The following is a 54,013-nucleotide window of genomic DNA, read 5'->3' as shown; positions in this document are numbered from 1 at the left end:
CGCCCGATCCAGCTGGCGAATGGTGTCGTTCAGCTGCGGCACGGTCTGCGTGCCGAAGTCGCCCAGCGGCCCTTCCAGTCCGGTCGCCGAACGGTTGATCGAGGCGATGGCGGCCTGCGCCTCGCGCGTCGCCTGGTTGATGTTGGCGATGGCCTGCTTGCCGTCGGTGTCGACCATCTGGCGCGCGCTGGCGCCCAGGGCCTGATATTCGCCGACAGCGGCGTTGGCCTTGGTGATGGTCTCTTCAAGCTGTTGGAACATGCCCTTGCGGGCCTCCAGTTCGGCGGTCAGGGCCTCGACGTTCTTCACGCTAGTCGAGAAGCTGCGGATGTTGTCGTCCGACATCACGCGGTTGATGCGGTTCAAGGCGTCCACCGTCTGGGCCAGCACCGTGCCCGATCCGCTCAGCAGTTCGGCGATGGGGCTGGGCTGGCTCTGGATCACCGGCACGACGTTGTCCGGATACTGGTCCTTCAGCAGCGGGCTGTCCGGGGCGCCGGCGGTGATCTGGATGTAGTTCAGGCCGGTGATGCCCTGCGGCTCCAACTGGGCGCGCGAGGTCACGCGCACCGGCGTCGTGCCGTTCAGCCGCACGCGGGCGATGACCTGATCGCCCTTCTTCGGATCCAGGTTCAGATTGGTCACTTCGCCGACGCGGATGCCGTTGAAGTGGACCTCTCCCCCCTCCGACAGGCCGCGCACCGGGCCGTAGAAGACGATGTCGTAGACGTCGAAATCCTTGTTGAACTGCAGCCGCGCCAACCAGATGGTGAACACCGCCAGCGCCAGCAGAAGGGCGACTGTGGCGATGCCGACGGCGGCGTAATGAGCGTCTCTTTCCATCGTTTCGCGTCCTCCTCAGGCCGCGCTCTTATGGGCGGCGCGTCCGCGCGGCCCCAGGAAGTATTCCTTGATCCAGGGGTGGTCCGAGCGTTCCAGCTCGGCGACCGGCGCCTTGGCCACCACATGCTTGTCCGCCAGCACGGCCACCTGGTCGCAGATGGCGTAAAGGCTGTCGAGATCGTGGGTGATCATGAAGACCGTCAGCCCCAGATCCTCCGACAACTGGCGGATCAGATCGTCGAACGCCGCCGCCCCGATCGGGTCCAGCCCGGCAGTCGGCTCGTCCAGAAAGACCAGTTCGGGGTCCAGCGCCAGGGCGCGGGCCAGGCCGACGCGCTTGCGCATCCCGCCCGACAGCTCGGCCGGCTTCAGATAGAGGGCCTCGGGCTTGAGGCCCACCATGGCCACCTTCATCTCGGCCAGCTCGCGGATGGTCGTCCTGGACAGATCGGTGTGCTCGACCAGGGGCGAGGCCACATTGTCCAGCACCGTCAGCGACGAGAACAGCGCGCCCTGCTGGAACAGCACGCCCGTGCGACGCTCGACGGCGGCCGCTTCCTGCTTGGTCATGGCGCTGCGGTCCTGCCCGAACAGGCTAACCTCGCCGCCTTCCGGCTCCTTCAGGCCGATGATGGAGTTCAGCAGCACGGTCTTGCCGGTGCCCGACCCGCCGACGACGCCCAGCACCTCGCCGCGCATCACGTCCAGATCCAGATCCTGATGGATCACCCGCTCGCCGAACTGGCTGAGCAGGCCCCGCACCTGGATGACGGCCTCGCGGTCGTCGGGTTTGCGCGTCTCGGCCGTCATATTTTCAGCTCGATGAAGATCAGGGCGAAGACGGCGTCCAGCAGGATGATGGCGAAGATGGCCTGCACCACCGCCGCCGTCACCCGGCGCCCCAGGCTCTCGACGTCGCCCGCCACCGACATGCCCTGGCGACAGCCGATGGCCGCGACCACCAGGGCGAAGACCGGCGCCTTGATCAGACCGACCATCATGTGGGTCGGCATATAGCCGTCCTCGACCAACCGCTGGAAGAAGAAGGCCGGTCCCAGGTTCAACTGGCTCCATGCCACCAGGACGCCGCCCAGCAGCCCCCCCACCATGGCCAGGAAGGTCAGCAGCGGCAGCATGACCAGCAGCGCCGCCAGACGCGGAATCACCAGGGCCTGAAAGGGGTCGACGCCCATCACCTTCATGGCGTCCACCTCCTGCGTCATGCGCATCGAGCCGATCTCGGCGGCGAAGGATGAGGCCGAACGGCCCGCCAGCAGCACGGCGGTGATGACCACGGCGAACTCACGGAAGACGGCGACGCCGATCAGCTGCACCGTGAAGACCCCCGCCCCGAACTGGGTCAGCAGGTCCACGCCGATGAAGGCCACCACGGCGCCGATGAAGAAGTTGGTCACCACCACGATCGGAATGGCGTCCAGGCCGGTGCGTTCCGCCTGGCTGAACCAGGCGGCCCAACGAATGCGGCCGGGGTGCTTCAGCGTGGTCAGCACCGCCGCCATCAAACGGCCCAGGAAGGCCAGGGACAGCATGGCCTCGGCGCCGAAATCATAGACCCCGCGGCCGACCTTGGCGAAGCTGCGCGTCATGGGGGCCGAGCGGCGCGGCGGCTCGGCCGTCATGCAGTCCAGCTTGGCCACCATGCGATACAGGCGCCCGGCTTCGGGGCGTACGGACCAGGCGGATTCAGGGATGGGCCGGCTCATGGCCTGGGCCACGGCCAGGGCGCCGGCGGTATCGAAACGGCCCAGGTCGTCCAGATCCAGCGCATTCACGGATCGACCGTCCAGCTCGGCCTTCAGCCGATCACCCATCCGACCGACGGCGACGGTCGACCAGTCGCCGGCCAACCGCAAGCGCGTCTGGCCGTCCTGGCTTTCATCAATCTGGAAGTCCGCCCGATTCATGAATCCGACACTGACACAGGCCCGCCCGTACGCATACGCCGCTTAAAGCTCTGCTTTTCGCGCTGTGTCAACGACTGATGACTCCCGATCTCTTCCGGCGTTGCTCGACACACGCCAAGGCCCGCGCGTCACGGCGCAGCTTTCAGAACGTCGACCAGCTATTTTCGTTCAGCGGGCCGCGCCGAACGCAATCTCGGAAACGACCTAGCGCAGATAGTCGAGCAGGGAGACCTGGCGAAGCTGGCTGACCACCTGGGCCGAGGCCTGCAGGGAGATCTGCGCCAGTTCCAGTTCGGTGACGGCTTCGGCCATGTTGGCGTCGGTCTTGCCGGACAGGATGGTGTCGATCGAAATCTTGCGCGCCTCCTGGGATTCCAGCAGGCGGTCGACGCGGTTCTGCATCCCGCCGTTGGCGGCCTGCAGCTCCACCATCCCCTTCGCCGCCGCCTCGAAGCGACCCATCTGAGTGGTCAGGAAGGCCTTCTGAGCGTCCGTCATCTTGCCGTCCAGCGGCGTCGTCTGATGCTCCAGCTGGATGTCGCGGAAGATGGCGAACAGCTCCGATCCCATGGCGTCGGCCAGGAAGCCCGTGTCCATCGAGACGTTCTCGTCCAGCCAGGACGACTGCTTCAGCTGGTCGTTGTGGAAGGCGGCGCTCTCATCGGGCAAGGCCGCCAGCTTGGCCATCATGCTGGCCCCAGGCTGACCGGGAATGTCGGGCAGATCCACCGGCGCGCGATCAGTGACCCCGCCGCCAAACAGATACTTGCCCTGATGCTTCATGTTCAGCCCGTCCTGAGCCTCCATGAACAGACTGTTCAGCGTCCCCATCAGGGTGTCCATCCGCCCGGCGGCGATGGCGTCGGCGATGGCCTGACGCGCCGCCGTCGAGGCGTCTGCGACCCGATCCATCGCCAGATCCTGGGTCTCCAGCCGAGCCGTGACGGTCTTGTTGGTGTCGATGAAGGTCTGGATGCGGGTCTGGCTGGTCATCAGCGCGCTGACCGTCTCGGAGCCTCGGCCGAAACCGACCAGGTCCGTGGCGTTCTTCTTGGTGTTCACCTTCTGCTGGGCGTCAGCCATGCGCGACTGGGCCGACATCAGGTCAAGCAGGGCCGACTGATAGTTTCCGTAGGTCGAAACGCGGGTCATCGCACCATTCCCAGCAGGATGTCGTACATGTCCTTGGCCGCCTGAACCATGCGGGCCGAGGCGTTAAAGGCTTGCTGATAGGTCGTCATCAGCACCAGTTCCTCGTCCAGGTTGACCCCTTCGACCGAGACGCGGCGCGCCGTCGCCTCCTTGGCCAGGGCCGTGGCGCTGACGGCGTTGTTCTTGGCCATGGCGGCCCGACTGCCGATCTCGCCCGACAGTTCGGATGCATAGCGCGCCAGCGACATGGAGCCGCCCGCCGCCCCGCCCGCCGCCGAGAAGGCAGCGGCGTTCTCGCCTGCGCTGGCCAGCAGGCGCGCGCCGCGCGCGTCGTTCTTGCTGACCACGGCCGCGCCGACCCCGCCCGTCGCGTCGGCCTTGGCGAAGGCCATCAGGGACGGGTCGCGGGCGACGTCGGCCCGGACCGAAAAGGCGTCGGCTCGCGAGGCGCGCGCGCCGCCCAGACCGAACAGCTCGCTCATCGACACGTTCGAGGGAACCTGGGTGGTGCGGTCCTGCAGCACCGACAGGTTCGCGCCCGAGCCGGGTCGCGGCGTGAACGTCATTTCGCCCGTCGAGCTGAGGCTGAACGTCCCCATCCGCCCGGCGCCCGTCATCGGATCGTTCAGCGCGGCCAGCAGGCTGGTCATGTCGCCGCCCGCAGGCACCGCCACCTCGATGTCGCGCAGTTTGGCGCCCGCCGCGTCGCTGAAGCGGAAGGTGATGGTCTCGCCGGGCGTGAAGCCGTGCTGCGACGCGCCCGTCATGCCCGTTTCATAGATCGCCGGCTGCGCGCTGGTGATCAGGTCGTTCAGGCCGAAGAAGTGCGAAAAGCCTCGCCCGCCCTTGTTCGAGGGCGCGGCCGGATCGTCGACCACCACCACCCCCGTGCCGGGCGCGCCTTCTATCTTCAGACGCCCGTCGACGAAGCTGGCGCTGCCGTTGGCCCCCAGCTGGGCGTTCAGGTCGGCCAGGAAGGTCGCCGGATTCAGCGTCGCCAGGTCCAGGTCGATCTTCTGCAGGGCTACGCCCTGGTCATTGGTGATGACGATGGAGGTGCGGCCGGTGAAGCCCTGCAGGGCGGTCTCCAGCGACTGCCCGATGTTGCGGCCGGTCAGGCTGTTGGGCAGCGGCGCGGCGGATGAGGCGTTGTGCGCCCGGTTCAGTTCGTCGGCCAGACGCGACATCAGTTCGGCCAGGCGCTCGGCCGTGGCCGGCGCCTCGCCGTCGCGCAGCTCCAGCAGCCCCTTGATCTCGCCCGAGCCCAAGCCTTCAGCCAGGGAGCGCGCCTTTCCGGCGGGGGGCTCGATGACCATGACCTCGTTGAACACCGTCTCGGCCGAGACGGCGCCGGCGCGCACATAGTCCAGCTTGGCCGCCCCCTGCCCCGCCAGCAGGATGCCGGCGCCGGTGCGGATCTCGACCCCGCCGACCGCACGGCCGGTGATGCGAACGTCCATCAGGCCCGACAACTGATCGATCAAGGCCGCCTGAGCCGTCTGCGCGCCCGAGGAGTCCGCATTGATCACCGTGGCCTTGGCGATCTCGACGTTCAGCTTCTCGATCTGCTCCAGCAGGCTGTTGGCCGTCTCGACCGCACTCTTGATGCGGGCGTCGGCGTCTTCGCGCACCGACTGAATCTGGCTGTTGATGCGGGCTGCTTCATCGAACAGGGCCTGCGTCTTCCAGATGGCGTCCTGGCGAGCGGGGCCGGAGGTGGCGTTCTCGGCCGAAGCGGCGAAGGCGGCGAAGACGCTGTCGATCTGCGAAAAGAAGCCGCTGTTTGAGCCCGGATCGCCGAACATCGACTGGATGCGGTCATACAACTCATAGCGCACCGTCTGACGGCCGGCGTCGGCGCTGGCGTTCAGGCTGGCGGCCTGCAGGAAGCGGTCGGTGGCCAGACGGATGCGGGCGATCTCCACCCCCGCGCCGACGCCCTGACTGGCCCAGGACTGCTGGTCGGCGATCTTGCGGACATAGCCGGGCGTGTTGACGTTGGAGACATTGTCCGAGACCACCCGCAGCTGCGTCTGGGCCGCATTCATGCCCGAGGTGGCGATGTTCATGATCGAGTTGAGGGACATCAGACGTCTCCCACGCCGGAGCGCACGGGACGGCCGCTCGGCAAGCCTTGCAGGCAAGCGAGCAAATCTTGCCCGGCGAATTGAGCAGGTCTTCTGACCATCTCTTTGAATTTCCTCGACATCGGCGTTCAGCCCCTGTGCATTCGTCAGCAAGAGAGGCAAGCGACGGGCCAAGTCGAACGGCGCCGCCCGCGCCCGGCAAAAAGCGACAAGCGCGGCAAGATGCGCCCGGCGTCACGTCGCTGCAACGGCGACCGAAAACTCAGCAATACCATTACATTTCAACGTATTAAGCTCGACACCTACACTTGGCCCAAGGCTTGCGAAGACCCTGCCGAATGACCCAGGCGCAGCAGGCGCCGCCCCTCACCGACCGAAAGCGCCTGCCGCCCGCATGTCCGCCGTCAGCCTCATGTCCGTCCTGACGCCCGCCGCCCCCGGCGGCGCCAGCGTCGACGCCTCCGTCGAGGCGGCGACGGACAGCGCCGTCTTCGCGGACCTGATGCTGAAGGAAGAGACGCAGGCCGCGCCGCCCGTCGTCTCGGTCGTCCCGGTCGCCCAAGCGTCCGAAACCACCGCCCTGATCGAGGCCGCTCCGGTCGAGCCCGCAAAGGACGACATCGCCGTCGCCCCGGCTCCGCCCGCCTGGTTCGCGCCGCCCCCGCCGGTGCAACAGACTGCGGCGCCGACAGCCCCTGCCGATCCGACGGCGCCGACGACCGAAGCGACTCCTGTTGTCGCCGCCGCGCCGTCTCCCGCTCCGTCGGCCGTTTCTGAGGCTGTAGAGGCGGCTCCCATCGCCCCGACCACCGAACCTGCGGTCGCCGCCACCGCCACCGCCGCCACGGCTGCGCCCGTCTCAGCCGCGACGCCCCCCCCTGCAACCATATCCGCCGCCCTCAAGGCGGCGCTCCCCGCTGTCTTTGCCCAGCCGGATGCGGCGCCGGAACCTCCGTCAACCGAGAGCGACGAGCCGTCGGACGCGCCGCCGCCGTCGCGCCCTGGAGCGGCCCTTCCTGCACAGGACGCCGCCCTACTAGGCGTGACCGGCTTCCGGTCGGGCGCGGGCGAACGGCTGGCCTCGGCGCGAGAAGCGATACAGGCGGCAGCCACATCGACAGGCAACGCCGAAGCGACCGCCAACCGACCCGCCCAGGCCGACGCTCCCATTGATGCTGCAGCGTCAGCGCCCGCCGCCCGCCCGGCCGTTGCGCCCGCCTTGGCCGAAACGCCGGCGGCGGCGGCCGTCGCCGCGCCCCCAATCGACGGCGAAGCCCCGGCCGCGCCGCAACAAGGCGCCGTCGAAGCCCCCTCTCAGGCGTCGGGCGCTCAACGCGATCTGGGTCTGTCCCAGCTGTCGCGCGCCACGGTCGAGACCACGGCCCAGATCGCCGCCCAGATCATCAAGAAGCTGGACGGCCGCTCGACCCGCTTCGACATGGCCCTGACGCCCGAAGGCCTGGGCCGCGTCGACGTCAGTCTCGAGATCGAGTCCGACGGCCAGGTCACGGCCCGGCTGGCCTTCGACAATCCGGCGGCGGCCGCCGACCTGCGCGCCCGCGCCGACGAACTGCGTCGTCAGCTTCTGGACGCGGGGCTGCAGCTGTCGCGTGACGACCTGGAGTTCGCCGAGCGCGATCCTTCGTCCGGCTTCGGCGGCGGCGCGTTCGAGCGCCAGCCTGACCGCCGCGCCTTCTCCGGCGCCGCCCGCCTGGCCGCCGAGGCCGATTCCGTCGTTTCGCCGCCCAGCGCCTGGACGTCCCTTTCCCTGACGCCTGACCGCGTCGATCTGAAGGTCTGATCGATGGTTGACGCCGTCTCTTCCAACAACGCCGCGGGCCGGGTGAACGCTGGGGGTCAGATGCTGGCCTCCAACTTCCAGACCTTCCTGTCGCTGTTGACCACGCAGTTAAAGAACCAGGATCCGCTGTCGCCGGTGGATTCCAACGAGTTCACCGCCCAGCTGACCCAGATGGCGGGCGTCGAGCAGCAGTTGCTGACCAACGACCTGCTGACCGGCCTGCTGAAGGCCCAGCAGGGCGACGGCCTGACCGGCGCGGCGCAGTATATCGGCAAGGACGCCACCGCCGTCTGGGCCGCGACCCGCTTCGAGGACGGCGAGGCCAACTGGAGCTATGAGCTGGCCGCCGACGCGACCGACGCCACGCTTCAGGTGCTGGACGCCTCGGGCAAGGTGGTCTGGAGCGGCCCGGCCCCCGAAAAGACCAACGGCATGCACGACTTCAAGTGGGACGGAAAGACCACCGGAGGCGGTCAGGTCGACGACGGCGGCGTCTATACGCTGAAGGTCGTCGCCAAGGACGGCGCGGGCAAGGCCGTCGACAGCCAGGTGCTGATCCGCGGCCGCGTCACCGGCGTCGAGATGTACGACAACACGCCCTTCGTCATCATCGGCAACTCGATCATGCCGGTGTCCAGCCTGATCGCGCTGGAAGAACAGAAGGCCGCCGCCAAACCCGAGGACGACGCCGGCGCGGCCAGCGCCCTCGCCTCGAAACTCAACCCCTTCAATCTTCTCTCGTAAGGAACCCCAGACATGAGCATCAACGGCGCCATGATGGCCGGCGTGTCCGGTCTGACCGCCAACGCCGCGGCCCTTTCGACGATCTCGCAGAACATCGCCAACGTGAACACGGTCGGCTACAAGCGCGCGTCGACCGAGTTCGCGACCGTGGTCAACGCCCAGACGGCGGGCGTGAACTATTCCGCCGGCGGCGTTCAGGCCGCCGCCCGCCACTTTATCAGCCAGGCGGGCCAGCTTCAGCGCACGACCTCCGGCACCGACCTGGCCATCGCCGGCCAGGGCTTCTTCGTCGTCACCGAAAAGTCCGAGAACCTGACCCTGTCGGACGCGCGCCTGTTCACGCGCGCCGGGGCGTTCAAGATCGACGACCTGGGCTATCTGCAGAACACCTCGGGCCTGTATCTGCAGGGCTGGCCGGTCGACGCAGACGGCGTGGTCAACAGCGATCCGTCCGACATGAGCCGCCTGCGCACCATCAACGTCGGCTCCGTCGGCGGCGCGGCCGAGCCGACTACCCGCGTCGGCCTGAACGCCAACCTGAAATCCAGCCAGCCGGTCAATGAGGCCGCCCAGACCCCGCCCCCGACCGGCGTCACGGCCTATGACCCGGCCACCCACTCCATGTCGATGTACGCCAACGACCCGGCGACGGGCGTGAAGCCCGACTTCGAGATCACCATTCCGGTGTCGGACTCCAAGGGCGGCCAACGCAACATCACCGTCTCCTTCCTGAAGAGCAGCGTCGCCAACGAATGGCACGCCGAAATCCGCGCCCCCGAAGGCACGGTGACCAACACCGACGGCTTGCTGAAGTCCGGCCGCATCGCCTTCACCCAGGACGGGCGTCTGGACGTGGCCAAGATGCAGGGCTGGACCGCGGGCACCGGCCTGTTCGACGACCCCACCAACGCCAGCCTGTCGCTGGGTTCGTCCGACGGGGCGACGCCGGGCGCCGACGGCGCCTGGGATCCGTCGCTGGGCATCGCGGCCCAGACCATCGCCTTCGACCTGAACGCCTCGGCGGGCGGCCTGACGCAGTACGACAGCACCTCCATCGTCCAGGCCACCTATACGAACGGCACGGCCTTCGGAAACCTGACCGAGGTGAAGATCGACGAGACCGGCTTCGTCACCGCCATCTTCGACAACGGCGTGATGCGCAAGATCGCCCAGGTCGCCCTGGCCACCTTCCCCAGCGCCGACAGCCTGACCGAAGTGTCGGGCAACGCCTTCCGCGTCAGCCAGAACTCCGGCACCTTCAACCTGAAGGCCCCCGGCACCGGCGGCGCGGGCCTGCTGGGCGCGCAGCAGCTGGAAGCCTCGACCGTCGACCTGTCGACCGAGTTCACCGGCCTGATCACCACCCAGCGCGCCTATTCGGCCTCGTCCAAGATCATCACCACCGCCGACGAGATGCTGGCGGAGCTGATCAACATCAAGCGCTGATCGGCCAACGGGAATCCATGAGCAAGGTCTCGTTAGACTCGATGAATCCTTCCTTTAGCCGGCGCAGAACGCGCCGGACCGGCCGGATGCGTCTTAGCCATTCCTTCACCACGACGCTTAAACGCCCCTTAGCGGGCGGGGGCCTAGCCTGCGCGTCTATGGTGGTGGTGAGAGAGGCTTAAGCCCATGCTGCAAGAGCGACGCCTTAACAGTAACGGCGAACAGTACGTGGTCGGCCCGACGGGCACGCCCCTGACCCTGCGCGACCTTCCGCCGTCGGATACGAACCGCTGGGTCATCCGCCGCAAGGCCGAGGTCGTGGCCGCCGTCCGCGGCGGGCTGATCAGCCTTGAAGACGCCCTGGCCAAGTACCGTCTGACGGCCGAGGAGTTCATGGCCTGGCAGAAGGCCATCGACAAATGGGGCATGCAGGGGCTGCGCACGACGCGCATCCAGAGCTACCGCGACTAGGCCTTCGCCTGGACGCATGATCATGGGCCGCTCCCTGATGGGGGGCGGTCTTTTTCATTGGCGCACGCCTTCGTTTCGGGCCAGGCCTCGAAATCGCGCGCCTTAAGGCCTAAATGGCGGCGATGACCATGGACGCCCTGACCGACGACATCCTCTGCCCCGTTCCCGACATCGCCCCCATGTCGCAAGCTGACATGGACGCTGCGATCGAGAGCGTGCGACAGGCCGTCGGCCTGCCGCAAGGCGCGCGCGTGGTCGCCGCCATGTCGGGCGGGGTGGATTCCACCGTCGTCGCCGCCCTGCTGCACAAGGCGGGCTATGATGTCGTGGGCGTGACCCTTCAGCTTTACGACCACGGCGAGGCGCTGAAGAAGAAGGGCGCCTGCTGCGCGGGTCAGGACATTCACGACGCCCGCCTGGCCGCCGACCTGATCGGCATTCCGCACTACGTCCTCGACTATGAGAACCGCTTCAAGGACGCGGTGATCGACCAGTTCGCGGATTCCTATCTGAAGGGCCAGACGCCGGTCCCCTGCATCCGTTGCAATCAGACGGTGAAGTTCCGCGACCTGCTGGACGTCGCCCGCGACCTCGGCGCCGAGGCGATGGCCACCGGCCACTACGTCCGCCGCGCGACGCACGGCAACCGCTCGCAGATGCGCAAGGCGGTCGACCACTCGCGCGACCAGTCCTACTTCCTGTTCGCCACGACGCAGGATCAGCTGGACTATCTGCGCTTCCCCCTGGCCGATCTGGAAAAGCCGCAGGTGCGCGGCGTCGCCGCGTCGCTGGGCCTGCGCATCGCCGCCAAGCCGGACAGCCAGGACATCTGCTTCGTGCCGACCGGCGACTATCGCACCCTGATCGACCGCCTGCGGCCGCAGGGGCGCGAGGCCGGCGACATCGTCCACATGGACGGCCGGGTGCTGGGCCGCCATTCGGGCATCACCGACTACACCATCGGCCAGCGCCGGGGCCTGAACGTCGCCGTGGGCGAGCCTCTGTTCGTGGTCAAGCTGGACCCTGACCATCGCCGCGTCATCGTCGGCCCGCGCGAAGCCCTGCTGACCGCGCGCCTGACGCTGGAGGAAACCAACTGGCTGGGCGATCAGGCCACGATCGAGGAAGCCGCCCGCGACGGCGCCCCCGTCTTGGCCCGCGTCCGCTCGACCCGCCAGCCCTCGCCCGCCCGCCTCGCTCTTGTGGACGGCGCCGTGCAGGTGGTCTTCGATCAGGGCGAGGAAGGCGTCGCCCCCGGCCAGGCCTGCGTCCTCTACGACCCGGCCGACGATGAGCGCGTGATGGGCGGCGGCTTCATCCGTTCGACCGAAGCCGTGGCGGTCTGAGACGACTCACGCCGCCGCATAGACCCGCAGACAGTTGCCGTCGGGATCACGCGCCACGAAGCCGTGGCCGCAGTCCATGTCGGTGGGCGGCAGGACGATGCGCGCGCCCCGGTCCCACCAGTCGATGTGCAGTTCGTCCACCACGGCGGGGGCGGCCATGCGGACGTCCACCTGCGCCCCGCCTCGCCCGCGCCACAGGCTGAGCGTCCGCCCCGGCGCCAGCAGGAAGACCGCATGGTCCGGCCCCGCCTCCAGCGGCCGTCGCCCCAGCAGCCCGGCGTAAAATCGCGTGCTGGCGCCCGGATCGGCCACGTTCAGCAGAATGTCGTCGCTCGTCATCGTGGCCCCTCCGCCTGTCTGAACAGAAGGAGAACCTAGCCGTAGCTGCCGCCAGTTTCTGTCAGCATCAACGCGGCGGCCCGTGCCGCTCGCACGCCTCATGCCATCGCTTCAGCAACACGGCCTTGCGCGTGGGATAGCGGGCTTCAAGCACCTCGACCTCGACGATGCGGTCGGTGCGGAAACTGCGGAAGTCGCCGCGCAGCTCGCACCAGACGATCAGCAGCCGCACCCGGTCGAAGAAGGCCAGGGCGAAGGGCCAGACCACCCGATCCGACGCCGCCCCCGCCTCGTCGCGATAGTTCAGCCTCAGCTTGCGCTCGATACGGATCGCCTTGCGCAACTGGGCCGGATCGACCGCATCGGCGGGGATCGGCGCGCCCGGCCCGATGAACAGGGCCGAGGCCTCCATCTCGTCGCGCAGGTCCGGCGGCAGCACCGCCGCGATCCGCGCCTGTGCGCTCAACGCCGCATCCCGCAATCGCGCATCCGCCCGCTCGGCCACCCAGCGCGAACCCAGGGCCAGGGCCTCGATCTCCTCCGGCGTGAACATCAGCGGCGGCAGCAGATAGCCGGGCTTCAACACATAGCCCACGCCCGGCTCGCCCTCGATCGTCGCGCCCTGCGCCTGCAGGCTGGCGATATCGCGATAAAGGGTGCGCAGGGAGACGCCGGTCTCCTCCGCCAGCGCGCGGCCGCTGACCGGCCGACGATGCCGCCGCAGGGTGTTCAGCAGATCGAGAAGGCGTTCGGACCGGGACACGTCGGGAGCGTAGCAGAATTGCTGCCAGAAAACGGCAGCATCGAAGACGCTTTTGCATTGGGGCCGCCGCGCACGACGTAACGACGCTCACTTAATTTTCGACAGACCGCATCCGTACGCGCATGGTGCAGCCTCTATCGACCATCACGCTCCTCATGAGGCTCCGAATGCGCTCCTTCGCCTGCATGGTTTCCGTCCTGGCGCTTGCCGCCGCCGTCCCTGCCCTCGCCGTCGCTGAACCGGCCGCGCCTGCGCCGACGGCGTCCGCCGCGGTCACGCCCTACACCGCCGCGCAATTCTTCGAGACGACCAGCTTCTCCATGGCCAACCCTGACGGCCTGGCTTTCTCAGAGGGACGCACCCACGTCCTGATCTCGTCGGACAAGACGGGGGTGTTCAACGCCTACGCCCTGCCGGTCGCGGGCGGCGATCCCGTGCCGCTGACGGCTTCGACGACCAACGCCACCTTCGCGCAGAGCTATTTTCCCGACGGCCGTCGGGTTCTGGTGGCGGCGGACCAGGGCGGCAACGAACTGACCCACATCTATGTGCGCGAAATCGACGGGACGCTGCGCGACCTGACGCCGGGCGACAAGCTGAAGGCCGGCTTCGTCGGCTTCAGCGACGACGGCCAGACCTTCTGGCTGACCAGCAACGAACGCGACGCCCAGGTCTTCGACCTCTACGCCTATGACGCCGCCACCTACGAGCGCAAGCTGATGTTCCAGAACCCCGGGGGCATGGATGTGGCCGCCGTCTCTGGCGACGGACGGCTGGTCGCCCTGACCAAATCCCATACCAGCGCCAATTCAGATATCTACCTGGCCGACCTGCAGGCAGGGGGCGAGCCTTTTCTGATCACCCCGCATACCGGCGACGTCGCCTATGACGTCAGCGGCTTCGGTCCCTTCAACGCCACCCTGATCTACACCAGCAATGAGGACGGCGAGTTCGCTCAGGCCTACGCCTATGACATCGCCGACAAGGCCCACAACCGCACGACCCAGGCCGACTGGGACGTCATGTATGTCTCCTATTCGCCCAACGGCCGCTATCGGGTGACGGCGGTCAACGCCGACGCTTCGACCGAGCTGACCATCGAGGATGCGCAAAACCGCGCGCCCGTGCGCCTGACCGGCCTGCCACAGGGCGACATCACCGGCGTCCGCTTCGACCCCGGCGCAGGCCTGGCCGCCTTCACCGTGGTGTCCGACACCTCGCCCGCCGACGTCTTCGTCGCCGACCTGTCGACGGGCCAGGCCCGCCGCCTGACCCACGCGCTGAACCCGGCCATCCAGGAGAGCGACCTGGTCGAGGCGACGATCGTCCGTTATCCGGGCGAAGGCGGGGTGATGGTCCCAGCGGTCCTCTATCGACCCAAGGGCGCCTCGGCGGCCAATCCGGCCCCGGCGGTCGTCCTCGTCCACGGCGGACCGGGCGGTCAGACCCGGCGAGGCTATTCGGCCATGGTCCAGCACCTGGTCAACCACGGCTATGCCGTTCTGGGGGCCAACAACCGGGGCTCGTCCGGCTACGGCAAGACCTTCTTCCACATGGACGACAAGAAGCACGGCGAAGCCGACCTGCGCGACATCGTCGCCGGCGGCGACTGGCTGCGGGCGCAGGACTGGGTGGCCGACGACCAGGTCGCGGTCATGGGCGGCTCCTACGGCGGCTACATCACCGCCGCGGCCCTGGCCTTCCACCCCGAGAAGTTCGAGGCCGGCATCGACATCTTCGGCGTGACCAATTGGGTCCGCACCCTGCAGTCCATTCCCGCCTGGTGGGGCGCGCAACGCGTGGCTCTGTACGACGAGATGGGCGATCCGGCGGTCGACGCCGAACGCCACCGCGCGATCTCGCCCCTGTTCCACGCCGACAAGATCCGTCGCCCCCTGCTGGTGGTCCAGGGCGCCAACGACCCGCGCGTGCTGCAGGTCGAGAGCGACGAACTGGTCGAGAAGGTCCGCGCCAACAATGTGCCGGTCGAATACGTCGTCTTCCCCGACGAAGGTCACGGCTTCCAGCGTCGCGAAAACCGGATCACCGCACAGGAGGCCTATCTGGCCTTCCTGAACCGCTACGTACGCAAGGCGAACTGAGACCGCTCAGTCAGGCTGTTTCCTCGACGTGCAGGACGACCCGGTTGCGGCCTTCCTTCTTGGCGCGATACAGCGCCGCGTCCGCCGCCTGCACCAGGGCGTCGCCGTCACGGTCCATGCCCTTGGACCATTCGGCGACGCCGAAGGACATGGTGCTGCTGCCCAGCGGCTGCTTGCCCAGGCGCAAGGCGATGGCGGCGATGGCCTGTCGCACGGTCTCGACCCGCGGCGCCAAGGTCTCGGCCTTGGTGCCGGGCGCGATCACAATGAACTCTTCGCCGCCGTAGCGGCAGACGATGTCGCCGTCGCGGAAACGGTGGCCCAGTTCGGCGGCGACGGCCTGCAGCACCACATCGCCCGCTTCATGGCCGAACTCGTCGTTGAAGCGTTTGAAGTGATCGACGTCGCACATGACCACGCATAACGGCGCGCCCGAACGCGCGGCGCGCGCCACCTCCAGCGCCAGCGCCTCCTCCATGTAGCGACGGTTGAACAGGCCGGTCAGCGGGTCGCGGATCGTCTGTTCCTTCAGGTCGCGCTGCAGCTTCTGATTGACCATGGCCGAGACGATGTTCTCGGCCAGGACGTTGAGGCGGAACTGCGTCTCGGCCTCGACCAGTCCGTCCAGATGCAGGACGCCGATCACCTCGCCAGAGGCCAGCAGCGGCTCGCAGTGATAGGGCGCCGCCAGAGGGTTCACATGGCCGCAGACGACGTCCGCGCCCGGCTCGGACACGAAATGGCTCTGCCCTCGACGCAAGGCCCAGCACTGATCCGGCGCAAAGCCTTCCGTCTCCGCCTCATGCCCGCCCCAGCCAGACAGCGGGACCAGCAGATTGCGTGAATTGTTGTAGGCGTAGAGCGCTCCCGGCAGCCCCGGCAGCACGCGCGGCACGAAGGCGTGGATGACCTGGGCCAGTTCATCGTCCGTGCGGGCCGCCTGCATCCGATGGGCCATCCCGCCCAGAAGCTCGATGACCTCGCCCCGCTCCCGCAGGGTCTGGGCGCTGGCCAGCAGTTCCTCATGCACGCGCTTCAGTTCGCGCTCGCTGCGGCTCTGATCTTTCGCCGCCGTCGCCAGACGGTCCGCCATGTCGTTATAGCCGCGCGCCAGCCGGTCGAACTCCCGCGACCCCATACGGCTGTCGATCCTCTGGTTCAGGTCGCCCGCGCCCAGTCCGGTCATGGCGCGTGTGATGACGCGCACCGGCTGGCGGATGCCGCGAATGACCATCAAGGACACCGACAGGGAGAAGAAGGCGATCAACGGCCCGCCGATCAGGGCCAGCCCTCGCACTCGCGCCAGCCGCCGCTCGGCCGCCTCGACGCGGCGCGACTGCACCACCCGCTCTTCGTCCAGAAGTTCTCGCGCCGCCAGCACGAAGGCGCTCATGGAATCGAAACCACGCCCTTCGGCGATGAGCGCCTCGGCCCTGGCGAAGTCCCCGCTTCGCGCCAAGGTCAAAGGCTGGCGCATCAGTTCGATCCGGCCAGACAGCTGCGCGCCCAGAGCCTGCAGCCGCAGTTGCTGCGACGGGTTGTCCCGCGTCAGTTCCACCAACTCGCTGAACGCCCGCAGGGAGTCTGAAATCCGTGCGTCAAAGGACTGGGCGTAGGCCGCGTTCTGCGTCAGCACATAGGCGCGCTGCCCCGACTCCGCGTCGCGCAGCCCGGCCACGGTCTCTTCCATCGCCTGGATGACCTGGGCGGAGTGCGTCACCCAACGAAAACTCTCGCGGGTCTGCCGCGAAGCGTCGGCCAGGGCGGCCACGAGAACCAGTAAAGCGACCACCACCAGGGCGCTGACGGCGGCGATCCTGGACGTAAGGGACTGAAACATGCCCCACCGTTAACCTTCGACGGTTGACGGAGGTTGAATCGATCAGAGGGTTTTACGCGGCCTCGTCCTTGGCCGGCATGACCTCGCCGACGGTCGGGCGGTTCTCGGTGAAGACGACCTCCACCTCTCGCGGGCGGACCATCTCATTGCAGCAGCCGCAGGCGATGCGGGGCTTCAGGTCGTGCCCGCAGGTCTTGTGACGCAGCACGATGCCCGACGGTTCGTCGCCATAGACGTGCTTCTCGCCCCAGGCGTGCAGGGTGACGAGGACGCCGTACAGATCCTTGCCCTTGGCCGTCAGCACATATTCGTTGCGCGGCGGACGCTCGGAATAGGGCCGCGGCTCCAGCACGCCGTGATGCACCAGCGACTTCAGCCGCGCAGCCAGGACGTTGCGCGCCACGCCCAGCCGCTCCTGCCATTGCTCGAAGCGGCTGACGCCGTTGAAGGCGTCGCGGATGACCAGCATGGTCCACGGGTCGCCGATCACCTCGAGGGTGGCGGCGACCGAGCAGCTCTGGCGCGAATAGTCGGCGGTGCGTCCCATGAGCGGAAAGTGACCTCGCGTCAGGCTTTTGACAAGGGTTGCCAATCGCGACGGAGTCAGTCAGTTTCTATTTGCAACTGACATGGCCGCTCCCCGGCCGTTTCCTTCCCTCGACCTCTTCCCTCGACTTGGGGGCGGCGCCGTCGCAGGTTCCGCCTCCGCTTTTCGATGAGAGCCATGACCGAACCCGACCTGATCCACGCCGCCTTCCGCCTGACGCCCGAGGACGATGGGGCCTTGGCCGCCCACCTGTCGGGCGAATTCTCCAACGGCCCGATCAGCGCCCCGCCCGAGGCGGGCTTCCCCTTCGGCGGCCTGCTGGCGGCCCTGTGCGCCGGGGCCATGCGCCAGGGCCTGGGGATCGAGGCGCCGCTGCGCAGTCTGACGGTTCAGTATCTGGCCGCCGCCCGTTACGGCCAATCCTTGCACTTCCGGCCCCGGATGCTGCGCGGCGGCCGCAACGTCGCCTACGCCGTGGTCGAGGGCGGCCAAGGCTCGAAGCTGACCCATCACGCCAGCGCCACCTACGGCGCCGACGGCGCGACGCCTGTCCCGTTGACGCCCCTGCTGGCGCCGCCGCCCTCGCTGGACGGCCTGAAGGACGCGCCGGGCATCAGCGGCCCGATGGCGCCGCGCTTCTCGCAGCACGTCGACTATCGCTTCGAGAACGGCCCCAACATCCTGGGCGGCAACGAGGGCAAGCCGGTCGTCGAGCGGGTCTGGATGCGGGTGAAGGACGGCGCGCCGCTGGACGAACTGCGGATGTGTTACCTGCTGGACGCCCTCTATCCGCCCGCCTGGACGGCTTTCAAGGCGCCGCCGATGATGACGACGGTGGACCTGCGCTGCGACTTCCTGGCCGATCCGACGCCGGACAGCGCCCCCGACGGCTGGGTCTTCTTCGAATACCGCCTGCTGGACCACGGCCTGGGCTGGTCGGTGGACGAAGCGATCGCCTGGGGCGCGGACGGCCGCCCCCTCGCCCTGGCGCGCCAGCGCCGCAAGCTGCTGTGAGGCGCCGCTTGCCAGCGGGCCTTCGCCTCCCCTAATCCCCCACGAAACGATTCACTTACGGAAAGGCTCGCCATGACCGCCGCTTCTGATCCCGTCGTCATCTGCTCCTTCGCCCGCACCCCGATGGGCGGCTTCCAGGGCGCGCTATCGCCGGTCAAGGCCACCGACCTGGGCGCCGCTGCGGTGAAAGCCGCCGTCGAACGCGCGGGCGTCGCGCCGGAGAAGATCGAGCAGATCTTCATGGGCTGCGTCCTGCCCGCCGGTCTGGGCCAGGCTCCGGCCCGTCAGGCCGCCATCGGCGCGGGCCTCGGCAAGCACGTCGAGGCGACGACGGTGAACAAGATGTGCGGCTCGGGCCTGCAGTCGGCCATGATGGCGCACGACGCCCTGCTGGCGGGCACGGCCGAGGTCATCGTCGCGGGCGGCATGGAGTCGATGACCGGCGCCCCCTATCTGATGAACAAGCACCGCGGCGGCGCCCGCATCGGCCACGACGTCATCGTTGACTCGATGATGATGGACGGTCTTGAGGACGCCTATTCCCCCGGCAAGGCCATGGGCGTCTTCGCCGAGGATGCGGCCGCCCAGTATCAGTTCACCCGCGAAGCGATGGACGAATACGCCATCGAAAGCCTGACCCGCGCCAAGAACGCCATCGCCTCGGGCGCCTTCAAGGCCGAGATCGTCCCGGTCGAGGTCGCCACCCGCAAGGGCCCGGTGACGGTCAGCGAAGACGAACAGCCCGGCAAGGCTGACCCGGCCAAGATCCCGACGTTGAAGCCCGCCTTCGTCAAGGACGGCGCCGTCACCGCCGCCAACTCCAGCTCCATCTCTGACGGCGCCGCCGCCATGGTCATGACGCGCGAAAGCACGGCCAAGGCCCTGGGCCTGCCCATCGTCGCCCGCGTGGTCAGCCACGCCGCCCACGCCCATGAGCCGGCCCTGTTCACCACCGCCCCCGTCCCGGCCATGCAGAAGGCCCTGAAGAAGGCCGGCTGGTCGGTCGAGGACGTAGACCTGTGGGAGGTCAACGAGGCCTTCGCCGTCGTCGCCATGATCGCCCAACAGGAACTGGGCATCGACCGCGCCAAACTGAACGTCAACGGCGGCGCCACGGCGCTGGGCCACCCCATCGGCGCCTCGGGCGCGCGCATCCTGTCTACCCTGCTGGCGGCGCTTCAGGCGCGCGGCGGCAAGAAGGGCGTGGCCTCGCTGTGCATCGGCGGCGGCGAGGCCGTGGCCATGGCGGTGGAACTGGTCTGATCCTGCGGCGTTGTCGGCGGTCAAGCTTAGTGACTGTGGAGCCCTCCCCCTTGAAACTCCCCGCCCTGCTCGCCGCCGGCGTCGCCGCCCTCAGCCTGACCGCCTGCGCCACCGCCCAGGCTGAAGGCGCCATGACCCAGAACAACTCCGCGACCGGCCAGGCCGGGTCCGCCGACCTCAAGGCCTTCCCGGCCGCGACGGCGGGTCAGACCCGCCATGTCATCAACCTGCCCGCCCAGGCGGACGAGGACGCGCTGAAGGTCGAACTGATCCTCGGCAAGACCAAGACCGTCGACTGCAATCGCCAGTTCTTCGGCGGCAGCCTGGAGACCCGCACAGCCCAGGGCTGGGGCTACGACTACTATGTCCTGCCCGCGCTGGGGAATGCGGCCAGCACCCTGATGGGCTGCCCGCCCGGCTCGGAGCGCGAAGCCTTCGTGACGACGCAGGAGCAGCCGCTGATCCGCTATAACTCGCGCCTGCCGGTGGTGGTCTACACCCCGTCGGACGTCGAAGTGCGCTATCGCGTGTGGCGTGCGGGCGAGACCCAGACGGCGCGCTGATCCGCGCCGTTCTTTGAGATCAGACGCGGGCGTCGATCGGATTCGATCGGCGCCCGTTTCATTTCAGGCCCGCGTCTTCCATCCGCCTCCCGCTGCATCAGCGAGGCCAGTGAGGCGCATCCGGCGCTCAGGACGATCATGGGGCGACTCCTGCATTTGCGAACCATTTGCAGGTTTGCGCAGAGTCGGCCTTCGTGCAAGCGTCCGCCTCCATTTCTCTCGGAGACTCGCCATGCGCGAAGACGGCAAGCTGGATTATCTCGAACTGCCCGCGACCGACCTGACGACGCATAAGGCTTTCTACGCCCAGGCGTTCGGCTGGCGCTTCAAGGACTACGGCCCGGCCTATGCGGCGTTCAGCGAAGGGCTGGACGGCGGCTTCACGCCTGACGCCATGACACCCAAGCCGCTGCCCATCCTGTACGCCAACGATCTGGAGGCCATGCAGGCCAAGGTCGAGGCGGCGGGCGGCGCGATCACCCACGCCATCTTCGCCTTCCCCGGCGGGCGGCGCTTCCACTTCCGCGACCCATCCGGCAACGAACTGGCCGTCTGGTCCGAGAAATAGGACTCTACTTCGGGTCGACGGTCTGGGCGATGCGCTCGGCCTCGTCGCGGTCGGCGCCGTCCTGGGCCATCACCCAGACGTGGATTTCGGCGGGTTCAGTCGCGCGCTGGAACAGGTGCTCCATGGCGATGCGGCGCTGGCCTTCAGTCGTCACCACCGAAACGCGGCTGCCGACCGTCACATGGTCCCCGTCGTAGATGGGAAACTGCGACGTCGGCCCGGCGTAGATCATCAAATAGGTCTTGCCCGCCTTTCGCGCCGAGTAGACCTGAGCGCCCGGCGCCGCACGGCCCTCGACCAGCTGGAAGCCCGGCGGCAGATCAATGATGAACGGCAGAGCGGCGCGCTCGGCGGCGCTCAAGCCTTGCGGCGTCGGCGCCGGAACGGGCTCAGTTCTGCGGATCGGCGCTGCCGGAGCCGGAGCTGGCGTCGGCGTTGCAACAGGCGCCGGCGCGCGCTGCGGCGCGGACGAAGCCGGTTGGGGCGCCGGTTGCGGCCTGGGCGCCGCGACGGGCGCCTGCTGAGCCTGTGTCGGCTGAACCGGGGGAATCTGGGCCGGAGGAGTCTGGGCGGGAGGACGCTGAGCCTGCGGCGGCTGAGACGGCGCGGCGGATGAAGGCGCAGTCGAACCGGCCGAAGGCGGCGCGCCATTCAGACGACGCGTCAGCTCCTCAATGCGGGCCCGTTCTGCAGGATCCTGACGGGCGGCGGCGGGCGGCGGGGCCGGTCGCTCCCGCCCCTGCGGCGCAACCGCGCGCTGCGTCGGCTGAGGCGTCGGCTGGGGCGCAGCCTGGCGCGCAGGTTGGGGCGTCGGCTGCGCAGCGGGCGTCGTCGCTCTTTGCGGCGCGGGCGGCGCGCCGTTCAGGCGGCGCGTCAACTCTTCGATACGGGCGCGCTCGGCCGGATCCTGCTGCGCGGCGGCGGGCGTCGCGGACAGGGCCAGAGGAGCGGCGAGCGACAGGGCGGCGACGAATACGGCTTTCATGACAACGACATTGACGGCCGGGGCCGCACCGGGTCAAGCGGCCATCGCGCCCGCCGGATCAGGCGCCCGGCAGCTCCACCCAGAAGGTCGCGCCATGCCCCGGCGCCGAAATCACGCCGATCTCGCCGCCCTGCAGTTCGACCAGCCGCTTGGCCAGGGTCAGGCCGACGCCATGCCCCTCAATGGCCGAACGCTCGAGGCCCAGACGGTTGAAGGGCTCGAACAGTTGCGCCTGCTTCTCGTCCGAGAGACCCGGCCCTCGGTCCGTGACCTCGATACGGACGCGGTCGCCGCTCCAGGCCGCGCGCAGGACGACCAGCCCGCCCGAGGCGCCGTATTTGACGGCGTTGTTGGCCAGATTGCCGACCACCTGCGTCAGACGCTGGGAATCGGCCCGCGCCACCAGGTGATCGCTGGCGGCCACGACGTCGATCTTCACCGCCGCCGCTTCAGGATTCAGCAACAGGCTGCGGCGGACATCCTCCAGCACGCCGGCGACATCGGTCGGGCGAATATCCACCTTGACCGCGCCCGCCTCGGCCCGCGCCACGTCAAGCAGATCGTGGGTCAGGGCCTCGACCTGGCGGGCCGTCTTGACCAGCATCTGCGCCATCTCGACCTGGTTGGGCGTGGCGGCGCCCAGGTGCCCTCCGGCCCACAGTTCGCCGATGCCGATGACGCCGCCGATCGGGCTCTTGATCTCATGGGCCACATTGGCCAGCAGCCGCGACTTGGCCGCCGAGGCGCGCTCGGCCCGCAGCCGTCCTTCCCTGGCGCGCTGCATCAGCCCGTCACGCTCTTCCAACAGGGCGGCGACCATCAGGATCGGCATATAGCCCAGCAGGATCAGCAACTGCGCCAGCAGGGCGCGATCCTCGGGATCGAACTGATGATAGGGACCGTGCCCGGCCATGGTGCCGCCGATGGCCACCACCGACACCACCAGCAAGGCCCAGGCCGCGCCGATCACGCGAAAGCGCACCGCCGCGAGCACGATCAACGGCAACAGCAGAAAGCCGTAAGGCAGGCTCATATGCGAAAAGATGGCGTAGCAGGCGCTGGCGAGCAGCACGCCCAACCCGATAGCCTCGGCCAGGCGCGCGGGCTGCTTCAGCATCCTGAGATGCGTCTTGCGCAGGCTCAGTCCGAACACGCCGATCACGGCGAAGCCCAGGGCATGGCCGCTCCACCAGATACGCAAGGCGTCCAGGAAGTTCTGGTCCGCCATATTGAACAGGGCCACGGCGGCGATCAGGGCCGACGGCAAGGGCGCGATCGCGCATACGGCCAGGAAACGCGCCAGGCCTTGCACGCTGTCGACATGCAACCCCGTGACCACACGGCGCGTCAGCACGACCGCCAGCACGATCTCCAGCAGATTGGTCAGGGTGAAGAGGATCGACAGCGACGGACCGTTGCCCGCCAGTATCTCGCCGGCAAAGACGCCCGCCAGCAGCAGGACGCCGAAACCTAGGTCGTATTGCAGGCCGCGGCCGCCGCGCAGCCATACAGCCATAGCCAGGCCGCCGGCGCCCCACAGGGCGGCGACCAGACCGTTGGCGCGAGCGAAGCTGATCGCGAGAACCACCAGCACGGCCACGCCCAGCGCGGTCAGCATCGGAGCCAGCGGTCGGCGGAAGAAGTCGGCGTTCGGCGGCGCCAGGGTTTCAACCGGAGCGGTCCCCTTGCCCGTCGCGTCCAATGCGACTTCTCCTCTTTGGAGCGCGCGGCTCATGCTCATCAATCCGGCCTAGAACTAGAGTCTTAGGCCCTGATCTTCGCGCGCGTTCCTAAACATCCCCTGAAGCGTGACCCTAGGATCAATACGCGGTTCGCAGCGCCTCATCGAAAGCGCGCACGGCCGCCGCCGGGCCGTCAGGATGGCGCCAGACCCCGGCGCTGACCGCCACGAAGTCGGCGCCGGCCGCTGCGATGGCCCCGGCGTTTTCGACCGTAACGCCGCCGATGGCGACACAGGGAACCTCCATCGTCTCTTGCCAGATGGTCAGGATCTCCGGTTCGGCGTGATGGGCGACGTCCTTGGTCTGCGTCGGGAAGAAGGCGCCGAAGGCCACATAGTCGGCCCCGCCCTCGGCCGCCTCCATCGCCAGGTGGCGGCTGTCGTGGCAGGTGACGCCGATCATGGCGCCCTCGCCCATGATGCGCCGCGCCTCGGCCAGGGAGGCGTCCTCCTGCCCCACGTGCACGCCGTCGCAGCCCGTGGCGCGCGCCAGGTCCGGCCGATCGTTCAGGATCAGGGCCACGTCATGCGCCTGGCAGATCGGCTTCAGCCGGGCGACGGCCGCACGAATCTCCTCGTCCGAGGCCGCCTTCAGGCGAATCTGCAGGGCGGCGCAGTCGCCTGCCGCCAGAGCGGCCTCCAGCTCTGCGGCGAACGCCTCCAGGTCCGGGATGGCGGCCGGCGTGATCAGGTACAGCCGGCAGGCCGGGCGGGCGGGAATTTGCGGTTGACGAGCCATGGCCGAGCCCTGCCCGTCGCCGCCGTCGTCGTCAATGTCGCATGTGCATGCGAATGATTTGCACCCGCCTTAATAAGTGCTATAGCGAGCCATTCTCAGTGTTCCGGGTGCCTCGCCTTGTACGTCTGCAACTGTAACGGTCTTCGCCAGCGTGACGTCGCCCTCGCCATCGAGGCGGGCGCCAACCGTCCCAAGGACATCTTCGCCAGCCACCAGTGCGCGCCTCAGTGCGCCAAATGCGTCTGCGAGATGCGCCAGATGATCCAGGAAACCCAGGCCGCCTTCGCCATCGCCGCCGAATAGAGGCGGATTTTGAAAGCGGATTTCACTCGCATTATCAATGCAGTGATAAGAACTCGCAAATAATCCACGGCGTTTCCGTCGTGTTATGAAGTCCTTACGGGCGGCCGAAAGGCCCTGTCGTCGCGCCGACGTCGCTTTCGCCGCCGCTGAAACAAGGACGACGATCATGAAGGGCGATCCCGCGATCATCCGCACCCTCAACGCGGTGCTGACCAACGAACTGACGGCGGTGAACCAGTATTTCCTGCACGCCCGCATGTTCGAAAGCTGGGGCCTCGCGCACCTGGGCAACGTCATCTACGAAGAATCGATCGGCGAGATGAAGCACGCCGACATGCTGATCAAACGCATCCTGTTCCTGGACGGCCTGCCCAACCTGCAGGATCTGCACAAGCTGAAGGTCGGCGAAGACCCCATCGAATGCCTGGGCGCCGACCTGCAGCTGGAAATCGACAGCCGCGCCGCCACCCGCGACGCCCTGACCCAGTGCGAAGAAGCCCGCGACTACGTCAGCCGCGACCTGCTGCTGAAAATCCTGGCCGACACCGAGGAGCACATCGACTTCCTCGAGAACCAACACAGCCTGATCAAGCTGATGGGCGCGCAGAACTATCTGCAGTCGGCCATGAAGGAAATCACCACCGACGGCGCCGCCACCGGGAACTGATCCGAAGACCGGGCGCGGCGTCGGAGGGCGGGAACGTCCGCCGCGCCCGGTTGTTCTTGGCTGCATGAGCAGCATGGACGACGCCCTCGACGCCGCCCGCGACCACGCAGCGGATTTTCTCAACGCCGAAGGCCGCGACTGGCGGCACGTCGCCCTGGGCGCCGCGCTGACTGTCGGCTTCGCCCTGGCGGCGACGGCTGTGGCGACCCGCGCCGTTCCCCCGCAGACACGCGGCCTGACCGGCGCCCGAAAACGCGAGGGTCCGATCACCGAGCGGCCGCGCGGACCGTTCAGCCTGATCCTGCCCGCCGTCTTCTCGGCCACCACCCTGTCGGCCCTGCGCGTGTGGAACGCCCCCGCCCGTCCCGGCCGCAACACTGCAATGGGTCTGTGGGCGGTCGCCCAGGCGGTCAACGCCGTCTGGCTGGCGGCGCGGCCTACTGGCCGCTGGACCCAGATTCTGGCCGCCATGTCCTCAGCCGGTCTGGCCGCCGCCTTCGCTCATGAGGCGCGCAAGCTGGATCCCGGCGCAGGCAAGCTGGCAGCCCCCACAGGCATGGGGGTGCGCCTGGCCAATCAGGCGGAACGCGGCCTGGACGACGCCGCCTGAATCCGCGGGTCGCCGAGCAGCGCCATTGCCCTTTTTCGCTTGATCCTCTAGGGCTCGCCGCGATTTGGCGCGCCACGCCCTGGCGGTCGGCGCCTGCCGCCCCCCAGCAACGAGCCCTACGGTTCTCATGAAAATCAACGCCAACACCATCAAGCCCGGCATGGTCCTGCAACACAATGGCGGCCTGTGGGTCGTCACCAAGGCCAGCCACGTCAAGCCCGGCAAGGGCGGCGCCTTCGCCAACGTCGAGGCCAAGAACCTCGAAACCGGCAACAAGCTGAACGAACGCTTCCGCTCGGAAGACAAGGTCGAGCGCGTCACGCTGGAACAGCGCGACTACTCCTACCTGTTCGACAACGGCGAAACGCTCGTCTTCATGGACGACGAGTCCTATGAGCAGATCGAACTGCAAAAGGGCTGGGTCGGCGAAGACCGCATCCCCTACCTGCAGGAAGGCATGAAGGTCGTCATCGAGTCGCACGAAGACCGTCCGATCGGCCTGGAACTGCCGGAACAGGTCGTGCTGGAAGTCGTCGAGACCGAGCCGACCGTGAAGGGCCAGACCGCCTCGTCGTCCTACAAGCCCGCCAAGGCCTCGAACGGCATCCGCGTCATGATCCCGCCCTTCATGTCGACGGGCGAGAAGATCGTCGTCGACACCTCGACCGGCGAATACGTCCGCCGCGCGGACTAACAAACGCCGTCATTCCCGGCCAAGGCCGGGCGCTGTAAAGACTACAGGGGCGCGGATGGTCCGCGCCCCTTTTGCTTCTCCGTCCATCCGGGCCGCAGGCTTTTGAGGATCGACGGATCAGGAGAACCGCCTATGGCCCTCGCTTCCGCCCTGCTCCAGGTCATGATGGACGCCGTCCGCAAGACCGCCCGCCCGATGCTCCGGGATTTCGGCGAGGTGTCCCAGCTGCAGGTGTCCCGCAAGGGCCCCGGCGACTTCGTCACCGCCGCCGACGTCAAGGCCGAACAGACCCTGTTCGAACTGCTGCTGAAGGCCCGTCCCGGCTACGGCTTCCTGGGCGAAGAGCGCGGCATGGTCGAGGGCACCGACAAGACCCACACCTGGATCGTCGACCCGATCGACGGAACCACCAACTTCATGCACGCCATGCCCCACTTCGCCATCACGGTGGGTCTGGAGCGCAAGCACCCTGACGGCACGTCCGAGATCGTGGCCTGCGTCACCTACAACCCGGTCATGAACGAGATGTTCTGGGCTGAAAAGGGCAAGGGCTGCTATCTGAACGACACCCGCATCCGCATCGCCGGACGCGCCGACATGGCCGAGTGCCTGATCGCCACGGGCCTGCCCTTCATCGGCAAGACCGGCCACGGCCAGGCCATCAAGGACATCCACGCCGTCGGCCAGCGCGTCGCGGGCATTCGCCGCCTGGGCGCCGCCTCGCTGGACTTCGCCTGGGTCGCCGCGGGCCGCTACGACGCCTATTTCGAGCGCAACCTGCAGCCGTGGGACGTGGCGGCGGGCATCCTGCTGGTCACTGAGGCCGGCGGCGTCGTCACCGCCATCGACCAGGACGGCGACCCGATGAACGGCAAGCAGATCGTCGCGGGCAACCCCGAAATCCAGGCCAAGCTGCGCAAGATCCTGCGCGAGGCCTGACGTCACCCTCTCCCGATGGGAGAGGGCTTGAGCCTCCAAGAGCGAAGCGATTGGCAAGGCGAAAGGGTGAGGGTTCACGGGTGAAGTCGGCGTTAGCCGTCACTCAGCGCTCGAACGGATACCTTAGCCCCTCACCCTTTGGCTGCTACGCACCGCCCTTACGGGTCGCGCAAGGGCGACGGCTGCGCCGCCGCGCGCTCAAGCCCTCTCCCGCCGGGAGAGGGTCACGCGATCACGCGCCTGTCACGTCCGGCCCCTACCCTTCGGCCATGATCGCCGCCATCCTGACCGCCGTCCTCCTGTCGTCGAGCCAACCGGCCATGTCCGCTCCTCTCGCCAAGCCCATCGTCATCGCCCACCGGGGCGCCTCTGGCGAGCGGCCCGAACACACCCGCGCCGCCTATGAGCTGGCGATTGAACAGGGCGCCGACTTCATCGAGCCCGATCTGGTCATGACCCGCGACGGTCATCTGGTCGTCCGCCACGAGAACGAGATCGGCGAGACCACCGACGTCGCCGACCGTCCCGAGTTCGCCGCACGCCGCACCACCCGCGAGGTGGACGGCGTGCCCATCACCGGCTGGTTCACCGAAGACTTCACCCTCGCCGAGCTGAAGACCCTGCGCGCCCGCGAGCGCCTGCCCGCCCTGCGCCCCGCCTCGGCCGCCTATGACGGTCAGGAGCCGATCCTGACCTTCGACGACGTGGTCGAGATCGCGCGTGAGGCCAGCGCCCGCACCGGCCGCGTCATCGGCGTCGCGCCCGAACTGAAGCACCCCAGCCACTTCGCCGCCCTTGGCCTGCCGATGGAGGACGCCTTCGTCGCCGCGCTGGAGCGTCACGGTCTGACCGGCGTCGACGCCCCCATCCTGATCCAGTGCTTCGAGGTCGGGACGCTGGAGCGGTTGAAGGCGCACATCGGCGCCCCCCTGCTGCAACTGATGCAGGCGGGCGGCGGCCCCGCTGATCGACCCGGCGCGACCTATGCCGAGATGGCCACGCCGCAGGGTCTGGCGGAGATCGCCCGTTACGCCGAGGCGGTCGGGGTGCAGGATTTAATGGTCGTGCCGCGCGACGACGCAGGCCGCGCGCTGGCCGCCTCGCCCCTGACGGTCGACGCCCATGCGGCAGGCCTGAAGGTCGTGGTCTGGACCTTCCGGGCGGAGAACCTATTCCTGCCCGCGCAATATCGCGTGGGCGACGCGCCCGCAGATCACGGCGATCTGGAAGGCTGGCTGAAGATGATCTACGCGCTGGGCGTCGACGCCGTGTTCAGCGACTTTCCCGCCGCCGCCGTCAACGCGCGCTAGCCCTCTCCTGATGGGAGAGGGCTTGAGCCTCCAAGAGCGTCAGCGATTGGCTAAGGCGAAAGGGTGAGGGTTCGCGGGTGAAGTCGGCCGAAGGCCGTAGTGCGCGGCTATGGGTAGCAAACACACCTAGGCTGGAATAAGTCGGTTCCCTCGGCAGTTCGAGGGCTGACGTGGCGCTTGGCAGGAAAAACAGCGGGAAGCAGCTGACGGGTCACCTCAAGACGCTCTACGCGCGCTTGGGTGGCGAACTAAGGTGGATCGAGAACCCACCGAAACTGCGGCAGAGAAAGTGGAGAGGCGGAGACGCCTTCGTCGCCCAGGCTGGCGAACGGGAAGCGAGGGCCGAAGAGATCAGGCAGGCCCTCCCTCATGTCATTTACGTCATCCAGATGTTCGAGCCCGACTGGGACCCCGAGCAGGAAAAGCTGATCAGACCGCTCCGCCGGGGACCGAACCGGCCGCCGCATGGATGGGCTGACGCGGCCTTCGATGTTCTGAGAGGCGCGGATGATTGGCTGACGGTCCGCGAGATGCTGGATCGCATCGTCGAGCGCCATGACCTCAGCATCGATGACGGCCCCGCTCACGTGCAGGCCTACGGCGCTATCAACGCGGCCTTGCAACGCGCGACGCGCGGCCTGGTGAACGACGGGGGTCAGCCGCCGCGATGGGCGCTCAGGTCACGACAAACCGGCGACGGACGCGTCAGCGGCGTTGGCGGGGACGGTTCTTAGGCGGAGGCGGCTCCCATCCGGCGGCCACCGCTTCGCGGAAGCGCTGGCGCACGTTCGAGAGCAGACGGCCAAACGGCGAAGGGGTGCGGTCGCCGATGTTCAGCGGGGCGGCGGTGCGCTTCAGCATCTCCTTCTCCACCGCCCTGTGATAGCCGCACACCTTGTAGCCGATCATGACTTCGCGCCGCAGCCACTCATTCAGGGCGGCCTCGCTCGCCTGACGGCTTCGGAGATCGCCGACCTCGCCGGTCGCGGCGATCCAATGGATCGCCAGAACAGACTGCCGGAACGGCGAGTCGTCGATGTCGCCGAGGAGGTGGGCCGTGACCCGTTCGCGCAGGCTGTAGCCCTGCCCGATGTAGCCGTTCCGCCACACGCCGTGGTCCCAAGCCGGCAGTTGCGGGTCAGGGAAGTAGCCCGCCAAATTGAACAGGCGTTCGCCGCTCCGAAGAAACAGGCCATAGACGCCCGGGCTCAAGGGCATCGCCTTCGGGTTGTCCATGAACTGGGCCGCCGACATGAACTCAAAGCCCTCGCGCCAGCGAGTCGCGGACCGGGCATCGGCCAGTCGCGGGGTTTTCGGCTCTCCGGTCTGGCGCCGCGCCTCCTTGCGCGCCCTGCGGCGCTCTTCGTTGCTGGGGGGGCTCCATTCCGCCGACTTGCCGGTTTCGTCGACGATCTGGCACCGGCGCTTGCTGCCCCCGTCCTTCTTCTTGAGGAAGTAGCCAGCCATGGGCGAGCGGCCCGGCGCCATCATCGCGCCCATCAGGGCGGCGAAGCCGTCGTCCTGGCTGTGGCTCACGTGGGTCAATCGCCAGGTCAGTTGAGCCGCGTAGAGGTCCAGGTAGTTGCCGATGATCCGCCGATAGATCATCCGCATCCCTGACAGCACGCGGAAGCCGCTCTCGGCCCAGTTGGTGCACGCCTCCGGCGTGTAAAAGTGCTGTTCGTGGATGACCCTCTTGAGCGCGCAGTGGAAACGGATGTCGCCCCATGGGCCGCCGTCAGAGAACACGACGGCCTTGGGGTCTACCACCTCGACGAAGAGAGGAACGGGGTGCTGCTCCTGCTTGGCGACCCAAGCGCGGGCCGGACCGGACCGTTGCCGGGCGAGAGTGACATGCAGCGTGCGATCAGGCGCACCGAAAGGAAAGCGGTAGTGGTCCTTTTCGCCCCGGACGTTTTTCGGGCGGATGTAGCCTTTCAACTCCTTTCCATCGATCTCGATCTCGTCGGTCAGGATCGTGCGCCGTTCCCAAGCCTGCATGGCTGACCTGATCTTGTGCAGCCAGACGAAGATGGTCTTGTAGTTCTTCACCTTGGCGCGAAGGTCGCGCCTGATCTCGCGGGCGCTGCGCCCCTGATAAGCGATGTTGAACTGCGCCAGGATCAACAGGATCGTCTTGAACGGCAGCTTACGGTAGGCGAACGGTGTATTGGTGGTCAGCGTGAACTGCCTGAGGCACAGCTTGCACTTGTAGAGATTGCCGTCCTCGTAGGTCCACGCCGCCGGCGACCCACAACGGTTGCAACAAGGCTCTCCGCCATTCTCGGCGAATCGATAACGACGAAACAGCGCACGCGCCTCGTCCTCCGAGAGTTCGGCGATCTCGATAGGCGTCACGGCATGTGCCGGGCCTTGAAGGAGAGCCAATGATGTCAACGCACATACGGGAGAATTGTCGCGTATGTGCGATAGCTATCGCGCCGGTGCGTGTCAACAAGTTTGTCGCGTATGTGCGATCTTCATCGCTCAAGAGAGGTCTAGGTCGCACGGATTGATCGTTCGGGCTGATAGTGGCATCAATGGCTATGTCCAAATCCACCTCGCTCCCCGTCGATGCTGAAGACGTCGAAAACACGTGGCGTGAGAAGGCGCGAACCCTGCTGCGGGTCGAACAGCGTCGTCAGAACCTGACCTACGCTGACATCGCCAAACGCATGCAGGCGATTGGGGTCTCGGAGACCGAGGTCAGCGTCCGCAACAAGATCAGTCGGGGCACGTTCCCGGCGACCTTCATGCTCCAGTTCATGCACGTCCTTGGGGTCGACCTGATTCCCTTCAAGCCGCAGTTGACAGGCGAATTCACGCTGCCGTCCGAACTTCTGGGCAAAATGCCCCAAGTCGTGATGACGCCAGAACTGATGGCGGCCTTGGTCGGGCTCCCAAAAAAGGAGTAACCAGCAGCGCCCCCTCATAGCCCGGCCGACCTTGGCTGTGCGTCGCATCACGCCGTTCTGGGGGGCTGATCGGGCTCTACATGTCGCCTGTTTGGAATCGCCCCCAGAGGAATTCTGATCAGTCTGCCATACCCTGCGTCGGCGAAGCGGCGGGTCATCAGCGCTCAGAGTTCAAGATTATTGAGCGACTCGCTTTGTGCGTCGCTGCCTCACGGCTCGCCGATACGTTCGAAATGTCGCGCCAGCCATCGCCTCCAGGGAGAACCGACGACGGGCGCGGCGGCGGGCGGTGTGTCCCAGGTCTTCCAGTCGATCGGTCGACCAATCTGCGCACTCGACCAACCGGCTTGTCCAGGCGTCCAAGTCACCCGGCTGAACGAGGAAGCCTGTCCGACCGCAGGAAACCGTCTCACGCGCCGCACCGTGATCAGCGGCTAGCACCGGGCGGCCCATCAACTGGGCTTCCACGGCTGTGCGGCCGAAACTCTCGGGTCGGATCGAAGGTGTGACCACAAGGTCGGCAGCCAGATAGGCGGCGGGCATGTCGTCGACTTCGCCGACCAAACGCACCTGATCCTTCAAGCCGCGCTCGGCTATCGCTGCTTCGATCTCGTCGCGATAGCCATCGCGGCCCTGATGGTCGCCGGCCAGGACAAGGACCAGGCCCTCGACGCGGGCCTGGGCGAAGGCTTCGATCATCATTAGCTGGCCCTTCCAACGGGTCAGTCGTGCAGGCAGCAGAACCAGCCGACGGTTGTCGCCTCGCAGGCCCCATTGCGATCGCAACCGGTGGACGCGCGCAGGGGCCACGGCGCCCCGGTCGAAGCGCGTGATGTCGATGCCTTCAGGGACCAGGCGCAGCCGCTCGGACGGCACGCCGTGCTGCTCGCTGACGTGGTCGCGGGTGAAGCGGCTGTTGGCCATGACCAGATCAGCCCGGGTCATCAGGGCGTTGTAGGCCCGCTTCATCCGCGAGCGGGCGCTGTAGATGCCGTGGTAGGTCGAGACCACCGGCACACCGGTCTGCCGCGCCGCCCATACCGCAGACCAGGCCGGGGCCCGAGACCGCACATGCACGAGGTCGATTTTAAGCGTCTGGATCAGCACCTTCAGGCGACGGCCATTGGCCCAAATCGTCATCGGGTTCTTGGAGGCGACCGGCAACCGGACGGCCTGGCCGCCGTGCGCTTCCAGGTCGCTTTCGAGGCGTCCGCCCTCGGTGGCGACATAGGACACCCCGCCGGCGGCCACGATCGCGGCGCTGATGTCCAGGGTGGCGCGTTCAACGCCGCCACCTTCGAGACGCGGCGTGACCTGAAGCACGCGGAAGCCGGACGGCAGCGCATCGGGCTCCCGCTCGGCGTCTTGCGCCATGGGCGTCATACCAGAAGCAGGACGACGGACGCTCACGATCTGTGGACCGCGACGTAGATCGTGCACCGCGACGACGTGCCCGTCAGAGGGTTGTCGAACTCCACGACGTGCGCTTCTGGCTCATCGAACACGGACCGGAGCCGGGCCAGGAAGGTCGGGTCCGGCGCATCGTCGGACCACAGGGCGAACACGCCGCCGGGGGTCAGCGCCGCGTGCACCCTGCGCAATCCATCTGTCCGGTAGAAGCGCGCATGGGCGGGATTGAGCAGGCGATCCGGCGAGTGATCGATGTCCAGCAGGATCACGTCCCACAGCGGCGTCTCGGGATCGGCTCCCCCGTCGAACATCGCAAAGAAGTCGCCGTGGACGAGATCGCAGCGGGGATCATCACCCAAGGACCGACCGATGGGCACCAGGCCCTCCCGGTGCCAGTCGATCACCGCATCCAGGGCATCGACGACGGTGACGGATGCGACCTTCGTGGATTCCAGGGCGGCGCGTGCGGTGTAGCCGAGGCCCAGGCCGCCGACGAGGACGCGGAGGGAGTCTCCCGGGGCCCGTCCTAGCCCGAGGGTCGTCAGTGCGATCTCACCCTCGGTGAACAGGCTCGACATCAGGTGCTCATCGCCCAGGATCACCTCGACGACGTCGCGATCGATGGCGGAGACCCAGCGGCGGCGAAGCTGGATCGGCCCCATGGGCGTAGGTCGGTAGTCGAGTTCTTCAACGAGGCGCGACATGCTCAGGTCTTTCGGGGGTGAGGCTCGCCCGAGGGCGCGGCCTTGTCTGTGTTCGGCGTGGTCGGGACAGCCGCCCGAAAGGCCGCGATCCGGATGAGCCCCCCGGCGGGCGACAGCACGACCCGGTGCAGCACGGGGTGGCGGCTGTCATAGGCGGGTGAAGCCTCGGACATTTCGCTGTTCGCGGCGGGCCGGCGCTTCTGGTGGTCGATCCTGGTCATTCGGAGGCGCACACGATGCACATCGCCAGGGTGGGATCGAGCTGAAGGCGGCGAAGGGCGATGGGCTCGCCACAGGCGCCGCAGTAGCCGTAGTCGCCGGTCGCCATGCGGCTCAGCGCCTGGCTGATCCTGCGGGCGTCGTGTTGGCGTCGACCCTGCGATGCGAAGGCCATGGCCTGTTGCTGGATCGCGTCCATGCGCGACAGGCGGCCGACGCTGTTCTGATCCAGTTCGACGGGACGACGGCTGTCCTCTGACAGCGCATCGATCTGCTGAAGTTCCGCGAGGCGCTCCAGCAGGGTTTGCTTCAGGCCAGCCTGGTCCTCGGTCGACAAGGCCTCGGTCACAGTCGGCTTCCCCGGCGGCGAACTCACGACACCGCCTCCACGATCTCGGGACGGAGCCGGATCGCCAGCAACTCCGAACCCTCGATCGGCGAGACGGTCGCGAAGGAGTCGACGACATAACGCTGGCCTGCGCTTGATTTGCGCAGGCGGCTGAAGCGGAGATGGGCGTGCAGCTTGCGGCCCAGACGCCCATATTGCTTCCAGACCTCGGCGGGGTCGAGCCCGACGACCCGCCCCAGATCGTTGACGGTCGCAAGGGCGTCCGGTTGACGGCCGTGGGCGCGTAACAGACGCACCATCAACGCCGACTGTTCGTCCGGAATGGCGCGGAGGGCCTCGCGATACTCTTCCGGGCTGGGCCAGCCGTTCGGGTCTCGCGCGGCCTCGAACCGTTCGGTCCGTTGGTCCAGTCTCGTCCTCAACGCCGCTACCGCTTCGTCTACGGTCTCTTCCACCGCCTCGTCGACCTTGAGAGTTCCGGCATAGGCGACAGCCTGACCGACAGCACCTCGGCTCGCGGCGACGATCCGGTAGTAGCCATGCGACAGGTCAGCCGTCCGGGCGGCGGGCCGTGGGCGCTGGCGGACGGCGGTCATGACCGCACCCGCGAACCGACCCGGCGACCCTGGTCGTCGAGGCCGAGGCGTCGCCTCGTCTGCGTCATGCGCTCAGACAGGTCTGCCACGGGCAGATCGGCCAGCATCGGCGCGATGCGGCAGGCGTCCTCGACGCTCGCGGTCGGCCGGACCCGCAGAACGTTCTCGATCAGCAGGCTAGCCGACGGTGGGCGCAGATCGCGGTCACGCGAGCCCATGATCAGCTCCTTCCAGCAGGGCCTTCAGGTCGCGCGTGTCGAGCACTTCGGCCAGGGTGGCGTCGTCCATGGCGCGGACCGGGTTCTGCAACTCGGCGCGGACCTGATCCACCCGCCACAGCAGGTCTCGCAGCTTCAGAGCCAGTTGGGTCGCCTCGGACAACGAACGGGTGGGCCCGTGTTCTGGGGTCGGGGGTTGGGTCATTAGACTCATCGCCTCTCCTCGCATGGCGGCGAACGCCGCAGATTGCGCGAGCGGGATCGACAGCGCCGGGCGCCATTCGAACGGGAAGGTTCTGATGCACTGGAAGACGACGCACCCAGAGGCGTGCTCGGCACGCCGATCGAGACCTTACCGCTCGATCCGGTCAGAACCGGGTCGAGCGTGTTCGCTCGCAGGGTTGTCATTCCGTGTTCAGACCTCCCGGGATGTGGGGGGTCCGCTTGGCCCGACGACGTCGGCCCAAGGCACGGCGAGACTAGGCCTTGCTGCCGATGATGCCAAGGCTCTCGTCCGCCCATCAGGTTCGCCACCGCAGAACTGAAGGCTGAACGGGATTGATGAAAGTGTCCCTGGCCCCGACCGCCCGGGCCAAGGCCATCTTGCATTGGAAATACCAGGCGGAGGGCTGGTCGGGCTCGCCGACGAACAGCAGAGGCTGATGCGTGCTGGCATGCGTGTCGAGCCGGCGAAGGATGCGGGCGTCCTGTTCCAGAAAGGCCCGGCCCAAGGCGGAAAGGGCTGGATACAGCCACCGCAACGGCCGCATCGAACTGTAGATCACGTTCCGCAGAACCACGCGCCCGGGCGCGATCGGGGTGACGGTGGTGATGTTGAGAACGCGCAGTCGCCCGCCCCGGACCCGCTCGATCCGCGTCGACGGTAGCCGGAACTCGATGGTGACCTTGCGGTCCGAGCCGACCAACTCATAGGCCGGCGCCGAGGCGAAACTGTCCGCCGCCGTCGCGGTGAAGCCGAAGGGCGACGGCGTATAGTGTTTGGTCTTGACCCGACGACGATCCGAAGATCGCCACCACCACGCGGTGTGGACCATGGGCACGTGGGCGGGGTCGACGAGCCCCAGGACGGTCTGGTCGTAGTCCGCTTCGACCTCGATTTCCGAGCAGGCGATCATGGGGAAGGCCGGCGTCCCCGCTTCGTCCTCTATCAGTGGCGGGACCGCTGCGGCGGGATCGCCGAGGCGGCGGACCCACACCATGCCCAGCCGGGTCTCGATGGCCCAGCCAGGAGCGCCGGGCAGGGTTACCGCCCCCGAAGGCCCTCGAACGAGGGTCAGGTCCTGCCCAAACAGCGAAACGGTCGCCCGCGCGCGCACCGCCTTCTCCCGGGCCACGGGATACCAGGCCTCCGGCGGCGGGCCGAACCTGGACGCCTTGCCTCGCGATGGAGCCGAGCCCGCCGTCCTGTCGCTTGTCAGCGTTGGAAACCCGTCCAGCACCCCCTGCCTCCCCTCAGCGGAACAGAAGGACGGGCAGGAGTGCGATCCGGATCATGGCCGTCGTGGTGCTGCCCACGAAGAACCGCCGGATCGGTGAGTGGCCATAGGCCCCCATGACCAGCAGATCGATCTTCTCGTCACGCACATAGTCGGTGATGACGGTCTCCGGCTCGCCGTCGCGCTGTAGCACCTGATGATTTCCACCTCCGCCGGCCAGGCGGTCGCGGGCCCAGGCCAGATGCGCCGCGTCGTCGCCCTTCGGGTGACCCGCCATCACCACGTGGCATTCGAAGCCCGAGAAGGCGGGATCGGAGACCAGAAAGTCGACGGCCTTGCGCGAACTGGCGCCGCCATCGAAGGCGATCAGGAGCCGCTGGATCGGCTTGAACTCGCGCGATGCGATCAGGACCGGCAGCTTGGTCGCCCGGACCACCTGTTCGATGCTGCCGCCCAGATGGGCCTTGGCGAAGTCCGAACGCTCGCCACGCTTGCCCAGCACCACCAGCCGGACGTCGTCTTCCAGTTCATGGACGTTGTCGACCAGACCCCCGTGGCGGAGCCGGGTCGTGACCGTGCCGACGCCGGCGGCTTCAACGCGGGACTTGGCGGCTTCCAGGATGGCGCGCCCTCTCTCCATCCGCAGCTTGCCGCGATGCTCGTCCAGCTTGGCCAGGTCCTCCAACAGATGCTCAGAGGTCCCGAGGCCGATGCTGCCGGACAGGTCCTGGGGAACGGCGTCCGGGGCCCGGTCCAGAACGTGAAGGAGTTCGACGTCGCAGTTAAGATTCTGCGCCGCCCATGCCGCGTGGTCGCAGACGCTGGCGCCGTAGGTGGAGGCGTCGATGCAGGCGAGGACTTTGGTCATGAAGCGATCCTGGAAACGGAAGGAGAGCGGCGCGCGGTCGCGGTCTGATGCGGCGTCACGTCAGTGGGCTGTCAGGCTGTCGAGGGCGCCGGGCTTGTCGTGAATGGCGAACTTGTCGACCATGGTCAGGCTGGCTTCGTTCAGGCCGTCGACCTGAACCTCGGTGCCCTCGCGGCGGAACTTCAGGATCACCTTGTCCAGAGCCGCGATGGCCGACACGTCCCAGAAATGAGCGTGGGACAGGTCGATCCGGACGTGGTCGATCGCTTCCTTGAAGTCGAAGGCGGCGACGAAGCTGTCGGCCGAGGCAAAGAAGATCTGGCCCCGCACGTCGTAGTCGCGCGACCGTCCGTCCGCCGCCGTGGTCGAAGTGATCAAGACGATCCGCGCGACCTTCTGGGCGAAGAAGATGCCCGACAGCAGCACGCCGGTGACAACGCCCTTGGCGAGATCGTGGGTGGCGACGGTGACCACAACGGTCGCCAGCATGACGAAGCTGGAACTCTTGGGATGCTCGACCAGGTTCTTGATCGAGCCCCAGTTGAAGGTGCCGATCGCCACCATGAACATGACCGCCACCAGGGCCGCCATGGGAATCTGCGACACCCACGGACCCAGCACCAGGATCATGAACAACAGGAAGACACCGGCCAGCAGGGTCGACAGCCGCCCGCGCCCGCCGGATTTCACGTTGATCACCGACTGGCCGATCATGGCGCACCCCGCCATGCCGCCGAAGAAGCCGGCCGCGATGTTGGCGACGCCCTGACCCTTGCACTCGCGGTTCTTGTCGGAAGGCGTGTCCGTCAGTTCGTCGACGATGGTGGCCGTCATCAGCGACTCCAGGAGGCCGACCAGCATCAGGGTCACCGAGTAGGGGAAGATGATCGCCAGGGTCTCGAAGTTGAGCGGGATGTTCGGGATCAGGAACATCGGCAGGGTGGCGGGCAACTGCCCCATGTCACCGACCACGCGGATGTCCAGGCCAAGCGCCATGGACAGGGCCGTCAGCACGACGATCGCCACCAGCGGCGAGGGGATGGCCTTGGTCAGCCGGGGCAGCAGGTAGATGATCGCCAGCCCACCCGCGACCATGGCGTAGGTCTGCCAGCCGACGTTTGTGACCTCCGGCAACTGGGCCAGGAAGATCAGGATGGCGAGCGCGTTGACGAAGCCGGTCACCACCGACTTCGACACAAACCGCATCAGCGCACCCAGCCGGATATAGCCCGCGATGATCTGAAGGATGCCGGTCAGGACCGTGGCCGCCAGCAGGTATTGGAGGCCGTGCTCGCGCACCAGGGTGATCATCAGCAGCGCCATCGCGCCGGTCGCCGCCGAGATCATGCCGGGCCGCCCGCCCGCGAAGGCGATCACCACGCAGATCACGAAGGACGCATACAGGCCGACCGCAGGGTCCACGCCCGCGATGATCGAGAAGGCGATTGCTTCGGGGATCAGGGCCAAGGCCACCACCAGGCCGGCAAGCACATCACCCCTGATGTTGCCGAACCAGGTCTCCCGGATCATGCCGACGTCCAGTTTCATAGCGGGAAGTTTCATTCAGCTTCTTTCGTGCACAACCATGTGCGTTTCACTGCAAACTAGCAGTAAACCTGATTTGTAATTTGCTGCTGCATTGATTGCGCAGCCTCTGTTATTCTTGCGATAAAGCGTTTATGAGATTTGCATGATTCTCATTACACTGGCGGACGGGGTTTTCATTGGCGGTGCGGCATGAGTGCGCCCGTCGATCACCCGCTGGGCGATGACGCGGATGACACCATCATGGGCACGATCAAATTCGTGGACCCCAAGGGCCGGTTCGCGATGATCTCGCGGGACGACAAGTTGCCCAAGGTGTTCGTCCACCTCAGCGCTGCTCAGGACGCTGGCCTGGAAGGTCTGGTCAAAGGGCATCGACTCTCGTTTCGGCTGCGGCACCAGCCGGACGGCCGAACGCAGGCGACCGACATCTCGGCGATATGACCGAACATGATCTGCGGGACGATGGGGACGCGCCTCGCACGACTCGATCGTGCACGGCACCGGGTCACTGACGGACCCCGGGCGGGTAAGGGACATGGGAGATGAGCCGGAGGGCGACGACTAGGTGTGCGGTTCGTCAACGCACCTGTGCTCTAGCCGCTCAGCTATCGCTTCATGTTTCCTGGGGGATGGGCGCCCAAGGTAGCCACCCGTGTGAAACGGGTCCGACGAACAGGGCTCTCTTAACCTAGATCGCTGCGGTGCACAAGGCCCAGCGGCTCACGCGCGGCCAATCAGTCCCCCGCCTCGCCGCCTGCGGGACGGCAGGACCGTGACCAGCGAGAAGGAGGCTGAGGCGTCTTGTCGCGCCTTGCTCGCGGCCTTCAAAGCGACCAGCAGGGTGGTCGCATAGGCCAGAAGTTCGAGGACTTCCTCGATCAGAAGCAGGTTCCACAACTCGGCCTCGGTCAAGGTCACCGTGCCGCCCCACTCCTCGATGGCTGCGGCGAGCCAGACCAGGGCGATCCCGAGCCCGAAGATTGGAACCATCAAAGCGACGGCGCGGACATGCGGCCACACTCCAAAAGCTCGGTCGCGCGCGGTCACGAAGATGAGCGGCACCATCAGAACCGCTGCGAGATGCCAGCGCGCAGCGTGGCTCTCCAGATAGGACTGCCAAACGCCGTCCGTCTCCGCGCTGTATTCCCTGAGAGCGGCAACCCCGAGCACCAGACTGAACACGGCGAAAGCAGGAGCCCCAGGCCGATCTGTCTTCAACGCCGCGAGCAGGAATGCGCACGATGCAGCGGCCAGCACGACGATCTGTGCCATCTCCAGAGGCCCGGATTCGCCGAGGTCCATCATCGTGCGCCCCCTGTGTTAAGGAGCCGATCAGCGGTGGCGAAACCCAGGCATGCCAAACGCAAGGCGGAGCATGGCCCACGGGCCATCTCGGTCATCATCATTACGGGTCAGTGCATCCTAACCCCTGTCGCGATCCGTCATCGCTGCCGGCCAAGCCGGACGGGGTCGTGTCGTCTCCGGGGGTTAGGCGCCCGGTATAGCCACCCGGTCACCCGGGTCCGACGGAGTGTCGTTGATAGGATGGGAGCGGACGATTTGGCAAGCAGTTGAAATTGGATCGCCGAGGGCGGACGGTGCCAACGCACACTTACGCCAAAACCGGCCGCCCACCGCGATCTGAACTGCGGACGGCTACCGGCCCGAACGCGGACACCGCGGAGGTCCGTTAGAGTCAAAGTCGGTCATGGGCGAGTAGCCGCCAAGCGAACGTTCAGGGCACGCCGGCCCTCAGCCTGTAAGCGCTTCACGGCAGCGACGAGCAAGGCGAAGGCGACGAACGCCCCACCGCCCAGAGAGCCAGCTAAAGTAGGTCGGCCATGCCGCATCCCCTGTTCTCAACAGGGTCGGATCAGACGCGAGATTGAGGTAGGCGGGCCATTCCGATTGGGGCAATCGTATACGCTGAGCGTAAGGATGAGGCGGTCACGTCTGCTCAGCAGCGTAGCCGAGCGGATCAACGAGACCAGCGCGCTGCCTTGATCAGCGCTCGCGCGACGCCTGCGCGATCCGGCGCGGTCGCGACGACACGGCCGTTACGCAGACCGACGAACCCTCGTCCCTCTCGATCGGGCGCAATCTGGCACAGATGTTTTCCGTGGAAGAAGGCCAAGCTGGTCATCGCGACACTCCCAACCGGACGGCCTCGGCCTGCTCCAAGTGCTTGGTCGCCAAAACCCAGCCCTGCGGTCCCGCCGGCATTGGAACGGCGCGGACCCGCCCAGCTAGTCGCAAGGGCCGCAGGCAAGCCCTGACCCGTCTTGCCATTGTGACTTCCAGCTTCGCGTCAGCGAGGTCGAGTTCCCGCGACTCGACGACCGCTCTTGCCAGCGCCCGCGATGTGAGCGGTCCCTCGGCTTCTCTCAAGCAATCGACGACTATGCCCTTGATCTCTCCCGGAGCAGCGGAATGCGGTGGCCGAACCCGCTTTGCGGCAATCTGGCTGATGTCAATGTCCGGTTTGATCAGCACGAGCACGGCGTCCAGATTTTGGATCGCCTTCTGAAGTTCCCGGATGCGCCCCTGATGCTGCTCCAACTCGCCGTCCAGTTCAGCGCGCTTGCGGACAAGGGCGTGCAGGGCGGCGGAGCACTCGGTGCCGATAGGGATGATCGAACTTGCCATCCCACAATCATAAAGATGGCGATTCAGACCGTCTCGATCGCTAAGGTGTGTTTGCTACCCATAGCCGGTAGTGCGACGGCTCACGCCGACGGACAGGACAAGCCCCTCACCCTTTCGCGCAAGAACGATCGCTACGCTCTCGTGCGCTCAAGCCCTCTCCCGCCGGGAGAGGGTCTTACTCACGTTCCCTGAAACTGCAGCTTGGCCAGACGCGCATATAGGCCGCCCTTGGCTGACAGCTCCGCGTGCGTGCCTTCCTCGACCACCTGGCCGCCGTCCATCACCACGATGCGGTCGGCGCGCAGCACGGTCGCCAAGCGGTGGGCGATGACCAGGGTGGTGCGCGCCTCCATCGCCTGATCCAGCGCGGCCTGAACCAGACGCTCGTTCTCGGCGTCGAGCGCGCTGGTCGCCTCGTCCAGCAGCAGGATCGGCGCCTCGCGCACCAGCGCCCGCGCGATGGCGAGACGCTGACGCTGGCCGCCCGACAGGCTCTTGCCGCGCTCGCCCAGCGGGGTGTCGAAACCTTCCGGCAGGGCGTCGATGAAGCCCAGCGCCTGAGCCTCGGCGGCGACGGCGCGGGCCTCGTCCAGCGTGGCGGCCTCGCGGCCGAAGCGGATGTTCTCCAGCGCCGACCCCGAGAACAACGGCGCCTCCTGCGACACCCAGGCGAAGCGGTTGCGCACATCGACCGGGTCGGCCGCGCGCACGTCCACCCCGTCCACCGACACCAGACCGGATTGCGGATCATAGAAGCGCAGCAGCAGGCGGAAGACCGTCGACTTGCCCGCGCCCGACGGCCCGACCAGGGCCACGGTCTCGCCCGGCCGCACGGTCAGGCTGAAGCCCTTCAGCGCGGGCAGGTCCGGACGGCCCGGATAGGCGAAATCCACCGCCGACATCGACACCTCGCCGCGCGGCGGCTGAGGCAGGGCGACCGGATTGGGGGGCGGAGCGATGGCGGGGGTCGCCCGCATCAGTTCGTCGATCCGTTCCATGGCGCCCGCCGCCTTCTGTACGTCGCCCCAGCTTTCGCCTAGCGCCCCGACCGCGCCCGCCGCGAACACCGATAGCAGGACGAACTGCAGCAGGGTGCCCGGCGTCATGGTCCCGGCGATCACGTCCTGCGCCCCCAGCCACAGGACCAGGGTCACGCCGCCGAACATCACCATGATGATCATGGCGGTCATCACGCCGCGCGCCCTCATCCGCTTCAGGGAGACGCCGAACGCCTCCTCCACCGCCGCGCCGAAGCGGCCGATGGCGCTCTTTTCACGGCCGAAGGCCTGCACCGTCTCGATGGCGTCGACGCTTTCGCCCGCAAAGCCCACGGCCCCGGCGAAGGTGTCCTGCGACTGCACCGTCAGGCGGCGCACCACCCGGCCGAACAGAAACAGCGGCACGATCAGCACCGGCACGATCAGCAGGACGAAACCCGTCAACTTGGGGCTGACGAAGAACAGCAGGATCACCCCGCCGATCAGCGTCAGGAAGTTCCTCAGCGCATAGCTGATCGAAGTGGTCAGCAGCGTATCCACCAACTGGATGTCCGTGGTCAGACGCGACAGCACCTCGCCCGTCCGCATATGGGCGAAGAAGACCGGGTCCAGCGTCAGGATGCGCTGGAACAGCGCCGTGCGCAGATCGGCGATCATCCGCTCGCCCGTCTTGGTGACGTAGAAATAGCGCAGCGCCGTCGCCAGCCCCAGCACCACGGCGTTGAGACCCAGGATCAGGAACCACTTGTCGATATTGGCGCCGCCGTTCTCGAACCCCTGGTCGATGGCGCCGCGCGCCGTCGCCGTCAGGGCCAGCGACGCGACCGTCGATCCGATCAGCCAGACCGTGGCGATGGCCGCGTCCATCTTGTGCCGCCCCAGGAAGGGCAGCAGCCGTCCCAGAGGGCGGATGTTGCGGCTCTTGGCGCGCTTGCCGCCCGCCTCGTCCATCTGTTCGGCCAGAACGGCGCCGGCGCCGGGGCGGCCGGTCGGTTGGGCGTGACGTTGAGGTTCAGCTTGGGTCATGGTCGCGCTCTTGCCCCGGAACGCCCCCCGGTGTAAACGCCGCCCCTCGCTCCCGTCGCGCCCTGCGGCGGGATTCTCTATTTACGCGCAGTGACGGTCGGCATCGTCGTCGCGCAGAGACGGACAAGATCGATGAAAGCGGACACGCACCCCGACTACCACTTCATCACTGTTGTGATGACCGACGGCACCACCTACCAGACCCGTTCGACCTACGGGAAGGAAGGCGCAACGCTGAACCTGGACATCGACCCGACGTCTCACCCGGCCTGGACCGGCGGCAACCAGCACCTGATGGACCGCGGCGGCCGCGTCTCGCGCTTCAACAACAAGTTCGGCGGCTTCATCAAGAAGTAAGCCACGCTTGGTGCGACAAGTTCGCCACAAAAGCGCCGGTCCCAGGACCGGCGCTTTTTTGTTGCCCGGAACACCGTTAACATGGGCGCGTTCGATTACTCGGGGCGTGGACGTTGGGTCCGGGCCGATATCGGACCACAAGAGTTACAGACGATGAACCGACGGGAATTGGGCCTTGGCGTCGCCACGACGAGCCTGACGCTGGCAGCCGCGAACGGGGCGCTGGCCCAGACGCGCACCACGGACCCGCAGATCTTCATCGCCGGCTTCGACGCCCAGGCCGGCCGCCTGCCCGCGGCCCAGCAGGCTGACGTCCGCGCCGTCTATCAACTGACCGGCGGCAAGCCCATCTGGACCGCCGACCGCCTGCGCATCCTGCAGGAAGTCGCCCAGGGCGCTGAACGTCACGGCCTGCCCGCCGGGGACTTCTTCGACTTCGTCGGCCTGGCCGCCGACCGCGAGACCGCCGAGATCCGCACCACTGCCGCCGCCCTGGCCTACGCCAAGGTTCTGTCCGAGGGCCGCGTCCGGCCCGAGACGGTCGAAGAGCTGTGGGAGATGCAGAAGAACAGCGTGGACCTGCCGCGCGGCCTGGTCGACGCCGTGGCCGCCAACAAGCTGAGCCAGTGGTTCGACGCCCTGCCCCCGACGGACCTGGGCTACACCAATCTGTCGGCCGGTTACGCCCGCTACCGCCGCATCGCCCGCCAGGGCGGCTGGCCCGCCTTCCGTATCGGCGGCACCATCGAGCCGGGAACCAGCGACCCGCGCATCCCGGCCCTGGTCGCCCGCCTGGCCGCCGAGGGCGACCTGAGCGCCGCCGCCGCCGAACGGTTGAAGGGCAACCTGGCCTACGGCCCCGAATTGGAGCAGGCGGTCCGCAGCTTCCAGACCCGCCACGGCCTGGGGTCCGACGGCCGCATCGGCGGCGCCACCCAGCGCTCGCTGACCGCCACCGCCGAGGATCGCGCCCGCCAGATCGCCCTGAACCTGGAGCGCCGTCGCTGGCTGAAGCGCGACCTGAATCCCGAGCGGATCGAGGTCAACACCGCCGCCGCCATCATGGTCTACTGGAAGGACGGCAAGCCGGTTCACTCCAACCGCGTGGTCGTCGGCACCGCCGCCAACCAGACCCCCAGCCTGGAGAAGCCCTTCGCCTCGGTCGTGGCCAATCCGCCGTGGACAGTGCCCATGGGCATCGCCCGCCGTGAAATCCTGCCCAAGGGCCCCGGCTACCTGGCCGCCAACGACATGTACGTCAACGCCGACGGCTGGGTGGTGCAACGCGCCGGTCCGAAGTCGTCGCTGGGCAATGTGAAGTTCGAACTGCAGGACAGCTACGCCATCTTCCTGCACGACACCCCGGCGCGGGGCGCCTTCAACCTGTCGGTGCGCCAGCGCAGCCACGGCTGCGTGCGGGTGCAGGACGCCATCGGCTTCGCTCGCCTGCTGCTGTCGCCCGATCCCGAGCGTCTGGCCCTGTTCGACGCGGCCCAGGCCAGCGGCGAGACCAAGCGCGTGACCACCGGCCGCAACATCGGCGTGCGCCTGCTGTACTGGACCGCCTTCGTCGACGGTCAGGGCCGCGTCGCCTTCCGCGAGGACGTCTACAAGCGCGACGCCAAGCTGGCCGACGCCCTGGGCATCGCCGTCAACCTGCCCCAGGTCATAGCCGACGCCCCGATCGATCCGGATGAAGTGACGCCGTAAGGCATCCACCTCTCTCCTCTCGTTGCATGGGGAGGAGAAGCCTTATCCGAAGGCGGCGCGCAGCAGGTCCATCTGGTTCAGGACGGGATTGGCCGGCGCCTCGGCGGGCTCGACGTACATCTGGCGGTCCAGATGCAGGACGCGGTCGTAGAGCTTCTCGGCTCGCACCGCGTATTCGATCAGGGCGATGGGCAGGTCGCCGCGACGCGGCTCCGTCTCGATGCGGCGATCGGCGAGGCGATAGCGGGGGTCGCCCGCCGCCTCGGCGCTCATGTCCTGTTCCCGCACGGCGCGCTGCACCAGCAGCCAAGACGCAATCTGCATCAGCCGCGTCGTCAGCTTCATGCTCTCGCCCGCATAGGACAGGGCGGCCGCGCGCGACAGCAGGCGCGAATCCTGGCGTCCGTCGCCGTCCAGATAGGCGGCGGTCTCCTCGACCAGCTCCATGCCTTCGCGGAAGGTGCGCTCGAAGAGCTCCGAGCGTGCGAAGTCCAGCACTTCGGCGCCGGCGAGGCGCGTCGGGGTCAGATCGGCTTCGATGGCTGTCACGGGCGTCTATCCATGCATCTCATGCATCCGCTGGGTGCAATCGTCATGCCACGGAAGCTGATTCTGCGGGAGAGGGCCGTCGAAACCGTCCCCAACCGCCCGCGCCTCAGCGGAAGTTGAACAGCGCGTCGGCGGCGCTGCGCTGCGAGGACTTGCCGTCGATAGCCGCGCGGGATCGGGCGATCTCGGCCTCCAGGGCGGCGATCCGCTCCTGCAATTCGTCCACAGCGTAGAGGTCCAGGTCTTCGCGTCCCAGGGCGGCGATGGCCTCGCCGCGCTGCGGCCGAGGCTCCAGATCTTCGAAACTCATCCTCGCCTCCTTGGCCATTTCGAGCATGAACCCCTATGTGAACGCCGCATTGATCCGGAATGCAAGCCAAGGGAGCCGCCGTGCCCGCAACCATGAAGGCCATAGAGATCGAGAACGGACGCGGCCCCGCCGACGCCCTGCGCCTGACCACGCGCCCCCTGCCCGCTCCGGGCCCCGGTGAAATCCGCATCCGCGTACGTGCGGCGGGCGTGAACCGTCCCGACATCGTCCAACGCGAAGGTCGCTATCCGCCCCCGCCGGGCGCTTCGGACATTCTTGGACTAGAGGTCGCGGGCGAGGTCGACGCCCTGGCCGATGGCGTGTCGCGCTGGGCCGTCGGCGACCGGGTCTGCGCCCTGCTGGGCGGCGGCGGATACGCTGAATACGCCTTGGTCGACGCCCGCCACGCCCTGCCGATCCCCGACGGCCTCGATTTCACCCAGGCCGCCGCCCTGCCCGAGACCGCCTTCACCGTCTTCGCCAACGTCTTCGAAGGCGGCGGGCTGAAGGCGGGCGAGACCCTGCTGATCCACGGCGCCACCAGCGGCATCGGCGTCATGGCCATACAGATGGCCAAGGCGGCGGGCGCCCGAGTCATCGCCACCTCTCGCGGCGCCGCCAAAGCCGAGGCCGCCCGCGCCCTGGGCGCCGACGTCAGCCTGGACGCGACTGAGCACGATCTGGCCGCCGCCATCCAGGAGGCGGGCGGCGCCGATGTGGTGCTGGACATGGTCGGCGCGGCCTACGCAGAGCTGAACCTCAACGCCCTGAAGCCCGGCGGGCGCTGGGTGGTGATCGCCACCCTGACCGGCGCCAAGGCCGAGATCGACCTGATGCGGATCATGCTGAAGCGGATCGTCCTGACGGGCTCGACCCTGCGCAGCCGCCCGGCCGACGAAAAGGCCCGCCTGGCGGCCGCCGTCGAGGCGACCGTTTGGCCCTGGGTCGCGTCCGGCGCCGTTCGCGCCCAGGTCGAGGCGACCTTCCCCCTGGCCGAAGCGGACGCAGCCCACGCCCATCTGGAGGCGGGCGCCCACGTCGGCAAGGTCGTGCTTCTGCCCTAAAAGAAAAGGACGGGAGGCCGCAGCCTCCCGCCCTCGTTTTCAGACAGGCCGGTGTTTACCAGCGACCGCCGCCGCGCGCCGGACGCAGCGACGAAATCCGGTCGTTCATGCCCGTATTGGCCAGGTTGCGCATATCGCCGCTGACGATCTCGCAACGGCCGCGATAATAGGCGTCTTCACAGACCTCCCAGGCGCCGCGCGACAGGCGGATCGAGCTGATCGCGTCGTTCATGCCCATGTTGCGCAGGTTCGGGACTTCCTCACGGAAGCTCATCGACTGGCCGCGATAATCAGAGTCGCGATAGACGGTGATCGAGGATCGGCCCCAGCCGCCGTTGCCGGGGCGACCGTCGTCCCAACCGCCGCCGGGGCGGCCTGGACGCCCGTCATCCCATCCGCCGCCCGGACGGCCGGGGCGGCCGCCGTTCTCGAAATCGCCCTGAAAGCGGCCGCAGACCAGGCGTCCGTCGCGGTTGACGATCTCCTCGCTGGAGCAGCGCGCCAACTCGATCGAGGTCTCGCGCATATTGCCCCGCATGTCACGGCAATCGGCGTAGAGGCGCCCCTGATTCACATACGACCCGGTGCAGCTCTGCGCATACGACCCGCGCGGCGCGCCGCGCTGCATCACCTGCGCCTCCGCCGTGCTCACATTGACGACGGAAAAGCCGCCCGCCGTCATGACCAGTCCTGCCGCTGCAATCACGAACTTCTTCATGACACGGTCTCCTTCGAGGTTTCTCTTGGCGCACAACGCGCTCTGGCCCCCAATGTTCATCACGACAGATGAACCTTCGCTGTATGAAGACGACAGACGACGTTTTCATTTCGGCCAAGATCACCTATAAAGGCCTTCTCGCGCCCGGCCGAAAAGGTCGGGCGCCGTCGATTCAAACGCCCGTTTTTCGGGCCGCAACCGCCGGGATCCATGCCCATGACCGACATCCTGATGCCCAAGGCCACCGCGGTCTGGCTGGTGGACAACACCTCGCTCTCGTTCGAGCAGATCGCCGACTTCTGCGGCCTGCACCCGCTTGAGGTGCGCGGCATCGCCGACGGCGACGTGGCGCGCGACATTCGCGGCGCCGACCCCATCGTCAACGGCCAGCTGACCCGCGAAGAGCTGGACAAGGCCCAGAACGATGAAAACTACCGCATGAAGGCCGTGGTCAGCCGCCACGCCGAACTACTGAAGCCCGCCAAGTCGGGTCCGAAATACACGCCGGTTTCGCGTCGTCAGGATCGCCCGGACGCCATCATGTGGTTCGTCCGCAACCACCCCGAAGTGACCGACGCCCAGATCGCCAAACTGCTGGGCACCACCAAGGCCACGATCGAGAGCGTGCGCAACCGCACCCACTGGAACTCGGCCAATATCAAGCCGGTCGATCCGGTGACGCTGGGCCTGACCGGCCAGCTGCAGCTGGACGAAGTGGTGCGCAAGGCCGCCGACAAGAAGGCCAAGGACGACGCCAAGAACGGCGTCCTGCAACCCATCGAGACCGAGGCCGAACCGGAAGTCGTCCTGGAAGAGGCCGAAGAAGAATACGGCCTCGGCGCCGAGCCCACGGCCGAATCGGTGTTCGGCTCGCGCGACTGATCCAACCGATCGACAAATACAAAACGGCCCCGGAAGATCGCTCTTCCGGGGCCGTCGTCGTTTCGGATGCTAGGCCCGCTAGTGGTTTCGGGCTTCCAGACTACTGATCTCTTCCTTAAGTCGCAGCTTTCGCTGCTTCAGCTCCCTGAGGTGTGTCGGGTCCGCGGTGGGGCGGCGCATCTCCTGCTGGATCGTTTCATCCAGCGACCGATGCCGATTACCCAGTTCGCGAATACGAGCCTCGATGGTCATGGCTTGCGCCTCCATGTCTAAGGGACCACTACACTGAGCGCCCGGTTCGGCGAGGTGTGGAATCACATTGCAGTGACCCCCGCCGCTCCGGACACGGACAGGTTGGAGGCGAATTTGGCCGATGTTGTGAACACGACCGTTCGGGCGCCGGCGCCCCCTCGGCTAGTCGTTGGAATCTCAGGTGCTTCGGGCGTCATCTATGGCGCGCGCGTGCTGGACGCCCTGCGCGAACTGGGGGTCGAGAGCCACCTGGTCGTCACCCGCGCCGCCCTGCTCACCTTGTCGCAGGAGACGGATCTCACCCCCGACGAGCTGACGGCCAAGGCGGATGTGGTCCATCGGCTGAACGATGTCGGGGCCACCATCTCATCCGGCTCCTTCCGCACGCTCGGCATGATCGTCGCCCCCTGTTCGGTGCGGACCATGAGCGAGATCGCCACCGGCGTGACCTCGACCCTGCTGACCCGCGCCGCCGACGTGACTCTGAAGGAGCGCCGCCCCCTGGTGCTGATGGTGCGCGAGACGCCGCTGCACTTGGGTCACCTGCGCACCATGACCGCCCTGGCCGAGATGGGCGCCGTCATCGCCCCGCCGCTGCCCGCCTTCTACGCCAAACCCGACAGTCTGGGGCAGATGATCGACCAGTCGGTCGGCCGGGCGCTGGACGTCTTCGGCCTGGACTGGTCGGCCGTGCGCCGCTGGGAAGGACTAAAGGGCGGAGCCGAAGCATGAGCGACGATCTGTGGACCTGGGCCTGCGCCGCCTACGCCGCGCCGGGCGTCGCCGAAGCCTGCCTGTCGCTGCAGGACTATCACGAACAGAACGTCCCCCTGCTGCTGTGGGCCGCCTGGACCGCCGCCACAGGCCGCCGCCCGGACGAAGAGACGATCGAGGCCGCCTGCGACACCGCCCGCGCCTGGCAGACCACCACCATCGCCCCTCTGCGCGCCGTACGCCGCACGCTGAAGACGCCCGTGCCGGACCTTGAGACGGACGCCCGCCTGGCCGTGCGCGAGCAGGTGAAGGCCGCCGAATTAGCCGCCGAGCGCCATCTGCTGAACGGGCTCGAAGGCCTGGCTCCCGCCCCGACCGAAACGCCTCGCCCGCCCGTCGACGCCATGGCCGATGCAGCGCGCCTGTGGGATCGCGTCGTGCCGCGTCCGGCGCTCAGAACCCTGTCCGACCTGCTTCCGACCTGACGCCAGCTCAGCTATAATCCCCCGGCCCGGGGCCTGATCATGAACGACGACGAACCTTACCTGTCCGAAGAAGACAAGGAGCTGCGCGCGCAGCTCTCCCTGCTGTTGCAGGAGCACGCAGACCTGGACGCCTCCATCGAAGCCCTGGCCCTGCTGCCCGCGCCCGATCAACTCATGATCGCCCGCCTGAAGCGCAAGAAACTGGCCCTGCGCGACGATATCGTGAAGCTGCAGGATCGCATCCTGCCCGACATCATCGCATAATCATATAACGCCAGTCATTGACTCTTGTGTCGTTAACGGTGGAGATGACATCGTCACCCACTGGCAGGAGAGAACCGATGCGTCTGCGTAAGATTCGTAATGCCGTGCTTCTGGCGTCCGTGACGGCGGCGACGTCATTGCTGTCCTTCGGAGCCGGAGCGCAATCTCCCAATATTATGTACCATCGTACCTTTTATAGCGACGCTACGCTGACGGTACAGGTCGGCTGGTACCGTGACAAATGTTGGAATGGGCGAGTCGTCGCTTCGCCCGTCCAAGGCGTTACTTCGCCCTACTACACCCTTGAAGCCATCGGATCTTGCGGCGGTTACTGGTAACCTAGTCGCGGAGGCCGTCCAGAATGGCCTCCGCAATCCGCCCCCCCCTCTTACAGCGGCAGGACCGAGGTGTCCTTGACCTCTTCCATCACGGCGTAGGTGCGGGTCTCGCGCACGCCCGGCATGACGATCAGGGTGTCGGCCAGGAAGATGCGGTAGGCCGCCATATCCTTCATCCGCACCTTGACCAGATAGTCGAAGCCGCCCGCCACCATGTGGCACTCCAGCACCTCGGGCGAGCGGCGGATGCGCTCGGCGAACTGGTCGAAGATGTCCGAGGTCGTGCGGTCCAGCAGCACCTCGATGAAGATCAACAGTTCACGCTCGGCGAACTTCGGATCGATCAGGGCGGTGTAGCCGGTGATGACCCCCCGCTCGCGCAGTCGCCGCACCCGCTCGAAGCAGGATGACGCCGACATGTTGCAGGCGGCCGCCAGATCCTGATTGGTGATCCGTCCGTCCTGCTGCAGCACCCTCAGGATGCGGCGGTCGGCGTCGTCCAGCTTGTATTCCCCAGCGCTCATGCGCTCTCCCCCCTTACGCTTTACAGATTCCCGACACTGACAAAGCCGCAGGTGATCTGCAACGCGTCTGTCAGCGACGGATGGCCGACGCCCTCCGACGTCGGCCCGGTGTCGACTATTGCCCCGATCGCTTCGCCGCGGCGGCTTGCTTGCTCTGGGCGATGAAGGCTTCCATCTCGGCGGTCATGGCCGGGATGGTGGCCACGCCGATGGCCAGCAGGTGATCGTGGAAGGCCTTGATGTCGAAATCGGCCCCCAGCTCCGCCTCGGCCAGCCGGCGCAGGCGCACGATCTCGATCTCGCCCAGCTTGTAGGACAGGGCCTGCCCCGGCCAGGTGATGTAGCGGTCGATCTCGGTGCCGACCTCATGGTCGGACAGGGCGGTGTTCTCGCTCAGGAAGGCCACCGCCTGTTCGCGCGTCCAGCCCTGCGAGTGCACGCCGGTGTCGATCACCAGGCGCGCCGCGCGCCACATCTCATAGGTCAGGCGGCCGAAGTCCTCATAGGCGTCTTCATAGATGCCCATCTCGACGGCCAGCTTCTCGGTGTAGAGGGCCCAGCCCTCGCCGAAGGCCGAGATATAGGTCTGGGCGCGATAGTCGGGCATGGGCGGATGTTCGCGGCGCAGATTGCCCTGCCAGGCGTGGCCGGGGTTGCACTCGTGCACCGTCAGCGCCGGGATGTTGTAGCGCGGTCGCGACGGCAGGTCGTAGGTGTTCAGCAGACAGACGCCATTGCCGCCTCGACCGGCCGTGTAATAGGGCGCGATGGCGTCCGGCACGGGGATCAGGCTGAAGGTGTCGCGCGGCTTCAGGTTGAAATACTGACCGATCTTGCCGTCGACCTTCTTGATGACCCAGGCGCCGTGCCACAGCAGGTGCTCGGGCTTGTCATAGTGGAACTGCGGGTCGGTCTTCAGGAAGTGGATGAACTCGGCGAAGGTGCCGGTCCAGCCGGTGCTGCGCATCACCACCTCCATCTCGGCGCGAATGCGCGCGACCTCGCCGCGGCCGATGGCGTGGATCTGGTCAGGGGTCAGGTTGACGCTGGTGTATTGGCGAATCTGCGTCTGATAGAAGTCGTCGCCGTCCGGCAGGCGGTTGGCTCCCAGGGTGTCGCGCGCGCCCGGCATGTATTCGTCGCGGATGAAGCTCAGCAGAGTGCGATGCGCCGGCACGACCTGCTGCTGGATCGCCTGAACGGCGGCGGCGCGCAGACGCGTCTTGTCCGCCTCGGAAATGTTCGCCGGCATGGTCAGGAAGGGTTTGTAGAAGGGGTTCTGGGCGACATCCGTCGGCTCCGTCACCGCCAGGATCGACACGTCCCGCCCGACCAGCGAGGCCTTGGGCTGGGTGAAGCCGCGCGCCAGGCCAGCGCGCATATTGGTGATCTGCTGGTCGAAGTAGCGCGGCACGTCCCGTATCTGGGACAGATAGCGCTCATAGTCCTCAACCGAGGTGAAGGTCGCATTGCCCATGCCCGTCAGCGACGACCAGAAGGCGCTGTCCGAGTTGAAAGGCATCTCATACAGGCGGTGACGGCCGTCATCGACGAAGTTGTCGATCTGGTGCCTGTAGACGGCGTAGTTGGTGCGCTGGTTCGGCGACAGCTGATCCGGAGAAATGGCGTCCAGACGGCGCTGAACATCGATCCAGTAGGCCAGCCGGCGTTGCTGGGTGGCGGCGCTGACGTCCGGCAGGGTGCTGGGCTTGGCGTTACGGCCCGGCAGCTCCTTCTGGCGCCAGGCCCACTCCTCGGCGGCGATGGCTTCGAACTGGGCGTCCAGAGCCGAAGGCGCAGCGGCGGCGGGCGCCGCGTCGGGCGCACGAGCCAGGGTCGGCGTCGGGGCGGCGGCGAAGGCCAGCAGGCCGACGGCGACTGCAATGGCGCTATAGGCGGTCAGGGTCTTCATCGTCTTCCCCCAAAAAACAGAAACAGACGCCTTGTCAGCGTCTCCAAGGTGAGAAGCCGCCCGAGACCGGACGGCTTCCCATTCTGGATTAGAACTGGGCGTTCACGCCAATGTACACGTAACGGCCAAGGTTATTGTAGATGCTGGCGTTGAAGCCGTTATATAACGACGTTCCAGT

General features: G+C 67.2%; 61 protein-coding genes and 2 other annotated features (2 of these 63 only partly in view). Of the genes, 28 read left to right on the top strand and 33 right to left on the bottom strand.

Annotated elements, in window-relative coordinates; genetic code table 11:
• The 5 genes from BJP32_RS09835 to flgK form a co-directional block, all read right to left on the bottom strand.
• Nucleotides 1–843: the 5' portion of an MlaD family protein gene (locus BJP32_RS09835; RefSeq protein WP_046653371.1), read on the bottom strand. The gene continues 96 nt to the left of window position 1, outside the view; 843 of the gene's 939 nt are visible here — the first part of the coding sequence; it begins with the start codon at nt 841–843; the stop codon falls past the left edge of the window.
• A 15-nt stretch (nt 844–858) separates the two neighbouring features.
• On the bottom strand, nt 859–1,653 hold the full coding sequence (locus BJP32_RS09830; RefSeq protein WP_003165650.1) for an ABC transporter ATP-binding protein: 795 nt from the start codon (nt 1,651–1,653) through the stop codon (nt 859–861).
• The gene (locus BJP32_RS09825; protein ID WP_076223856.1) at nt 1,650–2,768 is read right to left on the bottom strand and encodes an ABC transporter permease; all 1,119 of its coding nucleotides are present in this window, start codon (nt 2,766–2,768) and stop codon (nt 1,650–1,652) included. The genes BJP32_RS09830 and BJP32_RS09825 overlap by 4 nt, the downstream gene beginning before the upstream one ends.
• Nucleotides 2,769–2,972: 204 nt before the next feature.
• Nucleotides 2,973–3,920 carry a flagellin gene (locus BJP32_RS09820; RefSeq protein WP_076223854.1) on the bottom strand — a complete coding sequence of 316 codons (948 nt, stop codon included), beginning with the start codon at nt 3,918–3,920 and terminating at the stop codon, nt 2,973–2,975.
• Nucleotides 3,917–6,007 (bottom strand): flagellar hook-associated protein FlgK, encoded by a 2,091-nt coding sequence (gene flgK / locus BJP32_RS09815; protein ID WP_076223852.1) that lies wholly within the window; start codon nt 6,005–6,007, stop codon nt 3,917–3,919. The genes BJP32_RS09820 and flgK overlap by 4 nt, the downstream gene beginning before the upstream one ends.
• A gap of 105 nt (nt 6,008–6,112) precedes the next feature.
• Between flgK and BJP32_RS17350 the strand changes: the two genes are divergently transcribed.
• From BJP32_RS17350 to mnmA, 6 genes are all read left to right on the top strand, one after another.
• Nucleotides 6,113–6,349: a hypothetical protein gene (locus tag BJP32_RS17350; protein WP_158043305.1), complete on the top strand. Its 237-nt coding sequence runs from the start codon at nt 6,113–6,115 to the stop codon at nt 6,347–6,349.
• A 52-nt stretch (nt 6,350–6,401) separates the two neighbouring features.
• Entirely contained in the window at nt 6,402–7,808 is a 1,407-nt protein-coding gene (locus BJP32_RS17680) for a flagellar hook-length control protein FliK (protein ID WP_233126798.1), read from the top strand.
• A 3-nt stretch (nt 7,809–7,811) separates the two neighbouring features.
• Complete coding sequence (locus BJP32_RS09805) at nt 7,812–8,552, top strand: flagellar hook assembly protein FlgD (protein ID WP_003165656.1); 741 nt, start codon at nt 7,812–7,814, stop codon at nt 8,550–8,552.
• A 12-nt stretch (nt 8,553–8,564) separates the two neighbouring features.
• Nucleotides 8,565–9,998, top strand: a complete 1,434-nt coding sequence (gene flgE, locus BJP32_RS09800) for a flagellar hook protein FlgE (protein ID WP_040345797.1) — start codon at nt 8,565–8,567, stop codon at nt 9,996–9,998.
• Nucleotides 9,999–10,184: 186 nt separating this feature from the next.
• Nucleotides 10,185–10,469 (top strand): DUF1153 domain-containing protein, encoded by a 285-nt coding sequence (locus tag BJP32_RS09795; protein WP_003165657.1) that lies wholly within the window; start codon nt 10,185–10,187, stop codon nt 10,467–10,469.
• 113 nt (nt 10,470–10,582) lie between these two features.
• Entirely contained in the window at nt 10,583–11,815 is a 1,233-nt protein-coding gene (gene mnmA, locus BJP32_RS09790) for a tRNA 2-thiouridine(34) synthase MnmA (protein ID WP_046653368.1), read from the top strand.
• A 6-nt stretch (nt 11,816–11,821) separates the two neighbouring features.
• On the opposite strand, the gene BJP32_RS09785 is transcribed toward mnmA, so the two are convergent.
• Together BJP32_RS09785 and BJP32_RS09780 are read right to left on the bottom strand one after the other, a co-directional pair.
• Nucleotides 11,822–12,154, bottom strand: a complete 333-nt coding sequence (locus tag BJP32_RS09785; RefSeq protein ID WP_003165659.1) for a VOC family protein — start codon at nt 12,152–12,154, stop codon at nt 11,822–11,824.
• A gap of 67 nt (nt 12,155–12,221) precedes the next feature.
• Entirely contained in the window at nt 12,222–12,917 is a 696-nt protein-coding gene (locus tag BJP32_RS09780; RefSeq protein ID WP_003165660.1) for a YafY family protein, read from the bottom strand.
• Between the two features lie 167 nt (nt 12,918–13,084).
• On the opposite strand from BJP32_RS09780, the gene BJP32_RS09775 reads away from it, so the two are divergent.
• Nucleotides 13,085–15,019: a S9 family peptidase gene (locus tag BJP32_RS09775; protein ID WP_003165661.1), complete on the top strand. Its 1,935-nt coding sequence runs from the start codon at nt 13,085–13,087 to the stop codon at nt 15,017–15,019.
• A 10-nt stretch (nt 15,020–15,029) separates the two neighbouring features.
• Here the strand turns inward: BJP32_RS09775 and BJP32_RS09770 are convergent, their stop codons facing one another.
• Both BJP32_RS09770 and BJP32_RS09765 read right to left on the bottom strand, forming a co-directional pair.
• A complete protein-coding gene (locus BJP32_RS09770) occupies nt 15,030–16,859 on the bottom strand; it encodes a diguanylate cyclase (RefSeq protein ID WP_076223850.1) in 1,830 nt (609 codons plus the stop codon).
• 52 nt (nt 16,860–16,911) lie between these two features.
• Complete coding sequence (locus BJP32_RS09765; protein WP_003165664.1) at nt 16,912–17,406, bottom strand: helix-turn-helix domain-containing protein; 495 nt, start codon at nt 17,404–17,406, stop codon at nt 16,912–16,914.
• A gap of 177 nt (nt 17,407–17,583) precedes the next feature.
• Between BJP32_RS09765 and BJP32_RS09760 the strand changes: the two genes are divergently transcribed.
• From BJP32_RS09760 to BJP32_RS09745, 4 genes are all read left to right on the top strand, one after another.
• The gene (locus tag BJP32_RS09760) at nt 17,584–18,420 is read left to right on the top strand and encodes an acyl-CoA thioesterase II (protein ID WP_233126797.1); all 837 of its coding nucleotides are present in this window, start codon (nt 17,584–17,586) and stop codon (nt 18,418–18,420) included.
• Nucleotides 18,421–18,492: 72 nt separating this feature from the next.
• Entirely contained in the window at nt 18,493–19,683 is a 1,191-nt protein-coding gene (locus tag BJP32_RS09755) for an acetyl-CoA C-acyltransferase (RefSeq protein ID WP_003165666.1), read from the top strand.
• Nucleotides 19,684–19,733: 50 nt separating this feature from the next.
• Nucleotides 19,734–20,246, top strand: a complete 513-nt coding sequence (eco, locus tag BJP32_RS09750; RefSeq protein WP_076223847.1) for a serine protease inhibitor ecotin — start codon at nt 19,734–19,736, stop codon at nt 20,244–20,246.
• 232 nt (nt 20,247–20,478) lie between these two features.
• Nucleotides 20,479–20,814 carry a VOC family protein gene (locus BJP32_RS09745; RefSeq protein ID WP_046653358.1) on the top strand — a complete coding sequence of 112 codons (336 nt, stop codon included), beginning with the start codon at nt 20,479–20,481 and terminating at the stop codon, nt 20,812–20,814.
• A 4-nt stretch (nt 20,815–20,818) separates the two neighbouring features.
• On the opposite strand, the gene BJP32_RS17145 is transcribed toward BJP32_RS09745, so the two are convergent.
• The 3 genes from BJP32_RS17145 to thiE form a co-directional block, all read right to left on the bottom strand.
• A complete protein-coding gene (locus BJP32_RS17145; RefSeq protein ID WP_143255452.1) occupies nt 20,819–21,799 on the bottom strand; it encodes a hypothetical protein in 981 nt (326 codons plus the stop codon).
• Nucleotides 21,800–21,857: 58 nt separating this feature from the next.
• Entirely contained in the window at nt 21,858–23,534 is a 1,677-nt protein-coding gene (locus BJP32_RS09735) for a HAMP domain-containing sensor histidine kinase (protein WP_232464037.1), read from the bottom strand.
• A gap of 85 nt (nt 23,535–23,619) precedes the next feature.
• Nucleotides 23,620–24,279, bottom strand: a complete 660-nt coding sequence (gene thiE, locus BJP32_RS09730; RefSeq protein WP_076223843.1) for a thiamine phosphate synthase — start codon at nt 24,277–24,279, stop codon at nt 23,620–23,622.
• A 117-nt stretch (nt 24,280–24,396) separates the two neighbouring features.
• Here thiE and BJP32_RS09725 point away from each other — a divergent pair, with 117 nt between their 5' ends.
• The 7 genes from BJP32_RS09725 to BJP32_RS09695 all read left to right on the top strand — a co-directional run bounded on the left by BJP32_RS09725 (nt 24,397) and on the right by BJP32_RS09695 (nt 29,536).
• Nucleotides 24,397–24,582, top strand: coding sequence for a bacterioferritin-associated ferredoxin (locus tag BJP32_RS09725; RefSeq protein ID WP_003165676.1), 186 nt, complete (start codon nt 24,397–24,399; stop codon nt 24,580–24,582).
• Nucleotides 24,583–24,748: 166 nt separating this feature from the next.
• On the top strand, nt 24,749–25,249 hold the full coding sequence (gene bfr, locus BJP32_RS09720; protein WP_040345814.1) for a bacterioferritin: 501 nt from the start codon (nt 24,749–24,751) through the stop codon (nt 25,247–25,249).
• Between the two features lie 73 nt (nt 25,250–25,322).
• Nucleotides 25,323–25,859: a TspO protein gene (locus BJP32_RS09715; RefSeq protein WP_223850832.1), complete on the top strand. Its 537-nt coding sequence runs from the start codon at nt 25,323–25,325 to the stop codon at nt 25,857–25,859.
• A 127-nt stretch (nt 25,860–25,986) separates the two neighbouring features.
• Nucleotides 25,987–26,553, top strand: a complete 567-nt coding sequence (efp, locus tag BJP32_RS09710) for an elongation factor P (protein ID WP_076223839.1) — start codon at nt 25,987–25,989, stop codon at nt 26,551–26,553.
• A 132-nt stretch (nt 26,554–26,685) separates the two neighbouring features.
• Nucleotides 26,686–27,492, top strand: coding sequence for an inositol monophosphatase family protein (locus BJP32_RS09705; protein WP_040345821.1), 807 nt, complete (start codon nt 26,686–26,688; stop codon nt 27,490–27,492).
• 269 nt (nt 27,493–27,761) lie between these two features.
• The gene (locus tag BJP32_RS09700) at nt 27,762–28,802 is read left to right on the top strand and encodes a glycerophosphodiester phosphodiesterase (RefSeq protein WP_076223838.1); all 1,041 of its coding nucleotides are present in this window, start codon (nt 27,762–27,764) and stop codon (nt 28,800–28,802) included.
• Between the two features lie 170 nt (nt 28,803–28,972).
• Nucleotides 28,973–29,536, top strand: coding sequence for a hypothetical protein (locus BJP32_RS09695; protein WP_046653174.1), 564 nt, complete (start codon nt 28,973–28,975; stop codon nt 29,534–29,536).
• Here BJP32_RS09695 and BJP32_RS09690 read toward each other — a convergent pair.
• Nucleotides 29,508–31,160: a transposase gene (locus tag BJP32_RS09690; protein ID WP_046653172.1), complete on the bottom strand. Its 1,653-nt coding sequence runs from the start codon at nt 31,158–31,160 to the stop codon at nt 29,508–29,510. The two genes, BJP32_RS09695 and BJP32_RS09690, sit on opposite strands and share 29 nt — an antisense overlap.
• Nucleotides 31,161–31,348: 188 nt before the next feature.
• Here BJP32_RS09690 and BJP32_RS09685 point away from each other — a divergent pair, with 188 nt between their 5' ends.
• Nucleotides 31,349–31,717 carry a DUF6471 domain-containing protein gene (locus BJP32_RS09685; protein ID WP_046653171.1) on the top strand — a complete coding sequence of 123 codons (369 nt, stop codon included), beginning with the start codon at nt 31,349–31,351 and terminating at the stop codon, nt 31,715–31,717.
• Between the two features lie 177 nt (nt 31,718–31,894).
• Here the strand turns inward: BJP32_RS09685 and BJP32_RS09680 are convergent, their stop codons facing one another.
• The 10 genes from BJP32_RS09680 to BJP32_RS09640 all read right to left on the bottom strand — a co-directional run bounded on the left by BJP32_RS09680 (nt 31,895) and on the right by BJP32_RS09640 (nt 39,068).
• Entirely contained in the window at nt 31,895–33,091 is a 1,197-nt protein-coding gene (locus tag BJP32_RS09680; RefSeq protein WP_046653398.1) for a glycosyltransferase family 4 protein, read from the bottom strand.
• Nucleotides 33,092–33,123: 32 nt separating this feature from the next.
• Entirely contained in the window at nt 33,124–33,831 is a 708-nt protein-coding gene (locus BJP32_RS09675) for a hypothetical protein (protein ID WP_198935275.1), read from the bottom strand.
• 2 nt (nt 33,832–33,833) lie between these two features.
• Nucleotides 33,834–34,052 carry a hypothetical protein gene (locus BJP32_RS09670; RefSeq protein ID WP_076223834.1) on the bottom strand — a complete coding sequence of 73 codons (219 nt, stop codon included), beginning with the start codon at nt 34,050–34,052 and terminating at the stop codon, nt 33,834–33,836.
• Nucleotides 34,049–34,399, bottom strand: a complete 351-nt coding sequence (locus tag BJP32_RS09665; RefSeq protein WP_198935274.1) for a TraR/DksA C4-type zinc finger protein — start codon at nt 34,397–34,399, stop codon at nt 34,049–34,051. The genes BJP32_RS09670 and BJP32_RS09665 overlap by 4 nt, the downstream gene beginning before the upstream one ends.
• A 23-nt stretch (nt 34,400–34,422) precedes the next feature.
• Nucleotides 34,423–34,995, bottom strand: coding sequence for a hypothetical protein (locus BJP32_RS09660; protein WP_046653170.1), 573 nt, complete (start codon nt 34,993–34,995; stop codon nt 34,423–34,425).
• Nucleotides 34,992–35,213, bottom strand: a complete 222-nt coding sequence (locus BJP32_RS09655) for a hypothetical protein (RefSeq protein ID WP_046653169.1) — start codon at nt 35,211–35,213, stop codon at nt 34,992–34,994. Before BJP32_RS09655 ends, BJP32_RS09660 begins: the two co-directional genes overlap by 4 nt.
• Nucleotides 35,200–35,418: a hypothetical protein gene (locus tag BJP32_RS17140; RefSeq protein WP_143255451.1), complete on the bottom strand. Its 219-nt coding sequence runs from the start codon at nt 35,416–35,418 to the stop codon at nt 35,200–35,202. Before BJP32_RS17140 ends, BJP32_RS09655 begins: the two co-directional genes overlap by 14 nt.
• Nucleotides 35,419–35,734: 316 nt before the next feature.
• The gene (locus tag BJP32_RS09650) at nt 35,735–36,568 is read right to left on the bottom strand and encodes a hypothetical protein (RefSeq protein WP_052748041.1); all 834 of its coding nucleotides are present in this window, start codon (nt 36,566–36,568) and stop codon (nt 35,735–35,737) included.
• Between the two features lie 118 nt (nt 36,569–36,686).
• Nucleotides 36,687–37,538 carry a universal stress protein gene (locus BJP32_RS09645; RefSeq protein ID WP_046653168.1) on the bottom strand — a complete coding sequence of 284 codons (852 nt, stop codon included), beginning with the start codon at nt 37,536–37,538 and terminating at the stop codon, nt 36,687–36,689.
• Between the two features lie 60 nt (nt 37,539–37,598).
• A complete protein-coding gene (locus BJP32_RS09640) occupies nt 37,599–39,068 on the bottom strand; it encodes a SulP family inorganic anion transporter (RefSeq protein WP_046653392.1) in 1,470 nt (489 codons plus the stop codon).
• Between the two features lie 207 nt (nt 39,069–39,275).
• Here BJP32_RS09640 and BJP32_RS09635 point away from each other — a divergent pair, with 207 nt between their 5' ends.
• Nucleotides 39,276–39,527, top strand: a complete 252-nt coding sequence (locus tag BJP32_RS09635; RefSeq protein ID WP_198935273.1) for a cold-shock protein — start codon at nt 39,276–39,278, stop codon at nt 39,525–39,527.
• Nucleotides 39,528–39,702: 175 nt separating this feature from the next.
• Nucleotides 39,703–39,756: a sequence feature (sul1 is cis-regulatory element that is thought to sense ions involved in sulfur or methionine metabolism; They are found in Alphaproteobacteria), on the bottom strand.
• 50 nt (nt 39,757–39,806) lie between these two features.
• On the opposite strand, the gene BJP32_RS09630 is transcribed toward BJP32_RS09635, so the two are convergent.
• From BJP32_RS09630 to BJP32_RS09620, 3 genes are all read right to left on the bottom strand, one after another.
• A complete protein-coding gene (locus BJP32_RS09630; RefSeq protein WP_046653166.1) occupies nt 39,807–40,391 on the bottom strand; it encodes a hypothetical protein in 585 nt (194 codons plus the stop codon).
• A 170-nt stretch (nt 40,392–40,561) separates the two neighbouring features.
• Nucleotides 40,562–40,614: a sequence feature (sul1 is cis-regulatory element that is thought to sense ions involved in sulfur or methionine metabolism; They are found in Alphaproteobacteria), on the bottom strand.
• A gap of 611 nt (nt 40,615–41,225) precedes the next feature.
• A complete protein-coding gene (locus BJP32_RS09625) occupies nt 41,226–41,732 on the bottom strand; it encodes a hypothetical protein (RefSeq protein ID WP_046653164.1) in 507 nt (168 codons plus the stop codon).
• A gap of 179 nt (nt 41,733–41,911) precedes the next feature.
• On the bottom strand, nt 41,912–43,756 hold the full coding sequence (locus BJP32_RS09620) for an ABC transporter transmembrane domain-containing protein (protein WP_076223832.1): 1,845 nt from the start codon (nt 43,754–43,756) through the stop codon (nt 41,912–41,914).
• A 132-nt stretch (nt 43,757–43,888) separates the two neighbouring features.
• Between BJP32_RS09620 and rpmE the strand changes: the two genes are divergently transcribed.
• Nucleotides 43,889–44,113, top strand: a complete 225-nt coding sequence (rpmE, locus tag BJP32_RS09615) for a 50S ribosomal protein L31 (protein ID WP_003168899.1) — start codon at nt 43,889–43,891, stop codon at nt 44,111–44,113.
• Between the two features lie 153 nt (nt 44,114–44,266).
• The gene (locus tag BJP32_RS09610) at nt 44,267–45,823 is read left to right on the top strand and encodes a murein L,D-transpeptidase (RefSeq protein WP_003165682.1); all 1,557 of its coding nucleotides are present in this window, start codon (nt 44,267–44,269) and stop codon (nt 45,821–45,823) included.
• A gap of 42 nt (nt 45,824–45,865) precedes the next feature.
• Here BJP32_RS09610 and BJP32_RS09605 read toward each other — a convergent pair whose 3' ends face one another.
• Both BJP32_RS09605 and BJP32_RS09600 read right to left on the bottom strand, forming a co-directional pair.
• Nucleotides 45,866–46,372 carry a DUF1465 family protein gene (locus BJP32_RS09605; RefSeq protein ID WP_040345826.1) on the bottom strand — a complete coding sequence of 169 codons (507 nt, stop codon included), beginning with the start codon at nt 46,370–46,372 and terminating at the stop codon, nt 45,866–45,868.
• A 106-nt stretch (nt 46,373–46,478) separates the two neighbouring features.
• Nucleotides 46,479–46,682, bottom strand: coding sequence for a DUF1192 domain-containing protein (locus BJP32_RS09600; RefSeq protein WP_040345829.1), 204 nt, complete (start codon nt 46,680–46,682; stop codon nt 46,479–46,481).
• Between the two features lie 92 nt (nt 46,683–46,774).
• Between BJP32_RS09600 and BJP32_RS09595 the strand changes: the two genes are divergently transcribed.
• Nucleotides 46,775–47,746 (top strand): NAD(P)H-quinone oxidoreductase, encoded by a 972-nt coding sequence (locus BJP32_RS09595; protein WP_046653345.1) that lies wholly within the window; start codon nt 46,775–46,777, stop codon nt 47,744–47,746.
• A gap of 55 nt (nt 47,747–47,801) precedes the next feature.
• Here BJP32_RS09595 and BJP32_RS09590 read toward each other — a convergent pair whose 3' ends face one another.
• Complete coding sequence (locus BJP32_RS09590) at nt 47,802–48,464, bottom strand: beta/gamma crystallin-related protein (protein ID WP_040345832.1); 663 nt, start codon at nt 48,462–48,464, stop codon at nt 47,802–47,804.
• A gap of 216 nt (nt 48,465–48,680) precedes the next feature.
• On the opposite strand from BJP32_RS09590, the gene BJP32_RS09585 reads away from it, so the two are divergent.
• On the top strand, nt 48,681–49,346 hold the full coding sequence (locus tag BJP32_RS09585; protein ID WP_003165688.1) for a DUF1013 domain-containing protein: 666 nt from the start codon (nt 48,681–48,683) through the stop codon (nt 49,344–49,346).
• A gap of 78 nt (nt 49,347–49,424) precedes the next feature.
• Here the strand turns inward: BJP32_RS09585 and BJP32_RS09580 are convergent, their stop codons facing one another.
• Nucleotides 49,425–49,598 carry a YdcH family protein gene (locus tag BJP32_RS09580; protein ID WP_076223830.1) on the bottom strand — a complete coding sequence of 58 codons (174 nt, stop codon included), beginning with the start codon at nt 49,596–49,598 and terminating at the stop codon, nt 49,425–49,427.
• A 114-nt stretch (nt 49,599–49,712) separates the two neighbouring features.
• Between BJP32_RS09580 and BJP32_RS09575 the strand changes: the two genes are divergently transcribed.
• The 4 genes from BJP32_RS09575 (at nt 49,713) to BJP32_RS09560 (ending at nt 51,399) form a co-directional block, all read left to right on the top strand.
• The gene (locus BJP32_RS09575; RefSeq protein ID WP_076223828.1) at nt 49,713–50,330 is read left to right on the top strand and encodes a UbiX family flavin prenyltransferase; all 618 of its coding nucleotides are present in this window, start codon (nt 49,713–49,715) and stop codon (nt 50,328–50,330) included.
• Nucleotides 50,327–50,797: a TIGR02444 family protein gene (locus BJP32_RS09570; RefSeq protein ID WP_076223827.1), complete on the top strand. Its 471-nt coding sequence runs from the start codon at nt 50,327–50,329 to the stop codon at nt 50,795–50,797. Before BJP32_RS09575 ends, BJP32_RS09570 begins: the two co-directional genes overlap by 4 nt.
• A gap of 39 nt (nt 50,798–50,836) precedes the next feature.
• Nucleotides 50,837–51,061 carry a YdcH family protein gene (locus BJP32_RS09565; protein ID WP_040345839.1) on the top strand — a complete coding sequence of 75 codons (225 nt, stop codon included), beginning with the start codon at nt 50,837–50,839 and terminating at the stop codon, nt 51,059–51,061.
• Between the two features lie 77 nt (nt 51,062–51,138).
• Nucleotides 51,139–51,399, top strand: a complete 261-nt coding sequence (locus BJP32_RS09560; RefSeq protein WP_076223825.1) for a hypothetical protein — start codon at nt 51,139–51,141, stop codon at nt 51,397–51,399.
• Nucleotides 51,400–51,449: 50 nt separating this feature from the next.
• Here the strand turns inward: BJP32_RS09560 and BJP32_RS09555 are convergent, their stop codons facing one another.
• The 3 genes from BJP32_RS09555 to BJP32_RS09545 all read right to left on the bottom strand — a co-directional run.
• Nucleotides 51,450–51,923: an Lrp/AsnC ligand binding domain-containing protein gene (locus BJP32_RS09555; protein WP_003165692.1), complete on the bottom strand. Its 474-nt coding sequence runs from the start codon at nt 51,921–51,923 to the stop codon at nt 51,450–51,452.
• A gap of 115 nt (nt 51,924–52,038) precedes the next feature.
• The gene (locus tag BJP32_RS09550; protein WP_083673954.1) at nt 52,039–53,835 is read right to left on the bottom strand and encodes a DUF885 family protein; all 1,797 of its coding nucleotides are present in this window, start codon (nt 53,833–53,835) and stop codon (nt 52,039–52,041) included.
• 88 nt (nt 53,836–53,923) lie between these two features.
• Nucleotides 53,924–54,013 carry the final stretch of a TonB-dependent receptor domain-containing protein gene (locus tag BJP32_RS09545; RefSeq protein WP_076223823.1) on the bottom strand. Its footprint extends 2,862 nt past the window's final position, so the window shows 90 of its 2,952 coding nt (coding positions 2,863–2,952); the start codon falls outside the window, past its right edge; it ends in the stop codon at nt 53,924–53,926.

Origin of the sequence: Brevundimonas sp. ZS04 (genome assembly GCF_001956865.1) — a bacterium.
In the GTDB taxonomy this organism is placed as follows: domain Bacteria; phylum Pseudomonadota; class Alphaproteobacteria; order Caulobacterales; family Caulobacteraceae; genus Brevundimonas; species Brevundimonas diminuta.
This window is presented reverse-complemented; position numbering and strand designations above follow the sequence as displayed.

Coding starts and splice junctions, on each gene's coding strand:
- BJP32_RS09830 (WP_003165650.1), bottom strand. CDS start 1,653: ATGACGGCCGAGACGCGCAAACCCGACGACCGCGAGGCCGTCATCCAG.
- BJP32_RS09825 (WP_076223856.1), bottom strand. CDS start 2,768: ATGAATCGGGCGGACTTCCAGATTGATGAAAGCCAGGACGGCCAGACG.
- BJP32_RS09820 (WP_076223854.1), bottom strand. CDS start 3,920: ATGACCCGCGTTTCGACCTACGGAAACTATCAGTCGGCCCTGCTTGAC.
- flgK (WP_076223852.1), bottom strand. CDS start 6,007: ATGTCCCTCAACTCGATCATGAACATCGCCACCTCGGGCATGAATGCG.
- BJP32_RS17680 (WP_233126798.1), top strand. CDS start 6,402: ATGTCCGCCGTCAGCCTCATGTCCGTCCTGACGCCCGCCGCCCCCGGC.
- BJP32_RS09805 (WP_003165656.1), top strand. CDS start 7,812: ATGGTTGACGCCGTCTCTTCCAACAACGCCGCGGGCCGGGTGAACGCT.
- flgE (WP_040345797.1), top strand. CDS start 8,565: ATGAGCATCAACGGCGCCATGATGGCCGGCGTGTCCGGTCTGACCGCC.
- BJP32_RS09795 (WP_003165657.1), top strand. CDS start 10,185: ATGCTGCAAGAGCGACGCCTTAACAGTAACGGCGAACAGTACGTGGTC.
- mnmA (WP_046653368.1), top strand. CDS start 10,583: ATGGCGGCGATGACCATGGACGCCCTGACCGACGACATCCTCTGCCCC.
- BJP32_RS09785 (WP_003165659.1), bottom strand. CDS start 12,154: ATGACGAGCGACGACATTCTGCTGAACGTGGCCGATCCGGGCGCCAGC.
- BJP32_RS09775 (WP_003165661.1), top strand. CDS start 13,085: ATGCGCTCCTTCGCCTGCATGGTTTCCGTCCTGGCGCTTGCCGCCGCC.
- BJP32_RS09770 (WP_076223850.1), bottom strand. CDS start 16,859: ATGTTTCAGTCCCTTACGTCCAGGATCGCCGCCGTCAGCGCCCTGGTG.
- BJP32_RS09765 (WP_003165664.1), bottom strand. CDS start 17,406: ATGGGACGCACCGCCGACTATTCGCGCCAGAGCTGCTCGGTCGCCGCC.
- BJP32_RS09760 (WP_233126797.1), top strand. CDS start 17,584: ATGACCGAACCCGACCTGATCCACGCCGCCTTCCGCCTGACGCCCGAG.
- BJP32_RS09755 (WP_003165666.1), top strand. CDS start 18,493: ATGACCGCCGCTTCTGATCCCGTCGTCATCTGCTCCTTCGCCCGCACC.
- BJP32_RS09745 (WP_046653358.1), top strand. CDS start 20,479: ATGCGCGAAGACGGCAAGCTGGATTATCTCGAACTGCCCGCGACCGAC.
- BJP32_RS17145 (WP_143255452.1), bottom strand. CDS start 21,799: ATGAAAGCCGTATTCGTCGCCGCCCTGTCGCTCGCCGCTCCTCTGGCC.
- BJP32_RS09735 (WP_232464037.1), bottom strand. CDS start 23,534: ATGAGCCGCGCGCTCCAAAGAGGAGAAGTCGCATTGGACGCGACGGGC.
- thiE (WP_076223843.1), bottom strand. CDS start 24,279: ATGGCTCGTCAACCGCAAATTCCCGCCCGCCCGGCCTGCCGGCTGTAC.
- bfr (WP_040345814.1), top strand. CDS start 24,749: ATGAAGGGCGATCCCGCGATCATCCGCACCCTCAACGCGGTGCTGACC.
- BJP32_RS09715 (WP_223850832.1), top strand. CDS start 25,323: ATGGACGACGCCCTCGACGCCGCCCGCGACCACGCAGCGGATTTTCTC.
- efp (WP_076223839.1), top strand. CDS start 25,987: ATGAAAATCAACGCCAACACCATCAAGCCCGGCATGGTCCTGCAACAC.
- BJP32_RS09705 (WP_040345821.1), top strand. CDS start 26,686: ATGGCCCTCGCTTCCGCCCTGCTCCAGGTCATGATGGACGCCGTCCGC.
- BJP32_RS09700 (WP_076223838.1), top strand. CDS start 27,762: ATGATCGCCGCCATCCTGACCGCCGTCCTCCTGTCGTCGAGCCAACCG.
- BJP32_RS09685 (WP_046653171.1), top strand. CDS start 31,349: ATGTCCAAATCCACCTCGCTCCCCGTCGATGCTGAAGACGTCGAAAAC.
- BJP32_RS09680 (WP_046653398.1), bottom strand. CDS start 33,091: ATGGCGCAAGACGCCGAGCGGGAGCCCGATGCGCTGCCGTCCGGCTTC.
- BJP32_RS09675 (WP_198935275.1), bottom strand. CDS start 33,831: ATGTCGCGCCTCGTTGAAGAACTCGACTACCGACCTACGCCCATGGGG.
- BJP32_RS09670 (WP_076223834.1), bottom strand. CDS start 34,052: ATGACCAGGATCGACCACCAGAAGCGCCGGCCCGCCGCGAACAGCGAA.
- BJP32_RS09660 (WP_046653170.1), bottom strand. CDS start 34,995: ATGACCGCCGTCCGCCAGCGCCCACGGCCCGCCGCCCGGACGGCTGAC.
- BJP32_RS09655 (WP_046653169.1), bottom strand. CDS start 35,213: ATGGGCTCGCGTGACCGCGATCTGCGCCCACCGTCGGCTAGCCTGCTG.
- BJP32_RS17140 (WP_143255451.1), bottom strand. CDS start 35,418: ATGACCCAACCCCCGACCCCAGAACACGGGCCCACCCGTTCGTTGTCC.
- BJP32_RS09645 (WP_046653168.1), bottom strand. CDS start 37,538: ATGACCAAAGTCCTCGCCTGCATCGACGCCTCCACCTACGGCGCCAGC.
- BJP32_RS09640 (WP_046653392.1), bottom strand. CDS start 39,068: ATGATCCGGGAGACCTGGTTCGGCAACATCAGGGGTGATGTGCTTGCC.
- BJP32_RS09635 (WP_198935273.1), top strand. CDS start 39,276: ATGAGTGCGCCCGTCGATCACCCGCTGGGCGATGACGCGGATGACACC.
- BJP32_RS09630 (WP_046653166.1), bottom strand. CDS start 40,391: ATGATGGACCTCGGCGAATCCGGGCCTCTGGAGATGGCACAGATCGTC.
- BJP32_RS09625 (WP_046653164.1), bottom strand. CDS start 41,732: ATGGCAAGTTCGATCATCCCTATCGGCACCGAGTGCTCCGCCGCCCTG.
- BJP32_RS09620 (WP_076223832.1), bottom strand. CDS start 43,756: ATGACCCAAGCTGAACCTCAACGTCACGCCCAACCGACCGGCCGCCCC.
- rpmE (WP_003168899.1), top strand. CDS start 43,889: ATGAAAGCGGACACGCACCCCGACTACCACTTCATCACTGTTGTGATG.
- BJP32_RS09610 (WP_003165682.1), top strand. CDS start 44,267: ATGAACCGACGGGAATTGGGCCTTGGCGTCGCCACGACGAGCCTGACG.
- BJP32_RS09600 (WP_040345829.1), bottom strand. CDS start 46,682: ATGAGTTTCGAAGATCTGGAGCCTCGGCCGCAGCGCGGCGAGGCCATC.
- BJP32_RS09595 (WP_046653345.1), top strand. CDS start 46,775: ATGAAGGCCATAGAGATCGAGAACGGACGCGGCCCCGCCGACGCCCTG.
- BJP32_RS09590 (WP_040345832.1), bottom strand. CDS start 48,464: ATGAAGAAGTTCGTGATTGCAGCGGCAGGACTGGTCATGACGGCGGGC.
- BJP32_RS09585 (WP_003165688.1), top strand. CDS start 48,681: ATGACCGACATCCTGATGCCCAAGGCCACCGCGGTCTGGCTGGTGGAC.
- BJP32_RS09580 (WP_076223830.1), bottom strand. CDS start 49,598: ATGACCATCGAGGCTCGTATTCGCGAACTGGGTAATCGGCATCGGTCG.
- BJP32_RS09570 (WP_076223827.1), top strand. CDS start 50,327: ATGAGCGACGATCTGTGGACCTGGGCCTGCGCCGCCTACGCCGCGCCG.
- BJP32_RS09565 (WP_040345839.1), top strand. CDS start 50,837: ATGAACGACGACGAACCTTACCTGTCCGAAGAAGACAAGGAGCTGCGC.
- BJP32_RS09560 (WP_076223825.1), top strand. CDS start 51,139: ATGCGTCTGCGTAAGATTCGTAATGCCGTGCTTCTGGCGTCCGTGACG.
- BJP32_RS09555 (WP_003165692.1), bottom strand. CDS start 51,923: ATGAGCGCTGGGGAATACAAGCTGGACGACGCCGACCGCCGCATCCTG.
- BJP32_RS09550 (WP_083673954.1), bottom strand. CDS start 53,835: ATGAAGACCCTGACCGCCTATAGCGCCATTGCAGTCGCCGTCGGCCTG.